General features: G+C 52.1%; 61 protein-coding genes and 2 pseudogenes (1 of these 63 running past the window's edge). 37 read left to right on the forward strand and 26 right to left on the reverse strand.

Features of this window, described 5'->3' with window-relative positions; genetic code table 11:
* The coding region (locus UC14_RS01035) for an MFS transporter (protein ID WP_112197093.1) at nt 1-1,087 on the reverse strand (1,087 nt) is incomplete at its 3' end.
* A gap of 114 nt (nt 1,088-1,201) precedes the next feature.
* Here UC14_RS01035 and UC14_RS01040 point away from each other — a divergent pair.
* From UC14_RS01040 to UC14_RS01065, 6 genes and pseudogenes are all read left to right on the forward strand, one after another.
* A complete protein-coding gene (locus tag UC14_RS01040; protein WP_112197094.1) occupies nt 1,202-2,116 on the forward strand; it encodes a LysR family transcriptional regulator in 915 nt (304 codons plus the stop codon).
* 27 nt (nt 2,117-2,143) lie between these two features.
* A pseudogene (locus UC14_RS01045) lies at nt 2,144-2,685 on the forward strand (GNAT family N-acetyltransferase).
* A gap of 171 nt (nt 2,686-2,856) precedes the next feature.
* Entirely contained in the window at nt 2,857-3,096 is a 240-nt protein-coding gene (gene ycgZ / locus UC14_RS01050) for a regulatory protein YcgZ (protein ID WP_013577923.1), read from the forward strand.
* Nucleotides 3,097-3,279: 183 nt separating this feature from the next.
* Complete coding sequence (locus UC14_RS01055; protein WP_013577924.1) at nt 3,280-3,573, forward strand: hypothetical protein; 294 nt, start codon at nt 3,280-3,282, stop codon at nt 3,571-3,573.
* The gene (locus tag UC14_RS01060) at nt 3,554-3,889 is read left to right on the forward strand and encodes a biofilm/acid-resistance regulator YmgB/AriR (protein WP_223510022.1); all 336 of its coding nucleotides are present in this window, start codon (nt 3,554-3,556) and stop codon (nt 3,887-3,889) included. The genes UC14_RS01055 and UC14_RS01060 overlap by 20 nt, the downstream gene beginning before the upstream one ends.
* Before the next feature lie 99 nt (nt 3,890-3,988).
* Nucleotides 3,989-4,246, forward strand: a complete 258-nt coding sequence (locus tag UC14_RS01065) for a biofilm development regulator YmgB/AriR family protein (protein WP_014416580.1) — start codon at nt 3,989-3,991, stop codon at nt 4,244-4,246.
* A gap of 110 nt (nt 4,247-4,356) precedes the next feature.
* Here UC14_RS01065 and UC14_RS01070 read toward each other — a convergent pair whose 3' ends face one another.
* Entirely contained in the window at nt 4,357-5,598 is a 1,242-nt protein-coding gene (locus UC14_RS01070) for a diguanylate phosphodiesterase (RefSeq protein WP_112197095.1), read from the reverse strand.
* Between the two features lie 205 nt (nt 5,599-5,803).
* On the opposite strand from UC14_RS01070, the gene tehB reads away from it, so the two are divergent.
* On the forward strand, nt 5,804-6,403 hold the full coding sequence (gene tehB / locus UC14_RS01075) for a tellurite resistance methyltransferase TehB (RefSeq protein ID WP_014416582.1): 600 nt from the start codon (nt 5,804-5,806) through the stop codon (nt 6,401-6,403).
* An 82-nt stretch (nt 6,404-6,485) separates the two neighbouring features.
* Entirely contained in the window at nt 6,486-6,758 is a 273-nt protein-coding gene (locus UC14_RS01080) for a YqjD family protein (protein WP_051930980.1), read from the forward strand.
* A gap of 158 nt (nt 6,759-6,916) precedes the next feature.
* Here the strand turns inward: UC14_RS01080 and UC14_RS01085 are convergent, their stop codons facing one another.
* Nucleotides 6,917-7,114: a hypothetical protein gene (locus UC14_RS01085; RefSeq protein ID WP_013577930.1), complete on the reverse strand. Its 198-nt coding sequence runs from the start codon at nt 7,112-7,114 to the stop codon at nt 6,917-6,919.
* 212 nt (nt 7,115-7,326) lie between these two features.
* Here UC14_RS01085 and UC14_RS01090 point away from each other — a divergent pair, with 212 nt between their 5' ends.
* The gene (locus tag UC14_RS01090) at nt 7,327-7,557 is read left to right on the forward strand and encodes a type II toxin-antitoxin system prevent-host-death family antitoxin (RefSeq protein ID WP_013577931.1); all 231 of its coding nucleotides are present in this window, start codon (nt 7,327-7,329) and stop codon (nt 7,555-7,557) included.
* 40 nt (nt 7,558-7,597) lie between these two features.
* Nucleotides 7,598-7,945 (forward strand): type II toxin-antitoxin system RelE/ParE family toxin, encoded by a 348-nt coding sequence (locus UC14_RS01095; RefSeq protein WP_014416584.1) that lies wholly within the window; start codon nt 7,598-7,600, stop codon nt 7,943-7,945.
* Between the two features lie 62 nt (nt 7,946-8,007).
* Here the strand turns inward: UC14_RS01095 and UC14_RS01100 are convergent, their stop codons facing one another.
* The gene (locus UC14_RS01100; RefSeq protein WP_013577933.1) at nt 8,008-8,439 is read right to left on the reverse strand and encodes an OsmC family protein; all 432 of its coding nucleotides are present in this window, start codon (nt 8,437-8,439) and stop codon (nt 8,008-8,010) included.
* A 134-nt stretch (nt 8,440-8,573) separates the two neighbouring features.
* Here UC14_RS01100 and UC14_RS01105 point away from each other — a divergent pair, with 134 nt between their 5' ends.
* The 3 genes from UC14_RS01105 (at nt 8,574) to UC14_RS01115 (ending at nt 9,708) form a co-directional block, all read left to right on the forward strand.
* Complete coding sequence (locus tag UC14_RS01105; RefSeq protein WP_013577934.1) at nt 8,574-8,753, forward strand: hypothetical protein; 180 nt, start codon at nt 8,574-8,576, stop codon at nt 8,751-8,753.
* Between the two features lie 125 nt (nt 8,754-8,878).
* On the forward strand, nt 8,879-9,214 hold the full coding sequence (locus tag UC14_RS01110) for a nuclear transport factor 2 family protein (protein ID WP_014416585.1): 336 nt from the start codon (nt 8,879-8,881) through the stop codon (nt 9,212-9,214).
* Between the two features lie 155 nt (nt 9,215-9,369).
* A complete protein-coding gene (locus tag UC14_RS01115; RefSeq protein WP_225444951.1) occupies nt 9,370-9,708 on the forward strand; it encodes a hypothetical protein in 339 nt (112 codons plus the stop codon).
* Between the two features lie 71 nt (nt 9,709-9,779).
* On the opposite strand, the gene metQ is transcribed toward UC14_RS01115, so the two are convergent.
* The 3 genes from metQ to UC14_RS01130 form a co-directional block, all read right to left on the reverse strand.
* On the reverse strand, nt 9,780-10,592 hold the full coding sequence (gene metQ / locus UC14_RS01120; RefSeq protein WP_013577937.1) for a methionine ABC transporter substrate-binding lipoprotein MetQ: 813 nt from the start codon (nt 10,590-10,592) through the stop codon (nt 9,780-9,782).
* A 195-nt stretch (nt 10,593-10,787) separates the two neighbouring features.
* Nucleotides 10,788-11,999: an MFS transporter gene (locus UC14_RS01125; RefSeq protein WP_013577938.1), complete on the reverse strand. Its 1,212-nt coding sequence runs from the start codon at nt 11,997-11,999 to the stop codon at nt 10,788-10,790.
* A gap of 319 nt (nt 12,000-12,318) precedes the next feature.
* Nucleotides 12,319-12,654, reverse strand: coding sequence for a multidrug efflux SMR transporter (locus tag UC14_RS01130; protein WP_014416586.1), 336 nt, complete (start codon nt 12,652-12,654; stop codon nt 12,319-12,321).
* A gap of 285 nt (nt 12,655-12,939) precedes the next feature.
* Here UC14_RS01130 and UC14_RS01135 point away from each other — a divergent pair, with 285 nt between their 5' ends.
* The 21 genes and pseudogenes from UC14_RS01135 (at nt 12,940) to UC14_RS01225 (ending at nt 31,269) form a co-directional block, all read left to right on the forward strand.
* On the forward strand, nt 12,940-13,242 hold the full coding sequence (locus UC14_RS01135) for a hypothetical protein (RefSeq protein WP_013577940.1): 303 nt from the start codon (nt 12,940-12,942) through the stop codon (nt 13,240-13,242).
* Nucleotides 13,223-14,530: a type III PLP-dependent enzyme gene (locus UC14_RS01140; protein WP_112197096.1), complete on the forward strand. Its 1,308-nt coding sequence runs from the start codon at nt 13,223-13,225 to the stop codon at nt 14,528-14,530. Before UC14_RS01135 ends, UC14_RS01140 begins: the two co-directional genes overlap by 20 nt.
* 9 nt (nt 14,531-14,539) lie before the next feature.
* Entirely contained in the window at nt 14,540-15,451 is a 912-nt protein-coding gene (locus UC14_RS01145; RefSeq protein ID WP_013577942.1) for a hypothetical protein, read from the forward strand.
* A gap of 2 nt (nt 15,452-15,453) precedes the next feature.
* A complete protein-coding gene (locus UC14_RS26965) occupies nt 15,454-15,879 on the forward strand; it encodes a hypothetical protein (RefSeq protein WP_232829622.1) in 426 nt (141 codons plus the stop codon).
* Nucleotides 15,848-16,462, forward strand: a complete 615-nt coding sequence (locus UC14_RS26970) for a hypothetical protein (RefSeq protein WP_232829623.1) — start codon at nt 15,848-15,850, stop codon at nt 16,460-16,462. The genes UC14_RS26965 and UC14_RS26970 overlap by 32 nt, the downstream gene beginning before the upstream one ends.
* Complete coding sequence (locus UC14_RS01155; RefSeq protein WP_112197097.1) at nt 16,459-18,039, forward strand: class I adenylate-forming enzyme family protein; 1,581 nt, start codon at nt 16,459-16,461, stop codon at nt 18,037-18,039. The genes UC14_RS26970 and UC14_RS01155 overlap by 4 nt, the downstream gene beginning before the upstream one ends.
* Nucleotides 18,040-18,049: 10 nt before the next feature.
* The gene (locus UC14_RS01160; RefSeq protein ID WP_013577945.1) at nt 18,050-18,304 is read left to right on the forward strand and encodes a phosphopantetheine-binding protein; all 255 of its coding nucleotides are present in this window, start codon (nt 18,050-18,052) and stop codon (nt 18,302-18,304) included.
* Complete coding sequence (locus UC14_RS01165; protein ID WP_112197098.1) at nt 18,305-19,858, forward strand: AMP-binding protein; 1,554 nt, start codon at nt 18,305-18,307, stop codon at nt 19,856-19,858.
* Nucleotides 19,827-21,341 (forward strand): AMP-binding protein, encoded by a 1,515-nt coding sequence (locus UC14_RS01170; RefSeq protein ID WP_112197099.1) that lies wholly within the window; start codon nt 19,827-19,829, stop codon nt 21,339-21,341. Before UC14_RS01165 ends, UC14_RS01170 begins: the two co-directional genes overlap by 32 nt.
* 119 nt (nt 21,342-21,460) lie before the next feature.
* On the forward strand, nt 21,461-21,865 hold the full coding sequence (locus tag UC14_RS01175) for a VOC family protein (RefSeq protein ID WP_037033156.1): 405 nt from the start codon (nt 21,461-21,463) through the stop codon (nt 21,863-21,865).
* Nucleotides 21,862-23,010 (forward strand): acyl-CoA dehydrogenase family protein, encoded by a 1,149-nt coding sequence (locus UC14_RS01180; protein WP_013577949.1) that lies wholly within the window; start codon nt 21,862-21,864, stop codon nt 23,008-23,010. Before UC14_RS01175 ends, UC14_RS01180 begins: the two co-directional genes overlap by 4 nt.
* The gene (locus UC14_RS01185) at nt 23,001-23,507 is read left to right on the forward strand and encodes a hypothetical protein (protein WP_013577950.1); all 507 of its coding nucleotides are present in this window, start codon (nt 23,001-23,003) and stop codon (nt 23,505-23,507) included. Before UC14_RS01180 ends, UC14_RS01185 begins: the two co-directional genes overlap by 10 nt.
* Nucleotides 23,508-23,596: 89 nt before the next feature.
* Nucleotides 23,597-24,328: an alpha/beta fold hydrolase gene (locus UC14_RS01190; protein ID WP_232829624.1), complete on the forward strand. Its 732-nt coding sequence runs from the start codon at nt 23,597-23,599 to the stop codon at nt 24,326-24,328.
* A complete protein-coding gene (locus UC14_RS01195) occupies nt 24,312-25,298 on the forward strand; it encodes a 3-oxoacyl-[acyl-carrier-protein] synthase III C-terminal domain-containing protein (protein WP_013577952.1) in 987 nt (328 codons plus the stop codon). The genes UC14_RS01190 and UC14_RS01195 overlap by 17 nt, the downstream gene beginning before the upstream one ends.
* A gap of 41 nt (nt 25,299-25,339) precedes the next feature.
* Nucleotides 25,340-26,470, forward strand: a complete 1,131-nt coding sequence (locus UC14_RS01200) for an acyl-CoA dehydrogenase family protein (protein WP_013577953.1) — start codon at nt 25,340-25,342, stop codon at nt 26,468-26,470.
* Nucleotides 26,457-27,308 (forward strand): hypothetical protein, encoded by an 852-nt coding sequence (locus UC14_RS01205; RefSeq protein WP_013577954.1) that lies wholly within the window; start codon nt 26,457-26,459, stop codon nt 27,306-27,308. The genes UC14_RS01200 and UC14_RS01205 overlap by 14 nt, the downstream gene beginning before the upstream one ends.
* Entirely contained in the window at nt 27,305-28,249 is a 945-nt protein-coding gene (locus tag UC14_RS01210; RefSeq protein WP_014416594.1) for a 3-oxoacyl-ACP synthase, read from the forward strand. The genes UC14_RS01205 and UC14_RS01210 overlap by 4 nt, the downstream gene beginning before the upstream one ends.
* A 77-nt stretch (nt 28,250-28,326) precedes the next feature.
* A complete protein-coding gene (locus UC14_RS01215; RefSeq protein ID WP_112197100.1) occupies nt 28,327-29,559 on the forward strand; it encodes a cytochrome P450 in 1,233 nt (410 codons plus the stop codon).
* Nucleotides 29,543-29,818, forward strand: a pseudogene (locus tag UC14_RS27255) (LLM class flavin-dependent oxidoreductase); the annotation flags it as partial. The gene UC14_RS01215 and the pseudogene UC14_RS27255, both read left to right, overlap by 17 nt.
* An 86-nt stretch (nt 29,819-29,904) precedes the next feature.
* On the forward strand, nt 29,905-30,597 hold the full coding sequence (locus UC14_RS01220; protein ID WP_255563050.1) for an LLM class flavin-dependent oxidoreductase: 693 nt from the start codon (nt 29,905-29,907) through the stop codon (nt 30,595-30,597).
* 15 nt (nt 30,598-30,612) lie between these two features.
* Nucleotides 30,613-31,269 (forward strand): GIN domain-containing protein, encoded by a 657-nt coding sequence (locus UC14_RS01225; RefSeq protein ID WP_013577958.1) that lies wholly within the window; start codon nt 30,613-30,615, stop codon nt 31,267-31,269.
* A 9-nt stretch (nt 31,270-31,278) separates the two neighbouring features.
* Here the strand turns inward: UC14_RS01225 and UC14_RS01230 are convergent, their stop codons facing one another.
* The 7 genes from UC14_RS01230 to UC14_RS01255 form a co-directional block, all read right to left on the reverse strand.
* A complete protein-coding gene (locus UC14_RS01230) occupies nt 31,279-31,968 on the reverse strand; it encodes a 4'-phosphopantetheinyl transferase superfamily protein (protein ID WP_112197101.1) in 690 nt (229 codons plus the stop codon).
* Complete coding sequence (locus tag UC14_RS27315) at nt 31,925-32,296, reverse strand: ATP-binding protein (RefSeq protein ID WP_305000106.1); 372 nt, start codon at nt 32,294-32,296, stop codon at nt 31,925-31,927. Before UC14_RS27315 ends, UC14_RS01230 begins: the two co-directional genes overlap by 44 nt.
* 31 nt (nt 32,297-32,327) lie before the next feature.
* Nucleotides 32,328-33,239 (reverse strand): PAS domain-containing sensor histidine kinase, encoded by a 912-nt coding sequence (locus UC14_RS01235; protein WP_305000107.1) that lies wholly within the window; start codon nt 33,237-33,239, stop codon nt 32,328-32,330.
* On the reverse strand, nt 33,232-34,626 hold the full coding sequence (locus tag UC14_RS01240; protein ID WP_112197102.1) for a sigma-54 dependent transcriptional regulator: 1,395 nt from the start codon (nt 34,624-34,626) through the stop codon (nt 33,232-33,234). Before UC14_RS01240 ends, UC14_RS01235 begins: the two co-directional genes overlap by 8 nt.
* Before the next feature lie 66 nt (nt 34,627-34,692).
* The gene (locus UC14_RS01245; protein ID WP_013577962.1) at nt 34,693-37,122 is read right to left on the reverse strand and encodes an ABC transporter permease; all 2,430 of its coding nucleotides are present in this window, start codon (nt 37,120-37,122) and stop codon (nt 34,693-34,695) included.
* Nucleotide 37,123: 1 nt separating this feature from the next.
* Complete coding sequence (locus UC14_RS01250; protein WP_037033254.1) at nt 37,124-37,840, reverse strand: ABC transporter ATP-binding protein; 717 nt, start codon at nt 37,838-37,840, stop codon at nt 37,124-37,126.
* A gap of 58 nt (nt 37,841-37,898) precedes the next feature.
* Entirely contained in the window at nt 37,899-39,149 is a 1,251-nt protein-coding gene (locus UC14_RS01255) for an efflux RND transporter periplasmic adaptor subunit (RefSeq protein ID WP_013577964.1), read from the reverse strand.
* A gap of 429 nt (nt 39,150-39,578) precedes the next feature.
* Here UC14_RS01255 and UC14_RS01260 point away from each other — a divergent pair, with 429 nt between their 5' ends.
* The gene (locus UC14_RS01260; protein ID WP_013577965.1) at nt 39,579-40,124 is read left to right on the forward strand and encodes a helix-turn-helix transcriptional regulator; all 546 of its coding nucleotides are present in this window, start codon (nt 39,579-39,581) and stop codon (nt 40,122-40,124) included.
* Nucleotides 40,125-40,127: 3 nt separating this feature from the next.
* On the opposite strand, the gene UC14_RS01265 is transcribed toward UC14_RS01260, so the two are convergent.
* The 12 genes from UC14_RS01265 to UC14_RS01320 all read right to left on the reverse strand — a co-directional run bounded on the left by UC14_RS01265 (nt 40,128) and on the right by UC14_RS01320 (nt 52,673).
* Complete coding sequence (locus UC14_RS01265) at nt 40,128-41,183, reverse strand: alpha/beta fold hydrolase (protein WP_013577966.1); 1,056 nt, start codon at nt 41,181-41,183, stop codon at nt 40,128-40,130.
* Nucleotides 41,173-42,525 (reverse strand): MATE family efflux transporter, encoded by a 1,353-nt coding sequence (locus UC14_RS01270; RefSeq protein WP_112197103.1) that lies wholly within the window; start codon nt 42,523-42,525, stop codon nt 41,173-41,175. The genes UC14_RS01265 and UC14_RS01270 overlap by 11 nt, the downstream gene beginning before the upstream one ends.
* On the reverse strand, nt 42,522-43,163 hold the full coding sequence (locus UC14_RS01275) for a hypothetical protein (protein ID WP_112197104.1): 642 nt from the start codon (nt 43,161-43,163) through the stop codon (nt 42,522-42,524). Before UC14_RS01275 ends, UC14_RS01270 begins: the two co-directional genes overlap by 4 nt.
* Nucleotides 43,156-43,416: an acyl carrier protein gene (locus UC14_RS01280; protein ID WP_112197105.1), complete on the reverse strand. Its 261-nt coding sequence runs from the start codon at nt 43,414-43,416 to the stop codon at nt 43,156-43,158. Before UC14_RS01280 ends, UC14_RS01275 begins: the two co-directional genes overlap by 8 nt.
* On the reverse strand, nt 43,391-44,350 hold the full coding sequence (locus UC14_RS01285) for a 3-oxoacyl-[acyl-carrier-protein] synthase III C-terminal domain-containing protein (RefSeq protein WP_112197106.1): 960 nt from the start codon (nt 44,348-44,350) through the stop codon (nt 43,391-43,393). The genes UC14_RS01280 and UC14_RS01285 overlap by 26 nt, the downstream gene beginning before the upstream one ends.
* A gap of 181 nt (nt 44,351-44,531) precedes the next feature.
* Nucleotides 44,532-46,331, reverse strand: a complete 1,800-nt coding sequence (locus UC14_RS01290) for an ABC transporter ATP-binding protein (protein ID WP_112197114.1) — start codon at nt 46,329-46,331, stop codon at nt 44,532-44,534.
* Between the two features lie 2 nt (nt 46,332-46,333).
* On the reverse strand, nt 46,334-47,251 hold the full coding sequence (locus UC14_RS01295; protein WP_013577972.1) for an ABC transporter permease: 918 nt from the start codon (nt 47,249-47,251) through the stop codon (nt 46,334-46,336).
* Nucleotides 47,251-48,225 carry an ABC transporter permease gene (locus UC14_RS01300; RefSeq protein ID WP_013577973.1) on the reverse strand — a complete coding sequence of 325 codons (975 nt, stop codon included), beginning with the start codon at nt 48,223-48,225 and terminating at the stop codon, nt 47,251-47,253. Before UC14_RS01300 ends, UC14_RS01295 begins: the two co-directional genes overlap by 1 nt.
* On the reverse strand, nt 48,222-49,184 hold the full coding sequence (locus UC14_RS01305) for a nucleoside hydrolase (protein WP_112197107.1): 963 nt from the start codon (nt 49,182-49,184) through the stop codon (nt 48,222-48,224). The genes UC14_RS01300 and UC14_RS01305 overlap by 4 nt, the downstream gene beginning before the upstream one ends.
* Nucleotides 49,185-49,188: 4 nt before the next feature.
* Nucleotides 49,189-50,139 carry a nucleoside hydrolase gene (locus tag UC14_RS01310; protein ID WP_112197108.1) on the reverse strand — a complete coding sequence of 317 codons (951 nt, stop codon included), beginning with the start codon at nt 50,137-50,139 and terminating at the stop codon, nt 49,189-49,191.
* The gene (locus UC14_RS01315; protein WP_013577976.1) at nt 50,136-51,020 is read right to left on the reverse strand and encodes a dihydrodipicolinate synthase family protein; all 885 of its coding nucleotides are present in this window, start codon (nt 51,018-51,020) and stop codon (nt 50,136-50,138) included. The genes UC14_RS01310 and UC14_RS01315 overlap by 4 nt, the downstream gene beginning before the upstream one ends.
* 93 nt (nt 51,021-51,113) lie before the next feature.
* Nucleotides 51,114-52,673 carry an ABC transporter substrate-binding protein gene (locus UC14_RS01320; protein ID WP_112197109.1) on the reverse strand — a complete coding sequence of 520 codons (1,560 nt, stop codon included), beginning with the start codon at nt 52,671-52,673 and terminating at the stop codon, nt 51,114-51,116.
* Nucleotides 52,674-52,813: 140 nt separating this feature from the next.
* Here UC14_RS01320 and UC14_RS01325 point away from each other — a divergent pair, with 140 nt between their 5' ends.
* Together UC14_RS01325 and UC14_RS01330 are read left to right on the forward strand one after the other, a co-directional pair.
* Nucleotides 52,814-53,701, forward strand: coding sequence for a LysR family transcriptional regulator (locus UC14_RS01325; RefSeq protein WP_013577978.1), 888 nt, complete (start codon nt 52,814-52,816; stop codon nt 53,699-53,701).
* 397 nt (nt 53,702-54,098) lie between these two features.
* Nucleotides 54,099-56,147: the 5' portion of a glucose/quinate/shikimate family membrane-bound PQQ-dependent dehydrogenase gene (locus tag UC14_RS01330; RefSeq protein ID WP_112197110.1), read on the forward strand. Its footprint extends 429 nt past the window's final position; the window shows 2,049 of its 2,478 coding nt (coding positions 1-2,049); its start codon is at nt 54,099-54,101; its stop codon lies beyond the right edge, outside the window.

The raw sequence follows: 56,147 nt of genomic DNA on the forward strand, positions 1-56,147 counted from the left end.
CCGCCCCCATTAACGTGAACGCCGCGATTGCCAGCCACGGCGCTGCGGGAAACACACTGAGCAGCGCCAGCAAACCAATACCCGCGCCCTGAATCAGACAGCCCGGAATAAATAACGCCCGCGGCCCGAGCCGGTTAAACATTTTGCCGGTAAAACTGATGGCAGCAAATGACGCCAGTGACCACGGCAACATCAGCCCGCCCGACTGCGCCGCCGAGAAGTGGTGTTCATTCTGCAGATACAGCATGGCAATCAGGCTGACGCCGGTAAACACGCCGGGAATACACTGATAAATCAGCATGCCGGTGCGCAATAACGGATCTTTTATCAGCGTCAGATCCAGCAGCGGCTCAGGGTGTTTTCGCGATGCCCGTACAAACATCGTCATCAGCCCTGCACCGGCCACGAATAATGCACTGCCGCTCAGCCATTCACTGTTTTCGCCCAGAGATGTCAGCCCCCATAGCACCAGCGCCAGCCCGCCATTCAGCAGCGCAAATCCTTTCAGATCGAACCTCCCTGCCGGTTCACGCGGCGTTTGCGGCAGCCAGCACAGTGCCAGAACCCAGGCCAGCGACGACAGCGGCAGGCTGGCAATAAACACCCAGCGCCAGCTAAAACTGTCCACGATAATGCCGCCGAGAGCCGGAGACAGCGCCGGTGCCAGCAGCCCGACCAGCATGATCACCGCAGACAGCCGGGCGCGTTCATGGCTGCGGTACAGTGCATAAGTCAGCGTCTGCCCGAGCGGGATCAGCAATCCGCCGCCAAGCCCCTGCAAAACCCGCCAGCCAATCAGCGTGATCAGGCTTGCGGCGCCCGCTGCAGCGAGTGAGGCAAGCATAAAAATCGTCAGCGAGAGGATAAACACCCGCCGCGCACCGAAACGCCCCGCCAGCCAGCGGCTGAGCGGAATAACCAGTGTCAGCCCCAGAATATATCCGGTACTGACCCACGCCAGCGCGCTGACTGGTGCCTGAAATTCCCGTGCAATGCCGGGATACGCCACATTGGCGATAAACATGTTGATCAGATCAACGAAAAAACCGAGCAAATACACTGCGGCAACCCGCGCCCTGTGACTCATTCTTACGCATCCACAATGGGTAAAGGCGGCCAATGTAACGGAGAAGTTCTTACGGATAAACGGACGCGGTGCAGTTACACTGTCAAAATTATTTTGACAGTAAGGACACACAGAATGCTGAATTTACAGCGGCTGGAGATTTTCGTCGCGGTGGTTAACGCAGGCAGTTTTACCGGCGGAGCAGTCTCCCTCGGGCTGACCAAAGCGGTAGTGAGTTTTAATGTGAAGCAACTGGAAAGTGAAACTGGCGTCGCACTGCTGACCCGAAGTACCCGGCGGCTGGCACTGACGGAATCAGGCGAACGCTTTTATCAACGCTGTCAGGATTTATTGCAGGAAGCCGAAGCGGTGCTCGACGACGTGCGTCGTGATCACGGTGGCCTGAGCGGTCAGTTGCGGATCACCAGTACCCCGGAATACGGCGCGCGCGTGGTGGTTCCGGCGCTGGCGGCGTTTTCTGCACTGCATCCGCAACTGCGCATTCAGCACGTCGCCTCTTCACATCACGACGACCTGATCGCCGGACGTTTTGATCTGGCGATCCGTCTCGGCCAGTTGACTGATTCTAGTCATCACGCCGCCGCACTCGGGCGTTTCGGTATACTGCCGGTGGCATCTCCGGCCTTTTTGCGCGAACACGGAAACATCACTACGCCGGACCAGTTGGCCGCAAGCCGGTGGATCGCTCACAGCCGTCTGCCGTTACCTATGAGCTGGCCGGTCACTGATACTCAGGGAAAACAAAACCCGTTTCGCGTGACGACGCCGCCCGCCATTGTGGCCGACAGCGCCTCGGCGTTGTTAGCCTTTGCACTGGCAGGTGCAGGCGTCGTGCTGTTGCCGGACTGGCTGGTGCAGCCGGAAATCGACGCACAGCGTTTATGCCATGTGCTGCCCGGTCACCGTTTTCCGCCACAGGGCATTTTCGCGCTGTATCCTAACACCCGTCACGTGCCTGAAAAGGTGCGAAGCTTTATTGATTTTCTGCAAAGCCGGCTGGCGGAGTTCCCCGCCCAAGCTAAGATTTAACTCAGCTCACGGGAGGAAACATTCATTATGATCATCGAGACATCACGGTTGCTGCTCCGGCCTGTTACGGCTGAGGATATTCCCACGTTTTTTGCTATTTACGGCGATCCGCAAACCAATCTTTTTAACCCGCGCGGCCATTGCCGGACATCGCGGCAGCACAGGAAAAACTGAACAGCTGGCTGAGGGAATGGCCGGATAATGGTTACGGGCACTGGGCCATTGCGCACAATCATCAACCGGATCAGATTATCGGTTTCGGCGGGCTGGGTATCCGTGAAGGCTACGAAAATCACCGTGTGTTTCTTGGCTATCGCTTTGCGACAACAGCGTGGGGAAAAGGACTGGCAACGGAGTTTGCCAGCACAGCGCTCAGCACCGGTTTTGAGAAACTGGGCATACCGCGGATTTCGGCTACCGTACGTGAAAATCATCTGGCTTCACAGCGCGTTCTGGAAAAAATCGGCATGCAGAAAGTGGGTTTTGAGGGCGATCCGCTCCATGGCACGGGCAGTTACCTTTACCGGCAGACCAACCCGCGCACAGTCAGCGGCCCATCGTTCAGCTGACATAAAACCACCTTGGGCGATCGTCCCCCGCCTGAGATCGGAAAATTCTGAGTCTCAGGCATTGCTAGCTTTTTTTTTCTAAAAATACCTGTACAACTTTCTATATCTTGTATAACTTTATAGTCACACAGGCAATCATTACTCACACATCTATTAACATAAGGGTTAATTATGCGTCAGAACAGACACAACGGAATGGCCCCGGACACGTCTCATTCCTTATACAGTCAGGTCTTTTCTGAAGAGGAAACAATGGGGCGCGTTGTTGTTGAAATTCTTGAGGCAGGAAAGAACCTCAATCGCAAAGCTTTATGTTCAAAACTTTTAAATCGTGTTGAAGCGGCTGGAAGTGAAGAAGAGGAAAAGCATTATATGAAGCTTATCCGTCTGGTACTTGAACGAGATTCATGATCCACCCTGATTAAGATCATAGTGCAAAGATTGGCTTCATAGCATTTCAGTTCGACATATTATGCGGGCTTGATTAATTCACAGCCTACCAAATTTTATGCCCTCAGGCGTAAAGTACCAACTCTGAACCTGAAGCTAATCTGCCCAAGAACTTTGGCCGGCATATATTCAGAGGCTGCTAATATGTACAGAAGTAATGAAGAAAGACTGACTGATAAGCTGATAGGTGAGGCCGTAATTTCCTTGCTTAAATCGAAGAACCCGATATCGACTGACAGACTCATCGCACAATTACAGTTTATGGCTGCAAGTGCTGACAACATAAATCGGAAAAGTGCCTGCGAGCGGATTATTAATGAGATCCGCCATGATCTGGCTGATAAACGTGCGCGAATTACCTACGAAGTGCGGGATGTCGATAATGTACGACACTTTTTCAATGCTGAAGGGCCGTCCGATGACAAGAAAAGACATTGATTCATCAAAGAATCATTCGCTAAATCAGGGCGATGCGATGAATTCAAACCCATCCCAGACGATGACAGATTCTGTTTATCACTCAGATGTTTATAACTATTTCAACAATGCGGGCGAACTGTTTTTGAGTGAAACCGAAGTGTTGGGTGCCGCTATTCGCGTCATTCTGGCCGAACAAGGCAAAGTGACAAATAAAGCCATTATATTGCACCTGATTACACAGCTTGAATGCACATCCGATGTGGTGCAGTTGGATATTCTGCGTAGTGCACTGGAAATGGTTGTGGGTATGACACCCGAAAATTCCGGCGTCTGATCCCGGCTGATTAGATTTATTATATTTAATAATTTCACGTTCATTTTTGAAAACCGAACGTGACTTCACTCATAAACAGCAAGTGCGGAGGGTATCAAAATGCAAGATGTGTCTTATACTCATGTCAAATTAGCTGATTATATTCTGACAGAAGACCCGGAACTTCTGGTCGGAAATGAAACTGTCATCCGTATTTATAATAATTTAAAAAATAGGAAAGAACGGGTAACCCATAAAGATATTATTCTTTACCTGATTCAAAAAATTGAGCAGGAAAGTGATTCGGGTAAACAGGATGTATACTTAGAGGCACTTGAATACGTCGTATACCGCACTCCTGATGATGATGTCGTATAATATATCACCTGCGTAGCGTTAAGACTTTGCGAATCAGTCGGATAAATATTTTATATTTGTCCGGCTGATTCATTTAATCTTACTGAAATCTTTTATCGGACTTTTGATATTTAAAGATTTCGGTTTGTTAACAGATATTCCTGCTTAACTTCCGGCCACGCGACAACCGGTGCTCCATTTAGCCTTGGTGAAGCAAACAGCGAGCCCTGGAAATTACACACCCCTGCCGCATCGAGCCACATCCATTCTTCTGCTTTTTCAACACCCGTCGCGATAACCGATATTTCCAAAGAAGAGCAAAACCTGATAATGGCCTGAACAATGGCCTGTTTGGGTCCGCTGGTATGAATGTCACAAATCATATTGCGGTCAATCATAATCTTTTCCGGCTGGCATTGAGTCAGCAACAACAATCCCGCTGATCCTGCGCCGAAATCATCAATCGCCAGTCGTATTCCTGAGGCTTTAAGCTGTTGCAACGCTGTAACGAAATTATCTTCGCGTGTCACGACGCCGTTCTCGGTGATTGCCACGACAATCTGCTCCGGAACCAGACCATGAGCAGTAATCTCATGAACTAAAAATCCGATAGCATCAGGTACCCGGACTAACGTCATAGGCAAAAGTTTGATTGTCAGCGTTTTGTCGCTGATCCCCATCTTCTGTGCCAGTGCAAAAGCCAGCTTTTTGGTTTTCAGGTCAGCTTCATAAATGGTTGTTCTGGAAAGCGCAGAAAAGTACTCCATCGGAGAACCGCCACCTGGACCGCACAGACGGGCTTCGTAAGAGGTAATCTCGCGACTCAGTGGATCAACAATGGGCTGATACGTAAAGCTGTAATCCTTCATCTCGGGAAAGATAAATCCTGCTTCAGGTTTCAGTGACTCATCGGCGATAAAAGACCAGGAATCCGCCGGAAGAATTTCGAGATAATTTTCCTTTTCACGAGCCTGTACAAAGGTGCACAAAAATTGAAGCGCGCGGTCTTCATAGGTCAGCCGGTATTTGGACGTCCCCTTATCCAGCACGGCCTGAAGGACAACATCCTCGTGATGGTGCCTGAGGTCAAAAAGTTCCATCCCCACATTACCGAAGCGGCGCGACGGCGCGTAATCACGCATGAGAACAACGACATTATTGTGCCGCTGATCGCGGCAAATCTTATTATAAATAGCATCGACGGCCGCTTCCGGCCCTTCCAGCAACTGGAAAAAGTGCATTCCGTCAAAAAGCAGAATACCGGTAATACTGTTGCGTTCATTCCCGATGTTGGCTCGCGACACCATCTCTTCCAGAGAAGCAGGCAGGACAGAGTCACTGATGTGGCTGCGGTAGACGAGGGTTAAAAGCATTAAGAAATTCCAGGGCAGGCTTCAGTTATGAACCCCACGATAACAGAAATTTTATTTACGGAAAAATCTCAATTGATTATCTTCGCTAACATATTGTGGCGAAAAAATGCCGTGATGCTCAGGCCTGTGACCATTAAGAGTAATGGCGCGGTTGCCATTTTGGAGGATAATCGCTGACATTCTATTCATTTACAGGAAACAGGGCATGACTCAACAACCCGCACCAGAAGATTTTTACAGCGAAAAATACGGCCTGACCCGTACCCACTCAGAAATCATCAACGCCGCACAGCATGTCCGGCCGGGTAAAGCACTGGATTTAGGCTGTGGCAGCGGGCGTAACTCGCTGTATCTGAACCTGAAAGGGTTTGAGGTGACGGGCTGGGATAACAACGCCATAAGCGTCGCAAAAGTGAATGATATTATCGCGGCGGAATCACTGAATAACATCAATATCAGCGAAGCTGATCTGAACACGCACCGTTTCAGCGGTGAATATGATTTTATCTTTTCCACCGTGGTCATGATGTTTCTGCAACGCGACAGCATCCCGCACATTATTGAAGACATGCATGCGGCCACCAACACGGGCGGTTATAACCTGATTGTGGCCGCCATGGACAGCCCGGATTATCCGTGCCCGCTGCCCTTCCCGTTCACGTTCAAGCCGTCAGAACTGCGTGATTATTATCGCGGCTGGGAAATCGTGAAATACAACGAAGATGTCGGCGAACTGCATAAACGCGACGAAAACGGAGACCGTTACAAGTTGCGGTTTGCGACGCTGCTGGCAAGAAAAATCTGATATCCATCAGTCCTTCGCAGGCAAACCCTGCATAGCCTGGCTTTTCGACTAAACTTAAATTCCACCCAAAAAGGAGCACGATATGTCATCACAAGACTTTGATAAAGATCCTAACCGTGTGGAAGATAAAGTAGAAAACACGGTTAACCAGTTTGCCGGTGAAGCGCAAAAGCAATTTGGAGATTTTGTTGACTCTCCGAAACATCAGCTTAAAGGTGCTGCACGCAAATACTCCGCGCAGGCGAGTGAAGCAGTTTCTGACGTGGCGGATAAAATCAAAGAAAATCCGCTGTCGGGATTGATTGCTGCCGGTGCGATTGGCGTGGTTCTGGGGCTACTTTTAGGCCGCAAATAACCGTCCGGGAGAAACAGATTTCTCCTACACAAATTATTCACAAAAAGAGGGTATGATCTTGTCTTCTGTAGCAATCTACAGATTATTCAGACATTCCCCTTGTAGCAAATCCAATACCCGTCTCCCCTGACGGGTATTTTTTCGCCAGCTTGCGTGAATCATTGCCCTTTACCGACCAGCTGAGCGGCTTTGACGAAAATTTCATCTTCCACACCGTCCCCTTTTTTACGCCCGAGCCGCCGCAGTTCATCAATGATGCTCTCCCGGTTAATAATCGTTCCGCTGGAAATTAACCCCATAACAGCCGCACCAATGGCCAGCCCGATCAGGCCTGTCTTTTCGCTTTCGTCCTTCATGATGACCCCGGTAAATTATTCGAATTTTTCAGATAACGCTCAGTATCTATAGCTGATGTAATGGCATTTGTCAGAATTCGGGCACAGCCGGGATCGCATTTTTCTATCAGGGTTAAGGGGGCTGGCATAGCCTGAGACGGAGAAATTCCGCCTTGTCAGCAGTCTGTAAAAGACCTATATTTAGACCGAAGCCTCGACAGGAGCAGTAAAACATGCAAATACAGACCATCAGCTTCGTGAAGAAGCATGCCGCTGCGCTTGATTTATCACAACCTATACTGGTCACTCAGAATGGTGAACCGGCTTATGTGATTGAATCCTATGAAGACAGGCAAAAAAGGGATGAAACCATCGCTTTACTCAAGCTGCTGACACTGGCAGAAAATGATAAAGCTGAAGGCCGGACATTGACGAGGGAACAGTTGTTAGCAGATCTCTACTGATGAGTCACTCATCTCATCGGCTCATTATTGGGATCAATTTATGTCTGCCACGAAAAGTAAAATTACGATTGAGTACCTGCAAACTGTAAAGCTATCCATTGATGAAATCGCTTCGTTCCAGACCTTACAGGGAAACGACCCTTTAAAGATCATCAACGCTGTATTAGATGAGTTTGAAACAAAAGTGAAAGTATTTCCTTTGTCCTGCCCGGTTTCACCTGATCTTGCAGCGCTGGGGATTATCAAGTATCGCGAATGCAGTACGTTGAGCGGTTATCGCATCATATATACCTATGATGAACCGGCAAATTTGATCTCTGTCTATGTGCTGCTTTCGCAGCGGCAAAATGTTCAGGCGCTGCTGTTTAAAAAGCTGATCATGGGCTAACAACGCAAAAGCCACGCAAACATCGCGTGGCTTTTTTCAGCGCGTCATCCTCTGTTAAATCATCAGTTTTCCAGCTGGTACGTCAGCGTAATCTCGGCTTTCAGAACCTGTGAAACCGGGCAGCCAGCTTTGGCTTTTTTGATGATTTCATCGAATTTATCTTTATCGATGCCTGGCAACTTCACTTTGCTGTCGAGCGCGATTTTGGTGATCGCAAAGCCGCCATCCACTTTATCGAGTGAAACATCTGCGACAGTATCGATGCTTTCCGGCGTGTGCCCCGCTTCGCCGAGCATCAGCGAGAGCGCCATGGAGAAGCAGGCTGAGTGCGCCGCGCCAATCAGTTCTTCCGGGTTAGTGCCTGGCTTACCTTCAAAGCGGGTGTTGAATCCATAGGGTTGTTCCTTCAGGGCACCGCTTTCAGAAGAGATGTAACCTTTACCGTGTTTAATATCGCCTTCCCAGTGTGCCTGTCCTTTCTTATGAATGGTCATATTTTCCTCCGGTTTGCATTACATTAACGTTAAGTATAGCTTCTGATCGGTGATCCGCGAGGATGGCCGGGCTATGCGGTCTGCGGGTAACTTTTCTATAAATCACAACAAAATAGATAACCGAGGAATAAAGCATGTTTAAACCGCAAGATGTTGTTCAGTCCAAAACCGGCGGCCCGAAAATGATCGTCCGTCGTGTTGAAGGCGACACGCTGTGGTGCTCGCGTACGGACGACTTTTCTGCCACTGAAATTGAAGTAAAAGCCGACACCGTGGATCTGTATCACGAAGACGGCGATTTTGGCGTGTGCTGATCACTCCATCAATTTATCCCTCAAGGCTGCCACGGTGGCCTTTTTGTTTTCGTCAGATTGCCAAAAAGCACAACATGAATTAATATTCGATATTATTAAATAATAATTCACGAGAACAATGATACATGGACGCCAGCATTCCGGTAGAGAAACAGTTTCAGGCCTATAACCACCACGATCTCGATGCCTTTTCCGCCTGCTACAGCGAAGACTTTACCGCCTATCGCATGCCCAATATGCTGCCTTCCTTAGAGGGGAAAGACGCACTCAGAACGTTCTATAAAAACCACCGGTTCAACAACAGCGCATTACGTGCTGAGCTGATCTCACGAACCGTGCTGGGCAATAAAGTATTTGACCATGAAATGATCTACGGAATTTATGAGACCCCCGTCAACAGCATTGCCGTGTTTGAAGTCGAAAACGGGCTGATTAAAACAGCCTGGTTCTATTTTGAATAATCATGCATTTTTTGTGACTGGAAGTATTCATTGGTTGCGGATGGATATCCTAAATCATAATTTCCAATTATGTAAAATTCTGAATATAGTGGTCGGAAATTACTGAGAATAATCTGATCAAGGGACCGGCCATAATGAATAAGCCTTTTGCGTGGATGTCTGTGTTTGTTGCCGCCGCATTTTTAAGCGGATGCGCGCAGCCAACAGTTAAAAACACTGAGCAGGATCAGTCAGCACTGAATACCCGTTGCTACAGTGAGTTCAGGGCACTTCAGACGCTGGATAAACAAGCTTTCAATGTTTATAAGCAACAATTTAGTCAGCTCAACGACGCATATGCAGTTTATAAAACCAATGCTTCGCTGATTAACAAAGACTCCAAAGAAATGTTTGCGCTTGAATTAAAAGATAAGCAGACACTTATCTGTGCCCGAGTTAAAAGCGCCGTGTTCAATAACATGAATCAGCGTTCTCAGATGCTCAACGATATTTAACAGAATCAGACATTGAATCCTGGGATTTTATAATCTCAGGATTCAATGATTACTCTACCATCCTGCCCGCATTACCAGCCTTTCACCGCATCCCCGTGATAGATAGCGTCCGCCGCTTTCACTGTCGCATCCGTCTGATAAGCCTCAACCAGCTCCTTCACGGCCTGGCTGTCTTTGTTATCTTCACGTGCCACGATGATATTCACGTAAGGTGAATCTTTATCTTCGACAAACAGGCCATTTTTGCCCGGCGTCAGCCCGACCTGTCCTGAATAAGTGGTATTGATGATCGCCAGTTCAATTTTGTCGTCATCAATGGCGCGTGTCAGTTGCGGCGCTTCGATCTCAACAATTTTGAGATGCTTTGGATTTTCAACGATATCCAGAGACGTCGGCAGCAAACCTACGCCCTCTTTCAGTTTGATCAAACCTTCTTTTTGCAGCAATAACAGCGAACGGCCAAGGTTAGTCGGGTCATTAGGCACCGCAACCTGCGCGTTATCGCTGAGCTGATCAATGGATTTTATCTTGCGGGAGTATCCTGCAATCGGATAGACGAAGGTTTTCCCCACTTCCACCAGCTTGTAGCCCCGCTCTTTGATCTGCTTATCCAGATAGGGACGGTGCTGGAACGAGTTTACATCAATGTCACCGCTGCTCAGCGCCGAGTTTGGCAACACGAAATCGTTGAAGGTCACGACTTCCACATCAAGGTTATATTTGTCTTTGGCAGTCTTTTTGATGGTTTCCCACATCTGCTGATCGATACCCGCGCTGATACCCACTTTAATGTGGTTTTCCTGCGATTTTTGATCACAGGCACTCAGCGCCAGTGCGCCCACCAGAGATAATGCCAGAACTGAAAATTTTAGTGTTATGCGCATAACGGTTTTACTCTTTCCGTGAATAATTAAAAGGTTGAAACAGCATCGCTGAAGATCTCAGTGTTTCAAAGCCTGTCGGGATGCGCAAATACGAAAAAGAAATAACCTAGAGCGGGAATGCTGCCGGAACCCGCTGTACGCAGGTTCCGGCAGGAGGATTGTCTTATGTGGAAAGATTTCCTGATCGTAAACCGATCATTTGCCCGCCGCGTGTAATACCGCAGGTTGCGGGCGGGACAGGAAAATGGTGATGCCCGCCAGCAATGTCAGCACACCGCCGAGCAGGAAGGCACTGCTTACGCCCGCGCTGTCAGCGAGGATCCCGCCAAACAATGCGCCCAGCGCCAGCGACGTCTGGAAGACACACACCAGCAACGCCGAGCCGGTTTCAAACAACGCAGGCGACGCCTGATACGTCCAGATATTCAGACACACCGGCAGCGCACCAAACGCCAGTCCCCAGAGGATCACCAGGGCACAGGCCAGCGCCAGCGGCACCGGGAACAGCGACAACACCAGCACCGAGGCGCTGAGCAGCAGCATATTGAGCATAAACGCTTTCTTTACACCGAGCTCACGGACAGTAATTTCCGTGGTAAGCGTGCCTAATAACCCCGCCACACCGTAGCCCATCAGTAACAAAGAAATATTGCTGGCTGAAAGATGCAGGCTAAACCGCAGCCACGGCTCGAGGTAGGTATACGCCGCGAAATGGCCGCCCGCCATAAATACGCCGATGATCAGCGCGTAGCGGATCCCCGCGACTTTCGTGACGCTGAGCATCGCACGCAGGCCGATAGAGTGTTGTGCCGGCAGCGAAGGCAGCGCCAGCCATTGCAGCACGAAAAACGCCAGCGCCAGCACGGCGTTAAGCATAAATGCCATGCGCCAGCCGAACAGATCCCCGATAAAGGCGCCCGCCGGGACACCTGCGACCGTGCCGACCGCCACGCCCGCAGTGATCAGCGAAATGGCCCGGGCGCCCTGCTCCTCTGACACCAGCCGCCGCCCGGAAGGAATAGCAAATGACCAGAAACCACCGACACCGATGCCCAGAATTATGCGTCCGATCAGCAGAATGTTGAATGACTGCGCCATCACGGCGATACCGTTGGCCACGATCACCGTCGCGGAGAGCAATAATAATAAGGTGCGGCGATCCATTTTTCGGGCAAACAGCATGATCAGCGGCGCAGAAATCGCGGCAACTAAACCGGGCAACATCACTGCCAGACCGGCATGCCCTTCAGTGACACCCAGAGATTGCGCGATGGGCGACAGTAAACCGATCGGCAGAAATTCGGTATTAACCAGCGCGAAGGTGCCGCAGGCCAGTGAGAAAACCGCCAGCCAGCGGCGGAATGCAGAAGTTTCTGGCCGGGTGTCCAGCGATGAGCACTCAGTCATTTTATGATCCTTAGCAAGGTGAATTATTTCGAAGGTGTTGTTTTAGTATTTGAACGTAATAAACGTGATCACCATCACAGGGTCAAGCCCTTTTCATAATGAATGCCAGGGTATTTCTTATGCACCTGCCAGATAAGCCAGTCTCCGCCTGCGATGCAGGCTGCAGAGGCGCGCGGAGGTTCAAACGGAAAAGGCACATACAGATAACGCGGACAGGAAATGATTCCACATATAAGTATGTTGTAACTAAATTGCAGAAAAAGAGATCAACCGCCGGATGCGGCGGCGAATAACGTGACGGGGAAAGAGCGTTTCAGGGTTAATGCGACACAGATTTAGAATAAAGCTGGATGATCATAATGCCGAGAGCGATGCAGCCCATGCCAATCAGCGCCGGAGTATCAAGCCGCTGTTTGTAGATGAAGAATGACATGGCCGAAACAAGGAAAATCCCCATGCCTGCCCAGATAGCGTAGGCGATGCCGATATTCATCACTTTAACGACCTGAGAAAGTCCATAAAAGGATATGGCATAACCGACGACCACAATGACGCTCGGCACTAACCGGGTGAATCCATCAGACGCCTTCATCATGGTCGTCGCCAGTGTTTCAGCGCAGATAGAAACAGCAAGGATGAGATATATTTTGAACATAAGACCTTCTCAATATGAGATTTATAAAAATAAAACATTACCCCACAGAGTCTTACATTAAACCGTCTTAACGGCAATCATGCCGGGTTTTACTGTTGTCATAAAAATAACCGGGTACGAATACTCCGAATGGCCGGAAATTATTATGTCAGCGCCCTGTCACAACGCCGGTGTGCTTCTCCCGCTTTATGATTTTCTTCTTTTATTGCAGGCGCAATTTCAAGCAAATCTTTCCTGATACGGCGGATATCATGTCAGTTCGAAGTTTTTAAAGTGGCGAAACCAATGACTATTTCATCGACAACGAAAGAATTTATACTCTCATGCTTAGAGAAAGTGGGTGTTGACAATAGAAAGTTGGCGGCTATTGCACAGGGAGCTGATATCTACGGGCCTGAAGGGTTACTGGACTCAATCCATTTAGTGGGCTTTATCGCAGAGATGGGCGAATGGATGGAAGCCAGAACCGAGGTTTCCGGGAGTTTTTTTGATATCCTCGATGGCGATCTTTTCGAAAACTTCAAAAATATCAATCAGATTGAATCACTGTTATCCCGGAGGTTTAGCGATGTCAGCTTTTCCTCCTGATAGCCAGTTTATCAGTACAGAAAAAATCGACGACATTCCTTATCAGCGTCTGGCTGACAGGGTGCCGACGCCGTTTTATGCCTACAGCGCCTCGCAAATAAAGGCCGACTTTTCAGCATTAAAAAAGTCACTTCCGGATGAGATTCATTATTTTTATTCGCTCAAAGCTAATCCCAATAAAACACTGGTTCAGTTGTTAAACCGGGAAGGTACGGGTTGTGAAGTGTGTTCTCTGGCAGAACTGGAAACAGTGATAAGTCAGGGTGTGCCCCCGGAGGATATTATTTTTGTGGGTCCCGGAAAATACATTGCTGAATTAACCCAATGTTGTCGCATCGGTATTAAAGCTGTCGTCATCGAATCCATTGAAGAAATAAAACTTCTGAATGATATTGCTGCCAGCATGGGCGTTATACAAACCATCGCCTTGCGCATCAACCCTGATTTTACGGGCGAAAAAGCCAAACTGGTGATGAGCGGCAAACCACGGCAATTTGGCATCGACGAACAACTTTTACCACAGGCATTTGCCTGTGTCGCGCAGCAGGAAAATTTAAGACTGGCGGGGATCCATATTTATCTCGGTACACGGATCCTCGACTGGCAAGCGCTGGCTAAAAATACCCTGAATATTCTGTCACTGGCGGGATCTTTGCAGGAGATCTACAAGGTCGATTTTGATTTTGTCGATGTCGGCGGGGGTTTTGGCGTCAGGTATTTTGATAAAGAAAAGCCACTGGATATTGTTGCGCTCGGTGGCGCGTTAGCGCCCGTTATCCGCAATTATCATGACAAATTTCCGCGCTGTAAGATCATCGTCGAACTGGGCAGATATCTGATTGCCCGTGCAGGCATTTTCGTCACCCGCGTTAATTATCTTAAACCCTCCCGGGACGAATGGTTCGCGGTGTGTGATGGCGGAGCCAACTGTCACGGCAGCGCCGCTGGCATCAACTCGCTGATCCGGCGTAATTTTCCGATGGCCCGTCTGGGTGAAACCCGTGCCGGGACACAACATCGTTATCAGGTCACCGGCCCGCTTTGTACCCCCACAGATATATTAGGTGAAAACATTATGCTGGCGGAACTGCATCCGGGCGACCTGATCGGCATCGGACATTCAGGCGCATACGGGGCCAGTGCTTCACCCGTCAACTTTTTAAGTTTTGGTCATCCCGCCGAAATTCTGGTGGAGAAAGGTCAGGCTTTCCTTATCCGAACCGCAGATAGCATTGAGACATTACTGGCACCTCAGATATGTCAGCCTTTATCTGTCGGAAATGCCTGAGGAATCTGTATGTCTCTGGAATTTTCAGCATCCAATATTCTTTGGCATGAGTTTGAAAAAAATAACAATCCTTCTGCTACGGTGGAGAGTGAACAACTGGATAAAGTTAAAAGTTTTGTTAACGCTTTTTTCCAGTCACATTCCCGCACATGCGAAGCCCAGCTTCAGCCCGTCTCCCGTTGGGTTAACTCTCAAAACCTGACATTCACGACGATGCTCAAAAAACTGGTGACCCAGTTGGAAGAGCAGGCGCTGGTCAATGACCTGGATTTGGTGGTGCTGACCCACTGGACGCCCGATGCTGAAATTGGTGCTTCAGTGACCAATGCCATTATTTATGAAACCGGTTCTCATAACGCTTTTGGTATTGCCATCAGCGATCATGGTTTAAGCAGTGGATTTGTCGCGTTGCAAATCATTGAAGATTACCTGGAAGATATCGGCGGGGACAAACGTCCGCGAAAAGCCCTGCTGATGATGGCAGATCAGGATGCCATTCTGTATGACAGCCCTTATCTCGCCAATTTCCACCCTGCGGCCAGTTGCTGTTTGCTCCTTTTACAAAGCAACGCGACCCACGAACCCCATAAGGTCGCCGGTAATATTACCTTTAAAAATTATCAGAAAACCTCGCTGCCGGTTTCAACGGCGGACATTTATCCCCTGCTTTCCACGCTGAAGATGTTCAGTGCCGCTGAAAACGCATTGCCGCTGATTATTCTGACCAGCAAATCGTTTTCACAGGTTCTGCAACGGGATGCCAACTTCTCGGGTGTCAGGATAGAAACCTGGGACGATGCTTTATTGTCTTCAGCACCCTGGGTGTTATTAAAAAAACTGGCTCAGGAAAATACGCGGTTCTTATTAATGATGCCGGAAGGGAAGAATATGATCTTCGCCAGTTTTGTGATGGAGAGCTGAAGGTGTATATCCATGCCATCACAAGCCTGATAGCTCCGGTTCTTACCCCGCTCTCCCTGCTGGAAAAAAAATACTGCTGGGGAGAACGGAATCATAAAATTTTTAGCCGTTTTCATAAGATGCAATCTGCCAGTCTGTTTGCTGATGAAACATTGCCGGATCTGCTCTCCGACCTTCTGCAAAAATTACGCGCTGAATGCGACCCCGGTTTATTTCGCCAAATCCGCTATGTCGCGTGGGCGCATTCTCTGCACGCCACAAGCCCGTTTGACCGGATGGAAGAACTGTCCACGGTATTTCAGACGTTTTTTGGCGACCAGGAGATCGAATTTTTTTTCTGCGACACAGGCTTCCTGCGCTTCGGGTCTGGTGAGTTTGAAATATTTGCAGGCGAAAATGCGCGCCGCACAGCAGAACACTCTCTCTGAGAATTGTGGCTCTGAGAACCAGGCCTCCGTCTGCGGGGTGCTGATCACCGGTGAAAAATGTTTTCACCGCACGGTGCAATATGTCGATCAGAATGGTTATTTTGGCGAAGCCTTTTGCGCCACGCTGGTTGGCATGGCCCCTTCTCCTCATTCGCTGCATCTGCGCGCACTGCATTTACAACAACTCGGGGCTTATGGCACGCGGATGCGGGAAACGGATCGCGAAAGTGAAAATGCCTATGACCACGCATTTTTGCCGGTGATGACCGAAACCATTCAAAAAACGCTGGCGGGCGCGGGACGTAAACCGGAAGAACTCAGCGCCGTGCTCCCTTACCACATCAGCCCGGTGACCTTTGACCGCCTTGCTGATCGCAGCGGATTTAGCCGGGACATCGTATTCCGCCATAACCTCTACACGCTCGGTCACTGCTTTTGCAGCGATGCGTTTCTCAATATCAAAAGCCTGCTTGCCTGTGGGGATAATGCCGTCAGAGCGCGGTGCATTCTGGCTCTGGCCTCAGGCGTGGCGGGCACCTTTGGCGCAATGGTTCTCGAATCAGACAATGAGGATATTCCATGAGCACAACCCATTTAACACAGTGGCTGGCCCGTGCTGCACAGGCTTTTCCCGAGAAAACCGCCCTGGTTGCCGGTGATGAAGAGATAAGCTGGTCAGCACTGTTCCAGCGGGTCATGAAAACAGCCACCTCTTTGCAACAGCATCACATTAAACGGGGCGATCGGGTGGTGGTCTGGCTGCCGAACAGTATCGACTTTGTGGTGTGCTTCTGGGCGGTTCAGCACCTGCAAGCCATTTTTGTCCCTCTTAACCCTGACACGCCCGTCGCGCGCGTGGGCTGGATATGCAACAACGCAGAAGCCAGTTTGCTGATCAGCAGTGCAGATCAGGCGGATGCGCGGGTCACGGCTAGTGCAGATCACGCCCCGTATCCGGTGCTGTTTGACAAGCCGGGCACAGAAAGTCTGAGCCGCCCGGCGTTACTTTCATTACAGCAGATCGCGGCGCAGGCAGACGTTACACCGCTTGTGCCGGAAGACGCGCTGGATATCGATCTGGCCTGCCTGATTTACACATCCGGTTCCACCGGAGATCCGAAAGGCGTCATGCTGACCCAGCGCAATATGTTGAGCGCGGCGACATCCGTCAGCACCTATCTGGATCTGAGGGCAAGCGATCGGATTTTCTGCACGATCCCGATGAGTTTTGACTACGGGCTTTATCAGGCCATCATGGCCACCAGAGTGGGCGCGACGCTGATTATCGAAAAAGATTTCAGCCGTCCGTTGTTTGCCCTCAAACAACTGGTGAAACAGCGGGCATCGGTTTTGCCGATTGTCCCCACCATGCTGGCCCTCATTGCCCCTCTGGCAAAACGTTATGATTTTTCATCCGTGCGTAAAATCACGAATACGGCTGCCGCGTTGCATTCCAATGATATTGATACGCTGATTGCCCTGTTCCCTCAGGCTGAAATTTTCTCTATGTACGGGCTGACGGAATGCCATCGCTGCACCTGGCTTCCGCCAGCGATGTTGTCGACACATAAAGAGAGCGTCGGTTACGCCATCCCGAATACCGTACTTTGGGTGGTGGATGACAACGGTGTCCCGCATCGCAGCAATGCCACGGGCGAGCTGGTTATTCGTGGCGCGACGGTCATGCGCGGTTACTGGCGCAATGAAGAACAGACGCAAAAGAAATTACGTCCCGGCCCGCTGCCCGGCGAATCCGTGCTGTATACCGGAGACATCTGCCGGCTGGATGAACGTGGCCTGCTTTATTTTGTCGCCCGCAAAGATGACATTCTGAAAACCAACGGCGAAAAAGTGGCGCCGCGGGAAGTCGAAGGCGTGCTCAAACGCATCCCCGGGGTCGGACAGGTAGCGGTGATTGGCGTCCCTCATGCCATTTACGGTGATGAGATCGTCGCCTGTATTGAATGTGTGACGGCGCCCGATATTGCCCTGCTCAAAGCCTTCTGTCAGACCCATCTCGAAAGCTACAAGCGCCCTCACCGCTATTATTTCAGTGAGGCGTTACCCAAAAATAATAACGGAAAGATTGATCGTAACCGGCTGCCTGAACTCCTGTTACAGCGCTCCCATGATGTTCAACGCGAATCCGTAAAATCATAAGGAAATCATTATGTTTACTTCAACAATCATTGAGGCCATCGGCTTAGTGCTGGAAAGTTCTCATCTCTCAGAACTGCATGCAGAAACACATCTGGAACGCGATTTAGGCTTTGAAAGCGGGCTGTATATTGAACTGATTATGTATCTGGAAGAGAAAGTCGACGGGCTGATCCTGGATCCGGCCACGCTGGAATTTGAGCATTTTGAAACCGTGGGCAGCTTATCGAGATTCATTCAACTGCAACTCGCGAACCGGGCTGCCTGAATGGAACAATGGGCAGAGGTTATCGCGATTTTCATGCGTTTCCGGCACCGGCCCGAACTTGCCTGGTGCCATGATACACACCGTCGCGATTATGCCACGCTGAGTCAGCGCGCAATGGATCTCGCCGTGCAGATCCGCCAGCATCAGACAGACACTGACCGCCATGTAAAACCGGTGCTGGTATACGGGCATAAGTCGTTCGATTTTATTGCCGCCTGGTGGGCATGCCTGCTCTGCGGCTGCCCGGTGGTGCCCGTTGAATCGGATAACAGCCCGGAACGGGTGGAGAAAATTGCGCTCACCCTCGGCGCAGGTCTGCTGCTGAATACGGCGGCGACGCCGGTTCAGGTGAACGCGGTCAGGGTACTCAACACGGCGGAAATTAACGGACCTGTCTGTACGGATGCCACACTGCATGCGCTGCTGAGTGAAAGCCGCCAGCGTTTGCAGCATGTCCCCGGCGAACCGCTGGCTTACATCATGTTTTCCTCCGGCACCACCGGCGAGCCGAAAGGGATCCAAATCACCCTGCGCAATATGGTGAATTTCATTCACTGGATCCGCGAAGATTTTCCACTGGACGGTGCCGTCACCGGCAATGTTCGCTACTGCTTTGATGTTTCCTTATTTGAAATCTGGTTAGCCTGGGTTTTCCTGCAACCGCTGTCGGTGCTCGATCACCGCGAACTCATCAGCACCCGCAAAATGATTGCACAGCATGCAGAAACCGGTGTTGTCTGCTGGGTATCCACGCCTTCGATTATCCGCCTTTATCTGCTGGACCCCACGTTCAGTGCCGCACAACTTCCCCTGCTCCGGCGGTTTATTTTTTGCGGTGAAACACTGACAAAAGACATCGTCACACAGCTATGGACACGATTTCCCGATGCCAGCGTGATAAACACCTATGGCCCGACGGAATGCACGGTTGCGGTGACCTCGGTGCTTATTACACCTGAAATGATCAGCGACCCGCTACCCTTGCCGATTGGCGCGGCCAGACCGGGCGCGGTACTCAGCCTGCACGGGCAGGAAAGTGACAGCGGCCGGGGCGAGCTGTTAATCAGCGGCCCCTGCGTCGGGCCAGGCTACCTCAATGCACCGCTGAAACAGCAAACACAGTTTATCCGCCATGCCGGGCAAAATGCCTATCTGACCGGTGATATCGGCCAGGCGAAGGGAGATTGTTACTATTTTCTTGGCCGCGAGGACGGGGAAGTCAAGATCCAGGGACACCGCATCGATCTCTATGAAATTGAGCATTTCCTGCGTAGCCAGAATCTCGTGTCGGATGTCGTTGCAGTGCCTTTTTTACGCAAAGGCAATGCCGAGGCCATCCAGGCCTGCGTGATCCTCAATGATTCCTGCACGCTTTCAGCGCTGGGCCACGCGATGCAGGCACATTTCCCGCCGTGGTCGATCCCCCGTTACTGGTATGCCATTCCTCATACTATTTTGAATCATAACGGAAAACTCGACCGCAGCGCGGCGCGTGATCTGGCACTGGATAAAGGGGAGAAATATGTTTTTATCGCAAATCAGACCGCTGTTTGACCGGCTTCGCAACCGTGATGACGCCATCGCGCTGATTAATCAGCAAGGCACCTACAGTTTTGCTGAACTGGGCGCACGGACGGCCGCCATCGCCCATTTTCTTACCCCTCTGGCGGGTCGCAATGTGCTGATCTATGGTCATAAACAACTCGATGCGGTCGCCGCTATTCTGGCCTGCATCAGTAAAGGCTGTTGTTTTACCTTTGTGGATCAGGCAAATCCGCCGTCCCGAATTGAAAAAATAGCCCGGATGACGCGCACGGAAGTGATCATCACCACCCTGCCGCACCCCCTCGCCGGGCTGGAGCAATGGCCGCAGTGTGTCAGTGCTTCACTGGCAGACATTTCTCCTGCAACGCTGCCCGCTGAACCATCATTCACCCAATCTCTTTTTTATATCCTTTCCACCTCGGGCAGCACCGGTGAGCCTAAAGGCGTTATGGTCAGTTATGACAATTTTGCCGCTTTCAGCGCGTGGTTCGCACCGCAAGTCACCGGCGAAACGGACAAGGGCTGCCATATTAATCACGCCTGTTTTTCTTTTGATATGGCGATCCTCGATCTCATTCCGGTTCTCAGCCGCGGGCAGACCGTGCTGATGCTGGATCATTGCAATAATGTTTTGCCCCGGCAAAACATCAGGCTGATGACAAGAGAGCCCGATGTGGCCGTCACCAGTTGGTTTTCAACACCCAGTTTTGCTGAACTCATGCTTAAAGACGCGCTGTTCAGCCACGTTAAGTTCCCCGCCCTGAAGCGTTTTTATATCGGCGGTGAACGGGTTGCGCCAGGTTTGATCACACAGTTACAGACGCGCTTTCCGGCGCTTGAAGTGATGCACGCTTATGGCCCGACCGAGACAACCTGCGTGACGCATACGCATCTTTTGTCCCAGCCGCTACACCATCAGGCAGGGTTATTGCCGCTGGGCAAGCCGCAAGGGCTGAACCGCATTCGCATCGTCGATGCGGCCGGTCATCCGGTTTCTGCCACAACGGTAGGTGAAGTCAGGCTTTACGGCCCTCAGGTTTCACAGGGCTATCTGCCGGAGGATCACCCCCGCAATCAGGCTTTTGCTGAGGATGAATGGGGTCGCTATTACGCCACGGGCGATCGCGGTTTTGTCGACGAAAATCAGTCACTGTTTATTTGCGGCAGAGATGACGGACAGTTTAAGTTGCATGGCAATCGCATTGAGCTGGCAGAAGTAGAATCCGCCGTGTGCCGAAATGCCAACGTGATCCAGTGCTGTCTGGTACCGCTAGAAGAACAGGGAAAAGTGACCGACCTGCAACTGTTTGTACAACTGCATGATGACAATGCGCTGCAGCGGCAAGCCTTACGCCATTTCTTGTCCGGGCAGCTACCGGGATACATGATCCCTAAACAACTGGTCTTTTGCCAACACTTCCCCCTGACATTGCATGGCAAAATAGACCGGCAGGAACTCGTCCGGCAATACGCGGTTTCTGACAGTTTTTAATCGACATCCTGCAATCACATATAAAAAATCCAGCGTAATTGCTGAGAAAATACCCGGCATCAATTTATCTTCATGATGATGAAGGCCATATAATTTTATGACGGGTTAACGGGGTTATCATGCGTTTCGATCATACCGGTTATGTCGTATCAGATACCGATGCAACCGTCGCGGCTATTAAACTCTTTTTCCCCGTGACCGTCAGGTATAAAGAACAGATTCATGCTCAGCGGGTGTTAATCACGTTGCTGTCCACGGCAGAGGGAAATAACCAGGTCGAGCTGGTTGAACCATTGCCAGATAATATTCATCTGCAAAGCATGCTGGATAAATCAGGCAAGTCATCCCTGCCTTATCATATTTGTTTTGTTGTCGATGATTTTGACCAGCAATATCAAACCATGAAATCCGCAGGCTGGATGGTATTAACGCGCCCGTTTCATGCCTTTAATAATCATCACCGCGCCAGCCACCTTTATCATCCTGATGCCGGAATCATCGAAATCATGTCGGGGTCGCTATGAAATCATTTTACGATCACCCATCAGACGCGGATTTTTTCACGCCGGATGCCCAGGCGCAGGCGATTGCCGATAAGCTCCGCCAGATAACCTCGCCGGACGACACGCGGGCGGTCATCAGCCAGTGGTCGCAGGCTGCGGCGTTTAATCTCCTCGGCGTGCCCGCTGAATACCCGTCACACAAGCCACATCTTCAGGCTTATCAGCACATCCGTTTGACTGAGCGCTACCGGCTCTATGAAAAAGTGGCCTTTATCTCCCCGATACTCATGTTTTCGGCTCCCGGCCCCGGCATGGCGGCTTTTGCCGTCTCCGGGCTGGGGACAGAACAACAACAGGATGCTTTTTTTAGCCGCTTTCAGCAGACCTTAAGCTGGTCTTGTTTTGCGATGACTGAACCGGCGCAGGGAAGCGATGCAGGTGCCATGGAAACCACGGCGTCGCCGGTTAACGGCGGGTATCTGCTCCGCGGGAGAAAAATGTTCATCGGCAACGGCATGATTGCCGATACCGGTGTGATATTTGCCCGCACAGCACCCGGACCTCTGGGTATTAATGCTTTTATTTTTAATCCGCAGTCAGCAGAAATTTCCCGCTACGCACTGGAATTAAACGGGTTGAAAGGCACTAACCTTGCGCACATGCAGTTTGATGATCTGTTTATCCCTGAAGCAGACATGTTGGGCAGGCATCTGAAGCCGACGGAGCGGTTTGCAAAATCCGCCATCGCCACATTCGATGCCCTGCGTCCTTGCGTCGGCGCGCTGGCGCTGGGTGTCGCGCGGCGCGCACTGCACGAATGGCAACATGAGCGGCGACTGACACCTTCGCAGTCTGCCTGGCTGTCGCAGATGGAACGCCGCTGGCTGGTGGTCTATCACCACGGGCTGCGGGTCTGCCAGCAAACCGAAGATAAGCTTGCGCCGGAAAATCATCCCGGAATGGTAAAAACCAGTTGCGTGATCCTGGCGGAAGAGCTGATCTGCGGACTGATTCACCGTACACCGGCCAGAGATATGCGTCTGCTAAACACGCTATGGCAGGCCTTCCGGGATGTGAAAGCCTTTGAATACACTGAGGGAACGCGGCAGATCCACCGTTTAAATCAGGGGTTTTCCCAGCCGCAAGAGGTGAACACATGCCTGTAACCGTCACCTTGCTCGGTCAGGGCACGATAACGGTTCTCACCCGCAGCCAGGCCGTCACACCGGACAGCCGGCATTTCATTGCTTCAGAACTTTTGGCGACAGAACACAGGGCGGCGGGCGACTGGTATCATCACTGGCCTGAAGAGGATTGCGGAAACCGTCTGCATGCTAAAGCCCTGATCACGCTTTGCCAGCACCATGTTCTCTCCTCTACGGAGAGTCTGCTGGTCTACGATTCACGGTATCCGGCCGCACGCGGCGCCACCCCTTTACTGCAAAGTTTGCTGTGCCACTGCCCGGAATTTTCCGAAGCCTGGGGGATTTGCAGTGGCCGTTTTGATCCCGGTGAGGCGTACAGGCTGGCTCAGACCCTGATGCAGGAGGAATGCCGCTTACTTTATCTCTACGACCCGATACAAAGGCTGAGTCAGGATCCCACGCCTCAGGAGTCAGAATTGCACTATCTGATTTTCTCGGCACGGATGTTGAGAAAGTAATGGATAATTTGCTGGTTTCGCTGACAGATAAGCTGTCAACCCCGGCTGTTTTTCCGATGCGTCCCTCAGAGGTGCAGCAGCTCGCGCTGATGAGAACGGAAACAGTGCATTGCGGGCCATATCGCAGCCGGGTGCTGATCAGTCAAGGTCCGATGCAGGCGGCAAAAAAAGCGCTTGTGTTACATGGCTGGGGTGGTCATCCCCTGATGCTGGCGCAGGCTAAAGATATTCTGCTGGCGCAGGGATATGAGGTGTATCTGCCGTTTTTACTCGGACATGATCCGCAAACGCCAGCCCCCTGTGATTTTCCCGCACAGTGCCAGTTACTGCTCACCCTGCAAAATACCTTTGGTGCTTTCGACACCGTCGTTGCCCATTCTGCTGGCGGGCTGATCACCGCCTTGTCGGCATCTCTCGGCTTTCGCTTCAGCCGGCTGGTGCTGATGTCAGTTCCGGCCTCGTTTACCAGCCTGCTGCAACACTACCTGCGGCAAAATCATCTGCCTGAATCTTATCTTGCCCCGCTGTGCGCGTGGTATCAGGCCCGCTTCCCGGCACCGGAGATGCCCGCAACGGACTCGCTTTTTGCGCTGGGCGACATCCCTGCACTGATACTTCAGGGTCAGCAGGACACCAGAATCAATCCGGCCGATGCGTGGAAAATTCACCGTCAGTTACCCGGCAGCCAACTGGCATTGATAGAGCATACCGGCCATCTGGGTGTGCTGACTCATCAACGGACACAATACGAATTAAACGCCTTTCTCCGTACGGCAAACGCTGATCCTGAAAAAAGGAGCCACTATGTTGGGTCACATTGAATCCCTGACGGTCTACATTCCTGAACAACGGAAATCACTGGCGGAAGTCGCGCCCGCGCTGCAACTGAGTCCGCTGGATATCAGAATGTTTTCCCGCTTTTACGGGCTGGCAAATTTCCCACGCCAGCCGGGTTCACTTGATGATCTGTTGCGCCCGTTGTTAAAGCAGTTCACCGACCATCACGCTGATTGGCTCCCCCGCATTAAACATGTGGTGCATGCCCATACGCTGCCCGGTATTCGCCCTTTCGACCTGTCGGGCAAAGCCCTGCTCGACGAGGCCGGATTTGCTGACGACACCCATTACACCTCGCTGACGATGGGCCATTGTTCGACGTCATTGTCAGCCGTGGAATATGTTTGCAGCCGGATTAAAACGGGGGAATATGCCTTGTTGCTGGTCGGCGAAAAGGCCTTTCACCCCAAAGTCGAACTGATCGACGATACCACCATTATGGGCGAAGCGGCCTGCGCCGTTCTGCTCAGTCGCGCCGGGGAACGCTGCAAAGTGACCGCCAGATACAGCATGCAGGCGGGAGAATTCAGTCAGCATCGCGGAAATGAATCAGGTAAGGAATCACGCTTCGCCAGCGTTTATTTTTCTTTTATCGCCACCGCGATGCGCAATGCTCTGGAACATTTCGGGCATACTGCCGGTTCGCTTGACTGGATTGCACCGCATAATGTGAATTTATCGTCATGGCAGAAACTTGCTGACGAACTGAATATTCCACGGCAAACACTATTTCTCGAAAACGTGCCACGTTATGGTCATTGTTTCGGCGCAGATCCTTATCTGAATTTGGCGACATTGATCCGTCAGAAAAGATTATCGCCCGGCAATCATGTGATGCTGGTAAGCGTAGGAATGGGCGCGACCTTCTCTTCATTGCTGCTGGTATTATCAGCCGGTAATGAAATTCCGGTATTTTGCAATTTGGAGCAATTTCCAGATATTAAGCAGGATTAAGTTAATACGCACTTGTTCTTTATGTGATGTGTTAACTCCTCATGGCTGATATTACCCGATACTACCCGCAGCTGAATGAACTCCAGGCACTGCTCACCACGGCTGGCAAAATTTCGGAATATAAACCGGATCAGGCGCTGGCCTGTTTTGATCATCCCGAACTGATGAGCATTGCCTGTATCGGCATTCCCTCCCGTTTTAATCCCTGGGAAACGGCGGCCTTCTCTGACGTTGATTACTCACATCACTTACAGATCATCGAATATCTGAGCCGGGCAGATGCCAGCGCGATGATGATGTTGCCCGGTGCATCCCTTAGCACCCGCGCTATTTTGACGCTCGGCACTGAGCGGCAACAGGCACGGTTTTTCGCCTGCTTTGAACACAGCCCTGCCTGGACATTTTTTGCCGTCACCGAGCCGGGGTTTGGCTCCGACGCCACGGCAATTGCCTGCGAACTCACGCAAAACAGTCAGGGATGGTGGCTGAACGGGCAAAAGATGCTGGTCGGCGGCGCGATGCGCGCCAGCGCGGGCCTGGTATTTGCCCGTTATGAACAGAGCCACCGGCTGGTGATGGTGTTTCCCGAAGGGAAAACCGGACCTTTGCAGCGTGAACTGCTCGATACCTTCGGGTTAGCGGGTGCGGCACTGACACGTCTGACGATGACCAATCTGAGTGTCAAAGAAGACGATATTTTAGGGCATGAACGCCGGGGATTGCAGCAGGGGCTTAATGCGCTGAGCAAGGTCTTTGAGCGCCACCGTCCCATGGTGGCGGCCATGGCGCTGGGCACCACTTACGGCCTGCTGAAAGCGCTGGAAACCCGACCATTACCCGCGACTGCGCAACATTGGATCGCCTGCCAGTGGCGTAAATATCATGTTCTCTTTCAGCAGATGCTCGCACTGGCGGAAGGCTATCGTACGGGTCAGCAGCAATATGCCAGCACCAGCCGCCTCAAATTAAGCGCTACCCGTCTGGCCGAAGAGACGGCGAGCCATCTGCCCCACTGGCTCGCCACCGAAGACTGGCTGGAAGAGACTTTCCTGCGCAAGCGCTACCGCGACAGCTTTGCTTTTGAATACATGGAAGGCACCAGCAATATCCACTTACTTAACAGCTTCCGCACACCTGAAATTCAGGGAGATCAACGCCATGCTGTACCTTGATCCCACCGATATTGTCAGCCAGTCGTTTCATCACACCGAAGTCCCTCAACCGGAGTGGGAAACGGATATTCCGCACTGGCGTTCGTATGTTCAGCATTTTTTCGCCGCTAACGGTGAGCCGCTCAGTCAGGAAAACGAGCAGGTTAACACCTGGATCACCAGCAATGAACGGGCGGCCTTCAGCGATATGGTCGCTACGTTGCTGCCACATCTTGCCCCGGTCGTTCAGCCGCAGCGGGTGAAAACGGTGCTGATGGCGCACTGGACGCCTGACCTGCACATGGGGAGTTCTGTGGTGAATTTAGCCATACATCAGCTTGGCCTCACCGACTGTCTGGCGCTGGCAATCAGCGATCGCGGGCCGGATGCGGCGTTGTTCGCCCTTGATGGCCTCAGCGACTGCCTGCAAGGGAAAGCGGAAGACGGATTGTTACTGATCGCCGAACAAAAAAGCCTGATGTACTTTTCACCGCTGATGGCGCGCCTGCAACCGGAAAACAATGCCTGCCTCTGTCTGGTCAATACGCAACAGCGCGGATTACGTTATCTGGGGTATCAGCGTCTGAAAACGTCCGCAGATTTTAGCGAGGCCATCTTGCAGTCCGTTGAGCATTTCGGTTTTACCCGCGAACGGTTAACGCTGATCGGCCCTCAAAATTGTCTCGCCAGTTTACCGGAAGGCTTTACGTCACTGGCGGTCAATCCCCGTTTACTTTGCGCGGCGCCTTTTGTCACCCTGGGTCAAAACTGGCAGCCCGGACGTGATTATCTGCTGATGAGTGAACACAACGGACGGATAAGCCTGTGCGGTCTGGCGGCAGCAGAGAACCTGAGATGAATATTTTTGCGCTGAAAACCTGTATTCCTGTCACACGGATATCGCTTGACGCGATCCTCGCCCATCGCGGCGCGAACCCCAGCGAAGCCCGGACCTTCCGGCATCTTTTCGGTTTTCAGGAAGCATCAACGCTGGCTGAAGACGAAAGTGCTACCGCGACGTTTGAATCACTGTTGCAGCAAACCGCCGTACAGTTAACGCAGGCTGAAAAAATCGATGCGATTATTTTGGTACAGGGGCTGCCTGCCCGTTCACGACGCCAGCGGGTTGATTTAGCGTTGCTGCGGCAACGTTTTGATTTTATTGCCCCTGACGCACATCTCATCACCCTTAATCAGCAAAACTGCGCCACGTTATTCTGGGGTCTGCTGATGGCTGAGCGCATGCTTGAGCAGGGAAAATATCAGTGTGTGGCTCTGCTGGCAGGCGACACGCTGGCAGATTTCAGCCTGGCAGAGCGCTATGTTCCCGGCTGCACATTAATCGGTGATGCCTTTGTGTGTGCCTTACTGAGACCGGGCGGCGGTGAGCGCAGGGTGTCCGGCATTCACTGTTTTCATCATCCCGCATTCTGGCAGGGCCTCGACGGCAGCCGGGAAGATATTAAGCGTTTTTATCAGTCTCATGACGCTCTGATCGACATGGCGCTGCGTCAGTATCCGGCTGAACAGCGGAAGGACGCATGGTTATTGCCTCACAACATTAACCGCCTGAGCTGGCAAACCTGGCGGCGGCATCCTGATCGCGCCCATCAGCGGATCGCCACCGATCTCATCGGGCAATGCGGACATTGTTACACCACCGATCCTCTCTTACTGCTCGATACCCACCCGCCAGCCGAAACCGGCCAGCCAGCCATTTTACTTTCTGTCGGGCTCGGCGGTTGGGTGGGCAGCGCCATAATCACTTCAGACACATTTGCGGAGCCTCAGGATGCCTGATAACGCGCAAGCCATCCCTTTTTTTCATCCCGCCTTCCTCGCAGTTTGCCCGGCTCGGTTTTCTTAAAATCGCCGAAATGGCCTGTCGTCAGCACGGAGATAAAGTCTGGATTGGTGAAAAAGACAATGCAGTGCTGCTGCTTGCCGGCGCCCGCCATGTCCGGTTGCTGATTGAGCAGGAAAGCCAGTTCGTGAAGGAATTTGAACATCTTTCCTCAGCCTCAACTATCGGACGCATCTTGCTGGGCCAGTCACTGACGACATCCAAAGAAGGCGAGGAATGGCGGCTGGCAAGGAAACTCACCACACCGCTGGTGAACCCTAAATCCCCGTTGCTGAAACAAAGCACCGACCTCTCCGCCCGCTGGCTGCTGGATATTCTGCAGGATCCGCAGCAGACCTCATTGCGTGAAATCTGCCTGCACTGGGCGCTGATGTGTGTGGCGGAAGGATTTTTTGGCCGGGAGATCAGTCTGGCCCAACTGAATACGCTGATTGGCCATTTCCGTGATATCTATCTGCAACTGATTATCGCCGCACCGGACGCGGATTATGAGGCACTGTGCAGGCATCCGGCACTGGTCGCCTTCCGGCTGGAGGCTGAGTCCCTGCTTGGCCCGTTGCTGGATGACGCCAGGGGCGGCAATACCACGATGCTGGAACGTCTTTGTCAGGCGCTCAGTCCCGGCGCGCACCCCGAAGCGCGTGAGAGAGTGATCAATCTTCTGCTGGGCAATCTTGCCGCCAGCGTCGATAACACGGGTATTGCCTTGCTATGGACGCTGACACATCTTTCGCAGCACCTGAACTATCAGCACTGCGTACGTGAGGAAGCGGCTCAGGGCAAACGAAACATGGCCTCAGCCATTGTCCGGGAATCGCTCCGTCTGACGCCGGTGACAGCGTTTTTTGAGCGCCGGGTGGCAGAAAATATCGTGGTGGATGACGTGGTGATTACGGCGGGCACGCGGGTTTTATTCTCCCCCTGGCTGATTCACCGTCATGCCGCCTGCTGGGCAGAACCGCTTTGCTTCAGGCCGGAACGGTTTCTGGGTGAAGAGAAAATTGCGCCGGAGCATTTTTTACCCTTTAGCGTCGGAAAACGAAACTGTGTGGGCATGACTCTGGCTCTCGACCAGCTGACCACGGCGGTCGCGACACTGTGCGAACATTTTCAGTTTTCGCTCGCCCCTTCGACGTCACCTGCCGCCCTCACCCCGCTTTTTGCGCTTAATGTCATCCCGCGCGGTGACCTGTCTTTCATTCTCACGTCCACAAACAAGGCTGAACAGCATGACCACATCCCGTGAGATCCCGGCGCTGAGCCTGTTCTGCTTCGCCGATGTGGCCAGAGACAACTTTGCTGATAAATATGAACAATTATTAAGTACCGCACGGCTGGCAGATACGCTGAATTTTCATGCTATCTGGACGCCCGAGCGGCATTTCCATACCTTTGGCGGCATGTTTGCTAATCCTTCGGTGGTCAGCGCGGCGCTGGCGGCCTGCACGCAACGTATCGGTATCCGGGCAGGCAGCGTGGTGCTGCCGTTACATGATCCTCTGCGGGTTGCCGAAGAATGGGCCATCGTCGATAACCTGTCTCATGGCCGCGCTGGCGTGCGTTTGCCAGCGGCTGGCAGCGTAATGATTTTGTGCTCAGGGCTGAGAATTACCGCCAGAGACAACAGGTTCTTTTTTCCTCACTGGCGCAGGTTCAGGCGCTGTGGCGCGGTGAATCCGTCACACGCCACGAGCTTTCGCTGCCTGCGCAACCCGAACCGGTCAGCCTGAAAACCTGGCCTGCACCTTTTCAGACGGAGATCCCCGTCTGGCTGACCACCGGCAGTAATCCCGATTTATTTACTGAGGCCGGAAAACGCGGGCTGAATGTGCTCACCCATCTGGTTTCGCAGACCCGCGAGCAACTGGTGGAAAACTGCGCGGCGTATCGCCTCGCACGCCGTCAGGCGGGTTTTGATCCCGCAGAAGGCACCATCACATTAATGCTGCACACGCAGGCCGGAGCAGCACGAAAAACGCTGTTGCCACGGCTTAAACCGGCACTTACCGGTTATCTGCAGGCATTTATGGCGCTTTCCGACAATCTCAGTCAACCACGGGTCGCCGATGCGGAGCAAAATGAGAAGAAGCAAGCCTACACACTGAAATGGGGAGTGGAGAAATATCTCAACCACTGCGGTTTATTTGGCTCTGCACAAGAATGCGCAGATCAGCTTGCCCGTCTCAGGCAGGAAGGAATCGATGAAGTTGCGTGCCTGATGGATTTTGGAATGCCTCAATCAAGTGTGGAAGAAACGCTTCGGACACTTGCTACATTGTTATGAAATCAAGGAACTATGATGAAAAAAATCACCCTGGCGCTTACCCTGCTCGCCTGTGTCACCAGCACTTCTGCCCTCGCCGCAGAAAAAACATTCCCCCTGGAAGCCTTTAGCGCAGTAGAAGCCAGACAGGGCATTAATCTCACCATTAAGTGTGCCGCAACGCCGTCTATGGTGGTCTCCGGTTCGCAAGACACGCTGAATAAATTGAAAGTCACCCATGACAATCACGCTTTACTGCTGGTCAATGATGCCGCTGAAAATGATCGCTTTATCTCGCACACGCTGGATATCACCCTGTATACCAGCGGCCCGCTGAACAGTCTGGCCGGAAAAGCGGGTGTTAAAATAGCCGCACCGGCCTGTGCGGTGGATCCGAAAACACTGGCCGTTTCCGGCAGTATGGGCACGGATATCCGCGCTGAAGGCAAAACGGCTGAACTGAATCTGGATCTGGCCATGGGCGGGAGTTTTAACAAGAAGCCTCAGAATTTTACGGCGGAATCGGCTAACGTGCGCATGAGCATGGGCGCGGAATCCTCACTGTGTCATATCCCCAAAATTCAGGGCACGCTTGCGGCAGGCGCTCGTGTTTCCGTCAGCGCCTCTGCTCAGGTGGATACCGGTTCTGCCAGCTCATTTGCCAGCGAGATTTCCACTTCTGGCTGTGCTTAACGCGCCTGATTAACTGTCCGCCTGAAAAATACAGACCTGCCATCTGACCGGCAGGTCTTTCAGCGGAGCACAGGCGCCATACGCCAGACAATACACCCCGTCGTTTTCAATCAGCCGGTGATGTAACAGGCCGATCTCTTCTTTACGCTCATCGTATACGTGCGCGATGCCACTGTGTTGCGGGATGGCACAAAAACCGGCGAGCGACTGCGTAAGGCCGGTTCCCCTGACTTTGAGCCACGCTTCCTTCACACTCCACAGTCGGGTAAAACGCAACAGGTAATGCGCCTCATCTTCTGCCAGCCAGTGCTGTTCATCAGGGTTGAAAAACCGGCGGGCGATGGCTTTTTTCGCCTCAACGTTTCCGCTGACTTTTTCCAAATCCACCCCGACCTCTGCCCCGCGACACAGCACAATCGCCGCCGAAGTTCCGCTGTGGGATAAGTTGAAACGCAATCCCGGGAAATCAGGGAGCCAGGGCTTACCCTGAGGCGTTCTTGCGATACTTAGCTGTTCATCGGTCACCGATAAGTAGCCCGACAATACCTGACGCAGCCAGCACTGCGCCTGCTGTCGCAGCAGTTGCCCTGACAGCGACGCCTCAAAGTGACGGAGCAGGCAAAGCCCCTCTCCTGCCTTCAGTTCAGGCAGGGGATCACAGTGGGAGATTGAGGGTAACGCGACAACCGGTTCGATCATGGCGATTCTCCAGAGACAGATACCCGCCATGACTTTCAGCGATTTGCCGGCACAAAATCAGCCCGATGCCACTGCCGTTGGGTTTGGTGGTATAGAAAGGAACAAACAGATTTTTGGGATTGGTCAGCCCGACACCCTGGTCAAGAATGGTCACAAACAGACAGCCTTTTTCTTCTGACCATTCAATACACACCGGCGCCGTGGTATCGCTCATCGCCTCATCGGCATTCTTAATCAGGTTGATAAGCAACTGATGGAGTTGCACCCGGTCGACATTTACCCTCAGCGGCGCCGGGCCTTGCAGGGTAATTTTACGGTGCGCAAACAACAGCGGCAGCTCCGCAATCAGGGCGGCAAAATCAAGCGGTGCTTTGGACGGGGGGGGCGAGTTTACTGAGCTGGCGGTAACTGCTGATAAAGGCGATAAGTTCTTTGGCACGTCGGTTGATCAGATCGATGCCTTCCGCAAAGCCCTCCGGCAGGTTTTCTGTATGGCGGCGATAATGCTGCTGGAGCATCTGGCTGATGGAAGCAATCGGGCTAAGAGAATTGTTTATTTCATGACTGATCACCCGCAGCAGGTTTTGCCAGGCTTTTTGTTCTTCCTTACGCAGCATGTCGTCAACATCACTGACAAACAGCAACACGTTTTGGATCCCGTCCACCATATAGGTGTCACTGGACACTTTATAACGCCCCGGACGCCCTGCATGACTGGACTCCACCGGATGCTCCCGGTTGGCATTTTGCAACAACGTATCAAGTTGCCAGTGACTGCATTTTTCGCCAATCAGCTTTTCCAGCGATGTGCCCAGCATCCGCGAGGCCGCATCATTACACCACATCAGCCGGTTATTGCCGTCAATCGCGAAAATCGCCACCGTGATATTAGAAATCACTTTTTGCAGCAGAAAATCCATTTCTCTTTGCTGCTGGCGGTGGCGGGATAACTGACCCGAAATGGCGTTGATCTGTTCAATGACCCCTTCAAACACCCCTTCCCCGCTGGTCACACCGCGAAGGCTAAAATCTTCCTGCTCAACGGCTTCTAACAGGTTAGAAATCACATTGATTTTGTAGAGAAGTTGCTGGAAAAAGTGATAGGAAAAATACACTAACGTGACGCACAGAATAAAGAGCGTGAGAAATTTCAGGTAGAGAGACTGCTGTGGGAAAAACCACAGCAGCAGATAGGCAACAACGCCCCCCAGCGGGGACAAACTGCACAGTATTAAATGACGTGACTCAAAGGATCGAAAAAGTTTACTCATGACAGATTTTTAATTTATCCAGTCGTCGGTAAAAAGCGCTGCGACTCAGCCCTAACGATTCTGCCGCTTTCACTGCATTCCCGTCATAGTGACGCAGGCGCTGTAAGAGCACAGTTTCTTCCACTTCTGCCAGCGTGCCCGTCTCAAGTTGCGTCACCGGTTTTTGCTGGGGCTCATGACCGCTGTTTTGCCCCTTCACAGGCAGCGGCAGGCAAAGATCTGCCAGGTCGATCGTATTATTGCGGCAAAGCAATACGCCGCGTTCCAGCAAATGGCTCAGTTCGCGGATATTCCCCGGCCATGAATATTCATGCAGCCCCTGTCGCGCCATCGCCGATAATACCGGTTTAGGTTTACTGTATTTGCGGGCAAAACGTTGCAGAAAACGTTCGGCCAGCGGCTCAATATCTTCCTGCCGTTCACGTAGCGGCGGTAACGGAATTTGAATAACATTCAGCCGGTAGAGCAAATCCTGCCGGAACCGCCCTTCAGTCACGGCTTTTTCAAGATCCGTGTTGGTGGCCGCAATGATGCGGCACTGAGTGGTTTGCGTCCGTGATGAACCCACGCGTTCGAACTGCCGTTCTTCCAGGACACGCAGTAATTTTACCTGCTGGGACAAGGGCAAATTGCCAATTTCATCGAGGAATAATGTGCCTTTATCGGCCAGTTCAAAGCGTCCGATGCGATTTTCCCGCGCATCGGTAAACGCGCCTTTTACGTGCCCGAACATTTCACTTTCAAACAACTGCTCATTGATGCACCCCATGTTGACTTCAACAATGCTGTGCTCACGGCGGGATGAGAGCTGATGGATATAGCGGGCGAGCAGGCTTTTGCCGGTGCCATTTTCACCCAGAATCAGGATGCTGGTATCCGTGGCAGCCACGGTTTCCACCACGTTGATTAACTGCTTCATGGCCTGAGAGCGGACAACCCATTCATTGCCCATGTCATCTTCAAGCGCCATTTTCAGCAGCTTGTTTTCTTCTCGCAGGCAATTCCCGGAGCGTCTCGCCTGGCTCAGTGCAATCTGTTGCTGAACAATGCTTAACAGGCGTTCGTTATCCCAGGGTTTTTGAATAAAATCCGCCGCACCGGCCCGCATGGCGCTGACGATGATGTCAACACTTCCCCATCCCGTCATTGCTACAGCGGGCAGACAGTCATCAAATTTTTTTAACTCATCCAGCAGTTGCAAACCTTCCAGACCCGACGTGGTGTCTTTCTGGAAGTTCATGTCCATCAGTACCAGATCAAAGGGCTTTGCGGACAAATGTGACAATAAACGGTTGGCCTGCGTTTCCAGCGTCACGTCATACCCTTCCATACGGAGCAGCATGTCGAGGCTGGTCAGAATGCCCGCGTCATCATCAATGACAAGAATACGTTTTTTTTTCGTTCATTAAAGCATCCGGCTTGTGCCGCCGCACCCGTCAGGCACGGCGACAGATTATTCATAGCGAATGGCGTCCGCAGGCGACATCCGAATGGCGCGTCGGGAAGGCAACCAGACCGCTAACGCCACAATTAAAGAAATCATGACGGCGACACCCCAAAAGAGCAGTGCAAAGGAGGTATGCCCGTTGCCCAATATACGCGTCAACTTGGGTGCGACAAAGAAGGCCAAAGGCAACCCGATAATCAGGCCAATGAATAATTGCTTACTGCCCTGAAGCATCAGCATCCGTAACAGAACGCCTTCCGTTGCCCCCATCGCCATACGCACCCCGATCTCCTGAATACGTTGATTGATCACATTGCGCATCACGGCATAAATACCGGTGGCCGCCAGAATGACCGCGACCAGACCAAACAACATAAAGAGGTTGGCAATGAAATGCAGCCCGGCGGTATTCCTGGCCAGACGTTGATTTAACGTTTGCACCTGATTAACGGAGAGCGTGCTGTCAATCTGGCGAACCGCATTCATGAGCGCAGGCCCTAACGTATCAGGATTCTGAGCCCTGAGCACCAGCGTTAATGACGCCGCGGGTATTTGCGCCAGCGAGCGGTAAACCGTGACCCGCTGGCGGAACGCGCTGAAAGGTCGGCCATGAATGACGTTAGGCACCACACCGATAACCGTGAACCAGCGCTGATCATCCGTATCACGAAAACGCAGGCGTTTACCGATGACATCCCGCTCACCGGGCCAGAACTGCTCCGCAAACGACTGGCTGACCACCACCACGGGCTGTGAGTCCTGCGTATCACTGCTGGCAAACTCCCGTCCGGCCACCGGCGTGATCCCCATTGCCGTCAGGCTTCCCGGCATCACCTGGACATCATTGACCAGAGGATAAGACCAGCGGTCTTTGCTGTTGTTGGTAGACGAATCGATATCCACCTGACGGGGTACGGTAAATTGTCCGACGGCACTGGTGGTGATGGCCGTTTTTTCAACACCGGGGATCCCGCTGAGGGACGATTGCAGGCGCTGATAGAACAGGATCCGGCTCGCATCATCAGGATACTGGTTGGCATTGAGGTTAATCTGACCGGTGAGATAGCCCTGCGTCGCCACCCCGTAATCGGCACGGGTCGCCTGGTAAACCAGCAGCGCCAGCAGCGCACTGATGCATAAAATGGAACAGGATAATCCGACTTCAAACGTCACCAGAATACGGGACACCCTGCCTGCCCCGCGACTTTGCGCGCCCCGCGTTCCATCACGCAAAACATCGTTGAAATTACCGTGGGTGATTTTCCACGCAGGCAATGCACTGGTAACGACAGCCGTCATGATGACCAGCACTAACGCATTGAGGATCATGACGTTATCGAGTGACAAATGCCACCAGAACGGAATTTTGTTCGGTACAAACGTCGGCAGTAACGTATTGGTGATCTCGAGTCCCCAGGCGGCGAGCAGAACGGCGATGATGCCCGAGAAGGCGCAAATAAATAAGCTTTCCCACATCATTTGCATGACCAGACGACCGGAAGGTGAGCCCAGAGCAACGCGGATAGCGATTTCTTTTGAACGCTCTGTGGTTCTTGCCAGCAATAAGTTACCGACATTACAACACGCCAGCACCAGCACAAAAGCCACGGCAAAAAGCATGACGATGAAGATCGGCATGGTCTCCTCACCCATGAAATTTTCCTGGAATGTCAGTACCTGCGCCGACAGCCCTTTATTGCTTTCAGGATACTCAGAGGCCAGCGACTGCATCACCTGAGCGAGGTCACCGTCAGCATCGGCGAGCGGAACACCGGGTTTCAGGCGCGCATAAACGGATACTTCCGGCGCACCTTTGCGGACCAGATACTGTGCAGGATCCAGCTTAGAAGGCAGCCAGAGATCATGAAAGAAAGGAAAGGCAAAATTGGCGGGCATGATGCCCACAATGCGCGTGTGTATCCCATTGATCAGGACATCTCTGCCAATGAGTTGCGCATCGGCAGCAAAGTAGTTTTGCCACATGCCATAGCTGATAACGGCAACCGGTGTCGCGCCAGGCTGGACATCTTCACTGTTCAGCACCCTGCCACGATAAGGCTGGATGCCAGTATAAGAAAACATCTCCGGCGTATTGCGGATCGCCATATAGGAAACCGCTTTGGTGCCGTCACTGATATCGGCACGTTCAGCATAAAAATAACCCACGTCATTGAGCGTGGTATTGCGGGCCTTAATTTCCTGGTAGTCCAGGAAGTTGACCCCGGAGTCACTCAGACTGACGCCATTGACCGTCGGGTTTACTAACACCATGTTTTTCCCGTCCGGGTAAGGAAGCGGCGTAAACATGATGGTGTTAATGACTGAAAACATATAAAGCGTCAGTGCCAGACCGCAGGACATGATGAGCACGGTGATAAAGGTAAATGACGGGCTTTTGAGTAACAGGCGTAAGGCATATCGGATATCAAAAAGCATTTTATGCTTCCTTTATCAGGGTCAGTTCCCGTGCCACATGTCCGTCTCCGACGACCTGCCCGTCAGAAAGCACGATGCTGCGCTGCGCCCGCTCGGCTGAACGAGGATCATGGGTGACGATGCAGATCGTGGCGCCCTCCTGATGTAACTTATCGAGAATATTCAGCACCGCCTCGGCATTGTGGGAGTCCAGGTTACCGGTCGGTTCATCCGCCAGAATGATGGAGGGATTGCCCACGATAGCCCGTGCGACGGCCACGCGCTGCTGCTGTCCGCCGGAAAGCTGCGAGGGATAATGGCGTCCCCGGTGGGACATATTGACCTTGTCTAAGGCTTCCGCCACTCTCTGCTGCCGTTCAGTTTTAGAAATATCCTTGCGGTAAGTCAGTGGCAGGGAGACATTTTCCTCAATGGTTAAATCGCTGATGAGATTAAATGACTGAAAGATAAAGCCGATATCACGATTTCTCACCAGGGCACGCTGCTTTTTAGAGATATTTTCCACGTTGTGCCCGGCCAGCTGATAGGTCCCGGTAGAGGCCACATCGAGCAGGCCCAAAATCGAAAGCAGCGTTGATTTACCACAGCCTGAAGGCCCGGAAATCGCCACGTATTCCCCTTTGGAAATGCTGAGCGTGATCTTGCTCAGGGCGTGTGTCTCAATTTCATCGGTCAAAAAAATCTTATTCACGTCAGTGAGTTCTACCAGTGATTCCATCATTTTCATCTCCATCGCATTGTCCTGTAAGCTGGCGTCTTTTGCAGGTGAGCCGGCATTATTTAGTAATCTCAATTTGATCTGCCCCTTGCCAGGCGCTGCCGTCACTGAGAATAATTTTATCTCCCGCACGCAGTCCACTGGTCACCTGAATATAATCCGCAGATCCCTGACCAAAGTTGACCTTCATTTTGGTGGCAGAGCGTTCCTTTTCATCGAGCCGGTAAAGCATCGAAGGTAAATTATTCTGGGCAAACGGTGGCCGCTCAACGTACAGGGAATCATTAATTTTTGTCACTGCGATTAAACCATCAACGCTCAGGTCAGGTCGGGCTTCCTGCGGCAGTGGTTGATTGAATGTCACATCCACTTTAACGGTGCCATTGGTCACCGCAGGATCCACCCGTGACAATACCCCGGTGAACTGGCTGCGTCCGGTGTTAATGGTAACCTGCTGCCCGACGGCAAGATCACGGGACTGTAATTCCGGCACTTTGAGTTCAGCATAAAGTTCCTTTTCTTTCGCCAGACGGGCAATACTGGTGCCGGTGGTGACCCGCTGGCCGACCTGGACTTTCACATCCTGCAAAATGCCTTCAATCGGTGAGGTAACATTCAGCGAATCGACTTCCTGCTGGCTCAGCAGCACCAAAGATTCCAGTTTGTTAAGGCGCATCGCACTGGCTTTGATATCAGCATCAATGCTCAGCTTGAGTGTTTTTAATCGTTTTTCCTCAAGCACAACTTGCTGACGATATTGTTCAGTATTAATACGGGTCGTTTCGTATTCCAGCATCGGCACTGCCGCAATATATTTCTTTTGTGCAGCAAGCCGCATCGTAGAGCTGAGTAACCGGCTTTTCGCATCCAATACCAAGGCTTCCTGACTCAGAATTTTATTTTGTAATTCTGCATTAGTGGCGTCAGTCTCAGCCCGGCGGGCATCCAGCTCGAGCCGGTTTTCCTGTAATTTTTGTTCCAGCGTCGGGTTACTCATTCTGACCAATAACTGGCCTTTATTCACCTTCATGCCAGGTTTGTAAATGACCTCTTCCACGCGGGCATCAACATTGGCCGCAACCCAATTGATATCACGCGGTAGCAGTACCCCGTTACCCCGCACTTCAACCGAGAAACTGCCATATTGAACCTGCCCGACCGCGATACTCCCGCGGGAGATCTGATAAGGCGAAAAACGGTAATTATAGATTGCCGCCAGCGTGGCTAAAAAGAGTGCGCCCGCAACAATAAATTTGCGGTATCGCTTCAGTATGAATTTATTCCCGGGTTGCGGGATTGATATGTCCATAATAATACCTTTTCTGATAACTCCTTACCGATGAGCACAAATCGTGCCAACCTTTAAAATTTAATTAACCAACTGATTTTTATGTGTTTTTTAAAAAGTCGCCAATTACACCTTTTCCCTTAATCATTTTCTATCTCATTAATGGAACGAAAATCGGGACGCATGCCCTGATTACCCTCTTTTGCCTGCGAAACCCCACGCATATCATGCATTCCCAATATTGGGATATTAAATCTGGCAAGTTAATTAGTGTGTTTCGAAAATGGGATTTTACTATTTACATAACAGGAAAGAATAATAATATCCATTATAAACAATAAGTTGAAAAAAATAAAAACATGGCATAGTAATTGCTTAGAGAATAGCGGGGACGGTATTCCAATTTTAAAAATTTGTTCATCACTCATTAATTACGCAGAAGGGGTGTGTATGTGGGAACGCAAACTATCGAACGCTGAAAAAAGTCTTTTCACACAGAAAATAACCGAGGATCTCGATAATCGTCATTTGACTATCTATGGTAAGCACGCTCATACAGACAAAGCATTATGTATTGTTAAGATTATTAATTATATGCTGGAGAATATTTCTGACGAGATCACACTTGAAGATCTGGAAAAAATATGTGGTAAAACCCGCTTTGATATTTGCCGCATATTCAAACATTTCTATGATGTCACACCGATAAAGTGGATGTGGAAGGTCCGGCTGGCGCTGGCCAGGGAATTTATCCATTTAGCCCCTGAGTGGTCTTTGACAGATATCAGCTATGCTTGTGGATTTTCGTCGCTGCCGCATTTTTCCCGAAGTTTCAGCAAGACCTATAATGAGTCTCCGCTCAAATTCAAACAGAATGTCATCAGGACAACACGCCCGGAAATAAAAAAAGAATCATCAGATTATGATTTCATTTTCGGCATCCAGAGAAACAACTTTTCAAGAAGTATGTTAATCAGCAACCTGCACTTCTTATAATTATTAATAAGATTTCTTATGCCATTTTTTATTATTCTCTACACGCAATATCAGTTTTGGTTCATGGAAAGATGAAAAATCCTCATGCAAAGTATCCCTCAGAAAGTTTGAAATATAATTGAAAACAACAGGGTCACGTAATGCGCCGTTGTGGCCCTTTCCCTCTGTAACGATTAATTCACTTTTCTTCAATGAATGGCTCAGTATTTCGGCCTCATCCAGTTCAATACTGAGATCATTCTTATCATGCAATATCATGACAGGTTGCGTTATTGAACCGATAAGCTCGGGACCAATAACATCAGGATGGACACCATAGCGGCGCTGATAAAGCTTTTTCATCGATACGGCAATGCGCCTGGGCAGTTTATTATTGCGCACATATCTGTCCATCATTTTCCCGTAACTGCACGGACTGCCGATTAAAATCATCCGTTTAAAAAGCAGTCCCTGTAGCGCGGCCATGCAGCCAATTAATCCGCCGGTCGAATGACCAATGATCACAGAGAAGTGCCCGTAATGCTTTTCCATCTCCATGACGGCCCGCGACAGATCATAGAAAGACACTTTTTTTCCGGGAGAAATACCATGTGCGGGCAGGTCAGGCGCAAAAACCGTATAGCCTTTTTCCTGCAACCGCTGCGCCATCTGCCGTAACATTATACTCCGGCCATCCCACCCGTGAAGAAGCAACACTTTTTCTGCCTGGGGATCCGCTTGCGGATAAATGAAGACCTTAACAAAAGATTTGCGCCAATAAAGCTCCTCCTGCACGCAGCGACTGAGCAGCATGATTTCCCCCTGCTTATAGGGTAAAGGCCGGGTCTTTTCGAAAAGACGCAACGCGTATAACGCAGAAAGATAGGAAGACATGGCATGCAGGGAATATAAGTCGAATAAACTGATTAATTTGCATGCCCGGGTATAATGCGTCGCAGGCCTTATTTTAGCTTTCATCAGTAACGTCGGACGCAATCGCATAATGACCAAAACCCGCAGATAATTTTGGTGAACCAGCGATAAAAACAACAGGACGGGATAAAAGAAGCTATAAAACATTCTCACTTCCTATTTTATTGGCCAGCCGCCAGTATTCTCTGCCGAACGCGATAAAGTACACCACATTAAAGACAATGATCAGATTCATAATACTTTGCAGTTGCGAGAACTTATCCCATCCCACCAGCAAGGTGATGACAGTCAGCAATTCGATGATAACGGTTAATACCAATACCCGCCGGGCCTGTTCTAATTGTTCCAGCAATGCCTGAAGCGAGGCAACAAAAGAGGTCATGAAAAACGTCGGTAACAGAATCAGTAAAATCTGGCTGCTGACATCCTGAATTATTCTGTCACCGGACAGAATTTTTATCAGACTCACTTCGGTGAAATAGACGCCGGAGGTCAGCAGAAGGTAAATAATGCAAATAAAGGCTAACCCACGGTGCAGCAATCGTTTTAATTCTTCTCCGCTGCTGATGGCCAGCCGCTGGTTAATTAATATCGCCAGCGCGGATCCGCAGGCCACGGCGGGGATGACAATAAACATCCGAATCTTGGTCACAATCAGAAAACCGGCGACATATTGCTCACCCAGGGTGCCGATTAACGGGAATATCAGCAGAGAACTGAAAAACAGTACCACTAACGAGGCAAAAATGGGCATCCCCACCTGAAGCAAAAGCCCGCTGAGACGCGGAATAAATGCGCCGGGGCGGTCATCTTCCGCATGGCGACCGGTACGCCGTACCAGCCAAAGCGCGACAGGGATAAGCAGAGCAGAAGCCAGGGCGTTGGAAATAATAATCGAATTGAAGCCTAATCCATAAACCTGATAGCCGGTGTAGCAGATCAACGCATTCAGCACGATATACGCGATGACTAACAGCATGCTTAGCGCGCTTTTCCCCTGCCCGCGCAATGCGCTGTTACACATCTCAAGCTGAATAAACGGCAGCATGGAAAGGAAATAGAGCGGTAATGCCGAGGAATAAAATGCATTGCCGGCGACCGGCAACAGGGTTTGCAAAAGAGGAGCGCAAAGCGCCGTCACGCCGCTCAGCAGCGCCACAATCACGATGCCCAGTGTCGCCAGCAGGGAGGTCGCCGCCAGTACCTTTTGGCGGGACCACATATTCAGCGAACGGGCACTGAAAACCTGATTGGTGATAGCCAGGCATTCCAGAATAGCCAGGAATAAGAAACTGAACGGCTGGAGCATCGAAAGCAAATAAATTGAACTGGTTTCTTTCCCGTGCCCCAGAATCGCGGTCTGAATGTTTTGCGAAAATGAGACGGCAATGGCCACCACGATCATCGGCCAGGCTAACTTCAGCAGGTCCGCGATATCTTTGCTCAGGCTGTTACGCCGTAGCAACGTCATCTCAGGTGAAGTATTCATACTCTACGCTCCTGACGTGCTGGCAACACGGTTATGGCAGCGTCTGCGGCCTTCCCGTACAGGCTGTAAATCATCATCGACAGGTAAGAAAGGCTGTGCGTCGAGCCTGATAAATAGCCATGCCCGCCCATCAGTTTTTCTGCCCGGTTGGTTAGCTCCGTAATCTGCCAGTGATCCGCTTCCGGGTCAGCGTAGTCCTGCGCCGTAATGCGCATCTGCCACTGGAGCAAAAGTAAATCTGTCTGGTTGCTCAGATCGGCAAAATCCGCCTTCACTAACTGATGTCGGGTGGTTTTTATGCCAAAACTTTTTCGCGCGGATAAGTGCTTCCAGCTCATCGCCAGGATCTGGCTCAGGAGCCCCAGGCGCGCCGCAAAAGAAGCCATCAGCGGGATCGGATCATCAGTGATGGTTTCTGTGCCGGTATGCTGCAAAGCAATCCCGAGTGACGCCAGAATACGATCAGACTCAGCGTGCTGCTCCGCGCAGGTTTCACCTTCTGCTGCCAGAATCTGATACCCGCCGCAAAATACGCCGCTGGCCGGGTTGGCCCATTTCTGCCGCATCTGCCGGAAGGCTTCTGCCGGCTCATGGTCCCTGAACAAAAAGTAAAGTCGGGTAAACTCTGCTTCACACATCAGAGCTCTCCAGTTGCAGATGCTGTTCAATCCATTGAATAAGTTTCCCGACAGTGGTGAAGGCATCCTGGTTGATTTGATCAGGTTCAAACATCAGGCTGGGGATCTTTTCTTCCAGCGTTAATAAGAACTGCACAAATAATACTGAATCGAGATCCAAATCTTCATTAAAATCCGTTTCCGGCGTGATGTTGATTTTTGCAGACATGACATCATTTAATGCATCATTAACGGCTGACAGAAGTTGTGACATGGTTTACCTCATTATTTTCGTTTTTTTCAATCAGGATACAGGACATCGTTATCCCCATCCCCATAGCAACACAGAGAATTCTTTTTCCTTCAAAGCTCTTTAATAAAGAAGACAAGTTAAATAAAATATCGGAGCAATAAGCGTGTCCATATCCTGATATATGCTCAGTAAAAAGCTCGCCCTTGAAGTTCAGTTTATCGGCAATTCTCCTGAGCATGGGTAAATCTATATTACCCGGAACAATCGCATCTATATGGTCAATCGTAAGGCTAAACTTATCCAGTACGTAAAGATAGAAATCATAATAATCTTGTTCGAGTGAGGAGAAAAGTTCCCGCCGTCGGGCAGCCGGAAATTCTCTGTGATTATTATAAAATGAAGACAGATGCCGCACGGCGGTTTGCTTGATTTGCCACGGTGAATGCCCCGCATTGAGGAGCATGGCAGCAGGAATTTCCGCCATAACACTATTATCAAGCTTATTAATATCACAGTGGAAAGCCTTTTCACCGGTGATGAGGATCATCGGTAACTGGCTTTTTATTACCCGGTTCTTTAATAAATGAATCGCCGACAAAGCCGATGCGCAATGATTGAGACTAATTGTTAATTTTTCCCAATGGCCGATTCCACAACGGGCCGCTATCTCATCAAGCCAGCAGTCATCAAAAAAAGTATTATGCGTTTGCGTTTTTGCATAGACCAAATATCCCCGCCCCTTAGCGACATTCAGATTTTCATTCACCAGAGTTGAAAGGGTTTCATGTAACATTTCTGTATGGCTACCAGAGAACATTCCCACTGCGTGCAGAGAGTAATAACGTTCAAGTACCTTACGCGCGCCTGTTTTTAAATTATGAGATGATTCAAGCGTACTTAATGGCCTTAAAGAGATGCGACCAGGCAACCAGCATAAATCATTAAGTGGCAACATATATTCTCACAGGGAATTATTTTAGAGTTATTATAAACGCAGTCCATAATCCCAGAAAAAAAACGTCTTTTTTGCCTGCAATTGCTTAAAGGGCAGGAATTCCCATTTTTGAATCCCAAAAATGGAATGTTATGAGTGTTCAGGAGGGAAAATCGGAAAGAACAGCGTACAAACGGAGCCGTTATAGCTGTACAAAGTGACCGTTGCTGACTTCGCGGTAATGACGCACCGGCGGCTGATAAGTGGCTGAGCGCAGCGGGCTGGCAAGCTCTTCCGGTACCACGGGACGTGTGCGGTGAACATCCGGGTCGGGCACCGGCACGGCGGCCAGCAGTTTGCGGGTATAGGCGTGTTGCGGGTTTTCGAAGATATCGGCACGCGAACCGATTTCGACGATTTCGCCCAGATACATCACCGCCACACGGTGACTGATGCGCTCGACCACCGCCATATCGTGCGAAATAAACAGATACGCCAGCCCGAGTTCCTGTTGCAGATCGAGCATCAGATTAATCACCTGCGCTTTGACTGACACATCCAGCGCCGACACGGCTTCATCAGCGATGATCATTTTCGGCTCCAGCGCCAGTGCGCGGGCAATACAGATACGCTGCCGCTGACCGCCGGAAAACTGGTGCGGAAAGCGCGTCGCCATATTGCTTTGCAAGCCGACCTGTTCCAGCAGTTGCGCCACGCGAATGCTGGCGCTGGCGGCATCATGCAAGCCGAGGCTTATCATCGGTTCGGCAATCGTCTGACCAATGCGCATTCTCGGGTTCAGGCTTTCATACGGATCCTGAAAAATCATCTGCGCCTGGGTGCGGATATCCGCCAGCCGTGCGCTGTCAGCCCGACGGATATCCTGCCCGCGGATCAGCACATCACCGGAAGTCGCTTCAGTGAGACGTAAAATCGTGCGTCCGGTGGTGGATTTCCCGCAGCCGGATTCCCCCACCAGTGACAGCGTTTCGCCCGGTTGCAGGCTGAATGACAGATCCTCCACCGCATGCACCCGGGCAGAAACACGGCGCAGCAGACCGGATCTGACATCAAAACGCGTCACCAGATTTTTAACCTCCAGCACCGGCTGACCGGTGCGCAGCGTATCGACAGACTCCGCCACCGGCAGCACTTCGCCGGTTTGGCTGTCGGTCAGCGGGAAGCGTTTCGGCAGCGCCACGCCGTTCATCGCGCCCAGTCGCGGCACCGCCGACAGCAGCGCGCGCGTATAAGGATGTGTGGGATGATGGAAGATTTCCCGCGTGGTTGCCTGTTCCACGGCTTCGCCACGGTGCATCACCAGCGTGCGATCCGCCACTTCCGCCACCACGCCCATATCATGGGTGATGAACAGCACGGACATGCCCTCTTCTTCCTGCAAGGATTTGATCAGCGCCAGAATTTGCGCCTGAATGGTGACATCCAGTGCCGTTGTCGGTTCATCCGCAATCAGCAAACGCGGATTACAGGCCAGCGCGATAGCAATCACCACGCGCTGACGCATGCCGCCGGAAAAACTCAGCGGATATTCATTGAGTCGTGCGGTGGCCGCCGGAATACGTACTTTCTCCAGCAACCGGACGGCTTCGGCGCGCGCGGTTTTATCGTCCATGCCGCGATGGCGTTTGAGCACTTCGGTGATTTGCACGCCGATTTTCAGCACCGGATTCAGGCTGGTCATCGGCTCCTGAAAAATCATGCCGATGCGGTTGCCGCGAATGCTTTGCATCTGCGAACGGTTGAGACTCAGTAAATCCTGACCGTCAAACCGGATGTTGCCGGAATAACGGGTCTGCTTTTCATCCAGCAAACGCATGACGGACATCGCCGTCACACTTTTACCCGAACCGGATTCGCCCACCAGCGCCAGCGTTTCTTTCGGGCCAATCGAGAACGAAAGGTCCCGCACCACATTCAGCCATTCGCCGCCCACGGAAAACGCGGTATTCAGTTTATCGACCTGTAAAACCGGGGGTTGCATCATCAATCTTTATTCCGCGGGTTGAGGATATCGCGCAGGGCGTCACCCACTAAGTTGATGGCGACGATCAGTACCAGCAGCGTGACGCCGGGGAAGAAGCTTATCCAGTAATCGCCGGACATCAGGTAATCAAAACCGTTGGCAATCAGCAGGCCGAGCGAAGGCTCGGTCACCGGCAAACCGATGCCAAGAAACGACAGCGTGGCTTCGAGCATAATGGCGTAAGCAATACGCATGGTCGCCACCACAATCAGCGGCGGCAGGCAGTTGGGCAGAATATGACGGAACAGAATGCGCGGGTTCGACAGCGCCATGCTGCGCGCAGCGTCCACGTAACTGCGGCGACGTTCCAGCAGCGCCGAGCCGCGAATGGTGCGTGCGTAATACGCCCATTGCGTGACCACCAGCGCCAGTATGATTTTATCGACACCCTGCCCGAGTGCCGCCAGCAAAATCAGCGCAATCAGGATCGGCGGGAAGCTGAGCTGGATATCGACAATACGCATGATCAGCGCGTCCGTTTTGCCACCAACGTAAGCGCTGATCAGCCCCAGTGCTGCGCCAATGGTCAGCGCAATCATCGCGCTGGAGACACCCACCAGCAGACTGGTTCGCGTGCCGTACAAAATCGCGCTCAGCAAATCGCGCCCCTGATCGTCAGTGCCCAGCCAGTAAATCATGCCACTCATACTGGTGGTGCCCGGTTTCAGGCGGCCATCCATGATGTCGAGCTGCGATAAATCGTACGGATTTTGTGGCGAGATCCACGGCGCCAGCACCGCCAGCACAATGGCGATACCTAAAATGATCAGACCGCATAAGGAGAATTTGTTGCGCAGCAGCGCACGCACGGTGTGGTAAAACGCGGAATGCGGTTTGCCCTGCACAGCGCTGCGCGAATGTACGGAATCAGACGCCATCAGTTTTCGCCCCCCAGCCGGACGCGCGGATCCACCAGTACATACAGCACATCCACCAGCAGATTAATCAGGCTGAACATCACCACGGTGATCATCAGATAGGCCAGGATCACCGGACGATCCAGCACGGCGATAGAATCGATGATCAGCTTGCCCATGCCCGGCCAGGCGTAAATGGTTTCAGTGACTACTGCGAAAGCAATCAGCGAACCCAGCTCAAGGCCGATGACGGTAATCAGCGGGATCAGGGTGTTTTTCAATACGTGAACCAGCACGATGCGGCTTTCCGATAAACCCTTGGCGCGGGCGAAACGGATGAAGTCCTGTTGCAGGCATTCGAGCACACCCGCGCGGGTCAGACGGATAATCAGCGAGATTTTAAACAGCGCCAGATTCAGGGCGGGCAGGATCAGATGCGCGAGACCGTCGGCGGTAAACAGACTGACGGGGACGCCGAAAATGTCTACCGTGGCACCGCGCCCGGAGGCCGGAAGCACGCCGAGTTTGACGCTGAACAGCATGATCATCATCAGGCCAATCCAGAACGTCGGCAGGCTGAAGCCTAAAATTGAGACGGTCATGATCGACTTCGATAACCAGCCGTCAGGGCGCAGACCGGCGTATACGCCGAGCGGAATGCCAATCACCAGCGCCAGCATAAACGCCACCAGCGCCAGTTCAAGCGTGGCGGGCATACGCTGGAAAATCAGGTGCAGCGCGGGCTGATTGTAGATGAAGGAGTTACCCATATCGCCATGCAGGGCATTGACCACGAACAGGCCATACTGCTCCCACACCGGTTTATCGAGGCCAAAAGACTGGATCACACTCAGGCGTTCAGCAGGCGTCGCGGTCGTGCTGAGCAGCAGGTCAACCGGATTGCCGACCAGATACACGCCGCCGAAAACCAGCAACGACATCACCAGCAGCGTCAGCAACGTTTGCCCGAAACGCCCGAGCAGGTAACGGCTCATGCGTTTGCGTCGCCATCGCGGCTGCCGTATCGCGAGAAAACACGGCGCAGCAGACTGAAAAAGCCGTATTCATCCACTTTCTGCATGACCGTGGCGTTAGGCGGCGTCGACAGTTTGTTCCAGAAATCCGCGTAGGTATATCCGGCGGTAGTACCGGAAACCGCTACGCCCACGCGCGCGGGCTGGCCTTCAAACAGGCCTGGCTGCAACAACCACGCGACGGTGGTGGCGTCATGCACCGGCCCGCCTTCGCGGCCAAACCGGTTGAGATCACTGCGGTCAAACGCATTAAGTAAAGCAGAAGTAGATTCGCCCGGCAGGCCGCCATCCTGTTTTAATGCTTCAATATCATCTGCGCTGATCAGCGCCTGAAAAGTCATATCTAGCGGCATGATGATCAATGGCACGCCGCTGTTAAACACTTTTTCGGCGGCATGCGGATCGGCATAGACGTTAAATTCGGCCCACGGCACGCGATGGCCGAGAGCGGTAAAGGCGCAGCTCATGGTGACGATCTGTTTAATGCCACGCGCGACGTCCGGGTGCATTCCCAGCGCCAGCGCAATATTGGTCATCGGACCGATGACGCACAAGGTGATCGGTGAGTTCTCTCCGGCGGCCTGTCGTAATGTCCGCACCAGAAAATCCACCGCGTGTCCGGCCTGCGGTTGCAGTTCCGTGTCTGGCACCAGTTCATTTTTGAACGCGCCAATGTGTGCGTATTTGCCATAAACCTGTTCACGCACCAGCGGACCGGGTGCGCCGGCATAAACGGGCGTAGCGGTCCTGCCAGACAACGCGACAATTTTGCAGGCATTGCGCACGGTGTCTTGCAGCGCCACGTTGCCAGCGACAACGGTCACACCAAGCACATCCAGTTCCGGCGAGGCCAGCGCCAGCCACAACGCGATGGCGTCATCCACGCCAGGATCGGTATCGATAATGATGCGCTGGCTCATAATTTTATTTCCCGGCATAACGTGAAAGCAGTTCGTAAAACAGCGCGAAGACTTTGTCGGCCTCTGCGTGCGTGACGATATCAACGTTGGGTGTCAGTCCCGACTTGCCATACCAGTCAGCGACGGTTTGCCCCATACACAACTCGCTGTCGTGTTCGACAAACACCCGCGCTTTTTCGGTGCCGAACAGTTCCGGCGCCAGTACGTAAGCAATCACCAGCGGGTCGTGTAGCGGCCCGCCGCGTGAACCGTAGCGGCGCACGTCGTTGCGATCCCAGAACGCCATTAATTCGCCCAACTGAACGGAGATCCGCCCGGAGACTTTGATAAATTTCGCCACATGTTCCGGCGTCAGAATCACCTGATGCGTGGCATCGAGCGGTAAAACCGTGATGTTCAGATCCGAGGAAAACACAATATGCGCGGCATGGGGATCGGCGAGCATATTGAATTCAGAGGTCATGGTGCGGTTACCGGCTTCGCGATACGCACCGCCCATCAGCACCACGCGACCAATACCCTCAGTGATCCCAGGTTTCATGCGCAGCGCCGTTGCCAGATTGGTCAGTGGCCCGAGCACGCACAGCGTCAGTGGCTGATTATGTTCAATCGCCTGCTCACAGCGGCTGATCAGAAAGTTAACGGCATGAACGGCGTCAGCCGGTTTCTGTGGCGCGGGAAAGGTGGTATTACCCAGACCGTTTTCGCCGTGAAACTGGCCGTGGATCGGCGCGCGCAGCAGCGGCTGATGACAACCGGCAAACACCGGGATATCAAGCCGGTAACCCAGCTCGGTAATTTGCAGCGCATTACGTGTGGTATTCGCCAGCGGCTGATTGCCACACACGGTGCAAATGCCGAGAATGTTCAGTTGCGGCGCGACGAACGCGCTGAGCAGTGCAATGGCGTCGTCAATGCCCGGATCGCAGTCAATGATCACCGGCAGGGTTTTCACAGCGCCCCCACGGAACGTAAAACGTCAGCGATTTCCTGACGCGCGGCCTGATTTAATGGCACCTGCGGCGGCAACGGATCGCCGACCTCAAAACCCTGCAATTGCAGCGCGGCTTTAATACAACCGGCGATAGAATATTTGGCGAAGATTTCATTGATGCGCCACAGCGGACGCTGCAACTCCATCGCCTTTTTCCAGTCGCCCTGCTTCGCGGCCTCATACAGCGCCAGACTTTGCTTCGGCACAATACAGGCCGGACCGGCCATCCAGCCCACGCCGCCAATCAGCATCACGCAGGCAGGAATGTGTGCCGATGCGGCAAATACCTGCATCCGCCCCTGCGTGCGTTCGATAATCGACAACAACCGGCCGGTATTGGTCGAGGCATCTTTAATATAGTTGATATTTTCCACGTGACTGAGCCGCTCGATGACAGGCAGGCTGAGATCAGAACGCTGGAACTGCGGATTGGTATACAGCACAACCGGCAGCTTTCCGGCTGCGGTCGCGATGGCACGAAAATAATCCTCGACGCCCTGTTCGGGCACCGGGAAATAGGCCTCGAGGATCGCCAGAATACCGTCGACACCCAGCGCGCCGTAGCGAGCGGTTTGCGCTACGGCGTCCTGAATGGTGGTGGCTGCGACACCGGCAATAACCGGAACGCGGCCTCGAGCGGCTTCAACGACAATTTTCACTATCTCCGTGCGTTGTTCTGCATTGAGATAAGCGAATTCACCTGTACTGCCGAGCGGCGTCAGACCATGCACCCCGCTGTTTATCAGGTGTTCGACCAGCGCTGTTAACACTGGTTTGTCTATCTGGCCGCCATCAGTGACCGGCGAAACCAGATAGGGATACACACCGCTAAAAGAAGTCATAGCTTCTCTCTCTTTTAGTAAACTACTACCTTAGTACAGCCCTGGTGTTGGTGCTGTATTCCCGCCTGGGTTTGGTATGCACTTTGCGTTTACTTACTGTTTCTTATGGACAAAGTACGGCAACGTATAGCCATCTGAGCGACCAACGTAGGTATAAGGTGTTTTCATCGCCCAGGTGTATGAAAGGAACAGCAACGGAATGGTGCCTTCGTCTTTCATCGCAATCTCTGTGGCGTGTTGCAGTAACTTTTCACGCTGGCCATCGTCGAGAGTTTCCCGCGCGTGCAGCAGTGTTTTATCAAATTCAGGGTTCGAGTAACGCCCGCGATTGCCTTGTCCGCCGTTCGGCCCGAAGGTTTCGAGCAATGGCCCCAGCACACCGGAGGCTTCACCGGTTTCAATCGCCGCACCGCCCATAATCAGGCTGAAATCGCGTTTGGATGCACGGGAGAAATACACGCTGCCCGGCATGGTCACGACGTCAGTTTTAATGCCAACGCGGCTGAACATCTGGCCGAGCGCCTGCGCAATTTTAGAATCGTTCGGATAACGGTCATTCGACGCATGGAACGTCAGCGTAAAACCATCCGGATAACCGGCCTGGGCCAGCAATTGTTTCGCTTTCACCGGATCGTAAACCGGTGCGGCAATCGACGGCGTATAGCCGAAGTAACCTTTCGGCACCAGTTGCGACGCCGGAACGCCCTGCCCGTCCATGATGCGATCCACAATCGCCTGACGGTTTATCGCCAGCGACATCGCCTCACGCACTTCGCGTTTTTTCAGCGGATTGCTGCCATCCGGCCCTTTGGCGAATGGCGACACATCGCGATCCTGATCCGGATGTAAATACAAAATACGGTTACCGGCGACAGACTCCAGATGCAGGCTGGCTTGTTTGCCCAGATCCCGCCCGTCTGCCGTCGGCACGCTTTCAATCATATCAACGTCGCCTGAACGCATTGCCGCCACGCGGGCACTCGGGTTTTTGAACACGCGCAAGGTGACGTTATCCCACTGCGCTTTTCCGCCCCAGTACTGATCGTTACGCGCCAGCACGACGTTATCGTCCGGTGTCCAGCTGACAAATTTGAACGGGCCGGTACCGATGACATCTTTCCCTTCATTAAGGGTTTGCGATCCGACCGTCTCAAGCCGGGCCGGTAAAATAGCAACACGGCTTAAGTTGTTAAGTAATAATGGTGTTGGCGCTTTGGTGACAATTCTCACCGTTAAAGGATTCACTTCGGTGACGTCAGCGATATCGTTGACGTACGGCGTATAGGCGCTCGGGCTGTTTTTTGAGGCCAGCGCCACGCGTTTCACGCTGGCAATCACATCTTTGGCAGTGAAATCGCTGCCATCGTGGAATTTCACACCGGGACGCAGGGCAAATTCCCAGGTGGTGTCGTTGATGACTTTCCATGACACTGCAAGCGCTGGCGTTATGTGTTGTTTTTCGTCCTGATTCACCAGGCCGTCGAATATGTTGCGTGCCATCGCACTGTTGGCACCGCCGACGTAAAACTGCGGATCCATAGACGTGGTTGATGCGGCAAGGCCGATATTAAGATCAGCAGCCTGTACGGTCTGTAAAGCAAAAAGCGTGGCCAGTGCTGAGGAAAGCACTCCTGCCAAAACGGACTTTCTCATTCATTTAACCCTTAATTATTTTAGATTTTCAGGCAATGTGTATCAGATCGTAAACTGGAGTCTAGGGGGTGGACTTCTGAATTGAAAATTGTATTTTGTGTTACATCCATAAACAAATGTTATGGATCTTGAGGATGCATATGAAAATTAATCCCAGACAGGTAGAAGCTTTTCACAAGGTGATCCTTACCGGTGGCATGACCGCCGCCGCCAATATGATGAACATTACGCAGCCTGCGGTCAGCCGCTTGATCCGCGATTTCGAATATGCGGTTGATCTGAAGCTGTTTGACCGCGACGGACGCGGGTTGATCCCGCGCGACGATGCCATCAAGTTGTATCGTGAAGTCGAGCGTTTGTATCTCGGACTTGAACATATTTCACGTATCGCCGACGAAATACGTCATTCAAAAGGCAGCGTTTTGCGCATTGGCACGGTTGCGGCGCTTTCCGCGCTGTGCGTCGAACACATTTTGCCGCCGCTGATTGAGAGTATTGACGATATCTCGCTGTTTCTGGATATCGAAAGCACGACGCACATCACCGATGTGGTGACCAGCAATCAGTACGACGTCGGGTTCATTTTCGGTAAGCCGGATGTGAAAGGGCTGGAAGCGGAAATGCTGGCGCGGGCCAATGCCGTTGCCGTGATGTCACCACGTCACCCGCTGGCCAAACAGAATGTCGTCACCGCGATGGATCTGACGCGTTACCGCCCTATTATACCCGGGCGCAAAACGCCGCTGCGTGAACAGCTCGATCAGGTGATGAGCCGCCTCGACTTATATATGAATAACCCGATTGAAACGTCGCTGAACAATTGTTGTGTGATGGCGGGGAATAATCTGGGTATCGGTGTGGTGGATTTCATCACGGCTCGCAGCCACAAAAGCGATATCGTGCTTAAGCCGTTTACGCCAGATATCAGCATCGCCTATCTCGCCGTTTTCCCGCCGCAGATCCCGAAAAGCCGTCTGGTGGAACATATCACCAAAGAAATGAAGACATTAATTGAAGGCTATTTGTAAAACACCCCGTCAGGTTCGCCAAAATCGTACCAGTGAGTCCAACGTGTTCCCCTTCTCCCCTTTATGGTGAGAAGTCTGCGGACGGCTGGTACGTTTAATTAGATGAAAAACGTATATCAAACACTTCAGTTATCAAAATAACGAATAAAACACTTTATTTTATTCTTTAAAATCAATGAATAAAATTTACCTGCATAAATAATAATCTAATCTATAATAATTTACCTAATTTCAAACTCTTCGTTACACATTCACAACCTCGATGAGAAGTATTACTCTTTGCGCGAAATTGTTCTATTTGGTTCATTTAATAACGGGTGGTCATTAAGTGGTACCAGCTTTTCATCAACAGTTCTCTACAACCTATTTTCTACAAACCAATGCAGTGAGATAAATCATGCCAACAACAAATAACAAGTGGACGTGGCTCCTCTGGTTACTGAGTGCGCTGATGGTCGTCATCGGCCTGACACTCGGTATCGGTGGTGCGTACCTGGCCACATTAGGAGGAAGCGTTTACTTCCTGCTGATGGGTCTGGCGCTCATCGTTTCCGCCGTTTTGATTTTTAAAGGTAAGCCGTCAGGCGCATGGCTGTATGCCGTGGCCTTTGTGCTTTCTATTATCTGGGCTGTCTGGGACGCGGGCTTCACGTTCTGGCCGCTGTTCTCCCGCCTGTTCACTTTCGGCGTGCTGGCTTTCCTGGTGGCACTGGCCTATCCGTTGCTTCAGGCACGCGCGGGCCTGGTGGTGCGTAAAGGGCCAGGCTTCTCGCTGGCGGCTGTTCTGGCCGTTGCGCTGATTGCCGCATTCGGTAATACCTTCGTGCCGACGCCAATCATCAGCGCCGACAGCGATCAGGTGCCGGTGAAACCGGTAGATAAAGGTGCAGAGCAGAAGAACTGGGAAAACTGGGGTAACACTACCGCTGGCGACCGTTTTGCTGCACTGGATCAGATCAACAAAACCAACGTGGATAAACTTCAGGTTGCGTGGATTGCCCATACCGGTGATATCCCACAGAGCAACGGCTCCGGCGCTGAAGACCAGAACACGCCGCTGCAAATCGGTGACAAGCTGTTTGTGTGTACCGCTTACAGCAAAGTGATCGCCCTGAATGTGGATGACGGTAAAAAGCTGTGGTCTTACGATTCCAACTCCACCGCACCTAACTGGCAGCGTTGCCGCGGGCTGGGCTATTACGAGAACAGCGCCGCGCCACAGGCACCCGCGGCACAACCTGCCGCTGTGCCTGCTGCTGAACCGGCAAGCCCGACCGCTGCTTCAGAAGCTGCCGCGCCTGCCACTAACGCACCGCAAACGCCTGCGGCTACCGGCGGTACCGTCAGCGCTACCTGTGAACGTCGTCTGTTCCTGCCAACCATTGATGCCCGTCTGATCGCCATCAACGCCGACACCGGCAAGCCTTGCGCTGATTTCGGTGACAACGGCGTGGTGGATCTGAAAGTCGGCATGGGCGAAGTGAAACCTGGCTACTACCAGCAAACCTCTACCCCGCTGGTCGCGGATAACGTAGTGGTTGTCGGTGGTCGCGTAGCGGATAACTTCTCCACCGGCGAACCTCCGGGCGTAGTGCGTGCATTCGACGTGCACACCGGCGCACTGGTGTGGGCATGGGATCCGGGTAATCCGAACATCACCAAACTGCCACCGGAAGGTCAGACTTATACCCGTGGTACGCCAAACGTCTGGTCGGCCATGTCCTACGATCCAAAACTGGGTCTGATTTACATGCCTACCGGTAACGCGACGCCAGACTTCTTCGGCGGCACGCGTACCGAGCTGGATGACAAATACAGTTCTTCTGTTGTTGCGGTAGATGTGGCCACCGGTAAAATCCGCTGGACCTTCCAGACCACCCATCACGATCTGTGGGACTTCGACCTGCCGTCTCAGCCGCTGCTGTATGACCTGCCGGACGGGAAAGGTGGCAGCACGCCGGTTCTGGTGCAGACCTCCAAACAAGGCATGATCTTCATGCTGAACCGCGAAACCGGCCAGCCGGTCGCCAAAGTGGAAAACCGCGAAGTACCGCAGGGTAATGTCCCTGGCGAACGCTACTCCAAAACGCAGCCTTTCTCTGTCGGTATGCCAAACATCGGCAACCAGACGCTGAAAGAGTCTGATATGTGGGGCGCGACACCAATGGATCAGCTGCTGTGCCGCATCGAGTTTAAAGGCATGCGTCACCAGGGCGTTTACACGCCTCCGGGTCTGGATCGTTCCCTGCAATTCCCGGGTTCTCTGGGCGGCATGAACTGGGGCAGCGTCTCGGTTGACCCGAACAACGCCATCATGTTCGTGAATGATATGCGTCTGGGTCTGGCGAACTACATGGTTCCGCGTGCCCAGGTTCCGACCGGCGCGAGCGGCATCGAGATGGGGTTGGTACCGATGGACGGCACACCTTATGGCGCAGTCCGCGAG

The organism is Rahnella sp. NRRL B-41462, assembly GCF_003263525.1.
Taxonomy (GTDB): Bacteria; Pseudomonadota; Gammaproteobacteria; order Enterobacterales; family Enterobacteriaceae; genus Rahnella; species Rahnella aceris.

What these genes read in the sequence shown, in the direction of transcription:
- UC14_RS01040 (WP_112197094.1), top strand. Translation starts at nt 1,202, where the DNA reads ATGCTGAATTTACAGCGGCTGGAGATTTTCGTCGCGGTGGTTAACGCA.
- ycgZ (WP_013577923.1), top strand. Translation starts at nt 2,857, where the DNA reads ATGCGTCAGAACAGACACAACGGAATGGCCCCGGACACGTCTCATTCC.
- UC14_RS01055 (WP_013577924.1), top strand. Translation starts at nt 3,280, where the DNA reads ATGTACAGAAGTAATGAAGAAAGACTGACTGATAAGCTGATAGGTGAG.
- UC14_RS01060 (WP_223510022.1), top strand. Translation starts at nt 3,554, where the DNA reads ATGACAAGAAAAGACATTGATTCATCAAAGAATCATTCGCTAAATCAG.
- UC14_RS01065 (WP_014416580.1), top strand. Translation starts at nt 3,989, where the DNA reads ATGCAAGATGTGTCTTATACTCATGTCAAATTAGCTGATTATATTCTG.
- UC14_RS01070 (WP_112197095.1), bottom strand. Translation starts at nt 5,598, where the DNA reads ATGCTTTTAACCCTCGTCTACCGCAGCCACATCAGTGACTCTGTCCTG.
- tehB (WP_014416582.1), top strand. Translation starts at nt 5,804, where the DNA reads ATGACTCAACAACCCGCACCAGAAGATTTTTACAGCGAAAAATACGGC.
- UC14_RS01080 (WP_051930980.1), top strand. Translation starts at nt 6,486, where the DNA reads ATGTCATCACAAGACTTTGATAAAGATCCTAACCGTGTGGAAGATAAA.
- UC14_RS01085 (WP_013577930.1), bottom strand. Translation starts at nt 7,114, where the DNA reads ATGAAGGACGAAAGCGAAAAGACAGGCCTGATCGGGCTGGCCATTGGT.
- UC14_RS01090 (WP_013577931.1), top strand. Translation starts at nt 7,327, where the DNA reads ATGCAAATACAGACCATCAGCTTCGTGAAGAAGCATGCCGCTGCGCTT.
- UC14_RS01095 (WP_014416584.1), top strand. Translation starts at nt 7,598, where the DNA reads ATGTCTGCCACGAAAAGTAAAATTACGATTGAGTACCTGCAAACTGTA.
- UC14_RS01100 (WP_013577933.1), bottom strand. Translation starts at nt 8,439, where the DNA reads ATGACCATTCATAAGAAAGGACAGGCACACTGGGAAGGCGATATTAAA.
- UC14_RS01105 (WP_013577934.1), top strand. Translation starts at nt 8,574, where the DNA reads ATGTTTAAACCGCAAGATGTTGTTCAGTCCAAAACCGGCGGCCCGAAA.
- UC14_RS01110 (WP_014416585.1), top strand. Translation starts at nt 8,879, where the DNA reads ATGGACGCCAGCATTCCGGTAGAGAAACAGTTTCAGGCCTATAACCAC.
- UC14_RS01115 (WP_225444951.1), top strand. Translation starts at nt 9,370, where the DNA reads ATGTCTGTGTTTGTTGCCGCCGCATTTTTAAGCGGATGCGCGCAGCCA.
- metQ (WP_013577937.1), bottom strand. Translation starts at nt 10,592, where the DNA reads ATGCGCATAACACTAAAATTTTCAGTTCTGGCATTATCTCTGGTGGGC.
- UC14_RS01125 (WP_013577938.1), bottom strand. Translation starts at nt 11,999, where the DNA reads ATGACTGAGTGCTCATCGCTGGACACCCGGCCAGAAACTTCTGCATTC.
- UC14_RS01130 (WP_014416586.1), bottom strand. Translation starts at nt 12,654, where the DNA reads ATGTTCAAAATATATCTCATCCTTGCTGTTTCTATCTGCGCTGAAACA.
- UC14_RS01135 (WP_013577940.1), top strand. Translation starts at nt 12,940, where the DNA reads ATGACTATTTCATCGACAACGAAAGAATTTATACTCTCATGCTTAGAG.
- UC14_RS01140 (WP_112197096.1), top strand. Translation starts at nt 13,223, where the DNA reads ATGTCAGCTTTTCCTCCTGATAGCCAGTTTATCAGTACAGAAAAAATC.
- UC14_RS01145 (WP_013577942.1), top strand. Translation starts at nt 14,540, where the DNA reads ATGTCTCTGGAATTTTCAGCATCCAATATTCTTTGGCATGAGTTTGAA.
- UC14_RS26970 (WP_232829623.1), top strand. Translation starts at nt 15,848, where the DNA reads ATGCGCGCCGCACAGCAGAACACTCTCTCTGAGAATTGTGGCTCTGAG.
- UC14_RS01155 (WP_112197097.1), top strand. Translation starts at nt 16,459, where the DNA reads ATGAGCACAACCCATTTAACACAGTGGCTGGCCCGTGCTGCACAGGCT.
- UC14_RS01160 (WP_013577945.1), top strand. Translation starts at nt 18,050, where the DNA reads ATGTTTACTTCAACAATCATTGAGGCCATCGGCTTAGTGCTGGAAAGT.
- UC14_RS01165 (WP_112197098.1), top strand. Translation starts at nt 18,305, where the DNA reads ATGGAACAATGGGCAGAGGTTATCGCGATTTTCATGCGTTTCCGGCAC.
- UC14_RS01170 (WP_112197099.1), top strand. Translation starts at nt 19,827, where the DNA reads ATGTTTTTATCGCAAATCAGACCGCTGTTTGACCGGCTTCGCAACCGT.
- UC14_RS01175 (WP_037033156.1), top strand. Translation starts at nt 21,461, where the DNA reads ATGCGTTTCGATCATACCGGTTATGTCGTATCAGATACCGATGCAACC.
- UC14_RS01180 (WP_013577949.1), top strand. Translation starts at nt 21,862, where the DNA reads ATGAAATCATTTTACGATCACCCATCAGACGCGGATTTTTTCACGCCG.
- UC14_RS01185 (WP_013577950.1), top strand. Translation starts at nt 23,001, where the DNA reads ATGCCTGTAACCGTCACCTTGCTCGGTCAGGGCACGATAACGGTTCTC.
- UC14_RS01190 (WP_232829624.1), top strand. Translation starts at nt 23,597, where the DNA reads ATGAGAACGGAAACAGTGCATTGCGGGCCATATCGCAGCCGGGTGCTG.
- UC14_RS01195 (WP_013577952.1), top strand. Translation starts at nt 24,312, where the DNA reads ATGTTGGGTCACATTGAATCCCTGACGGTCTACATTCCTGAACAACGG.
- UC14_RS01200 (WP_013577953.1), top strand. Translation starts at nt 25,340, where the DNA reads ATGGCTGATATTACCCGATACTACCCGCAGCTGAATGAACTCCAGGCA.
- UC14_RS01205 (WP_013577954.1), top strand. Translation starts at nt 26,457, where the DNA reads ATGCTGTACCTTGATCCCACCGATATTGTCAGCCAGTCGTTTCATCAC.
- UC14_RS01210 (WP_014416594.1), top strand. Translation starts at nt 27,305, where the DNA reads ATGAATATTTTTGCGCTGAAAACCTGTATTCCTGTCACACGGATATCG.
- UC14_RS01215 (WP_112197100.1), top strand. Translation starts at nt 28,327, where the DNA reads ATGGCCTGTCGTCAGCACGGAGATAAAGTCTGGATTGGTGAAAAAGAC.
- UC14_RS01225 (WP_013577958.1), top strand. Translation starts at nt 30,613, where the DNA reads ATGAAAAAAATCACCCTGGCGCTTACCCTGCTCGCCTGTGTCACCAGC.
- UC14_RS01230 (WP_112197101.1), bottom strand. Translation starts at nt 31,968, where the DNA reads ATGATCGAACCGGTTGTCGCGTTACCCTCAATCTCCCACTGTGATCCC.
- UC14_RS01235 (WP_305000107.1), bottom strand. Translation starts at nt 33,239, where the DNA reads ATGAGTAAACTTTTTCGATCCTTTGAGTCACGTCATTTAATACTGTGC.
- UC14_RS01245 (WP_013577962.1), bottom strand. Translation starts at nt 37,122, where the DNA reads ATGCTTTTTGATATCCGATATGCCTTACGCCTGTTACTCAAAAGCCCG.
- UC14_RS01250 (WP_037033254.1), bottom strand. Translation starts at nt 37,840, where the DNA reads ATGGAATCACTGGTAGAACTCACTGACGTGAATAAGATTTTTTTGACC.
- UC14_RS01255 (WP_013577964.1), bottom strand. Translation starts at nt 39,149, where the DNA reads ATGGACATATCAATCCCGCAACCCGGGAATAAATTCATACTGAAGCGA.
- UC14_RS01260 (WP_013577965.1), top strand. Translation starts at nt 39,579, where the DNA reads ATGTGGGAACGCAAACTATCGAACGCTGAAAAAAGTCTTTTCACACAG.
- UC14_RS01265 (WP_013577966.1), bottom strand. Translation starts at nt 41,183, where the DNA reads ATGTTTTATAGCTTCTTTTATCCCGTCCTGTTGTTTTTATCGCTGGTT.
- UC14_RS01270 (WP_112197103.1), bottom strand. Translation starts at nt 42,525, where the DNA reads ATGAATACTTCACCTGAGATGACGTTGCTACGGCGTAACAGCCTGAGC.
- UC14_RS01275 (WP_112197104.1), bottom strand. Translation starts at nt 43,163, where the DNA reads ATGTGTGAAGCAGAGTTTACCCGACTTTACTTTTTGTTCAGGGACCAT.
- UC14_RS01280 (WP_112197105.1), bottom strand. Translation starts at nt 43,416, where the DNA reads ATGTCACAACTTCTGTCAGCCGTTAATGATGCATTAAATGATGTCATG.
- UC14_RS01285 (WP_112197106.1), bottom strand. Translation starts at nt 44,350, where the DNA reads ATGTTGCCACTTAATGATTTATGCTGGTTGCCTGGTCGCATCTCTTTA.
- UC14_RS01290 (WP_112197114.1), bottom strand. Translation starts at nt 46,331, where the DNA reads ATGCAACCCCCGGTTTTACAGGTCGATAAACTGAATACCGCGTTTTCC.
- UC14_RS01295 (WP_013577972.1), bottom strand. Translation starts at nt 47,251, where the DNA reads ATGGCGTCTGATTCCGTACATTCGCGCAGCGCTGTGCAGGGCAAACCG.
- UC14_RS01300 (WP_013577973.1), bottom strand. Translation starts at nt 48,225, where the DNA reads ATGAGCCGTTACCTGCTCGGGCGTTTCGGGCAAACGTTGCTGACGCTG.
- UC14_RS01305 (WP_112197107.1), bottom strand. Translation starts at nt 49,184, where the DNA reads ATGAGCCAGCGCATCATTATCGATACCGATCCTGGCGTGGATGACGCC.
- UC14_RS01315 (WP_013577976.1), bottom strand. Translation starts at nt 51,020, where the DNA reads ATGACTTCTTTTAGCGGTGTGTATCCCTATCTGGTTTCGCCGGTCACT.
- UC14_RS01320 (WP_112197109.1), bottom strand. Translation starts at nt 52,673, where the DNA reads ATGAGAAAGTCCGTTTTGGCAGGAGTGCTTTCCTCAGCACTGGCCACG.
- UC14_RS01325 (WP_013577978.1), top strand. Translation starts at nt 52,814, where the DNA reads ATGAAAATTAATCCCAGACAGGTAGAAGCTTTTCACAAGGTGATCCTT.